The organism is Frankia sp. Mgl5 (assembly GCF_023242985.1).
Classification (GTDB): Bacteria; Actinomycetota; Actinomycetes; order Frankiales; family Frankiaceae; genus Parafrankia; species Parafrankia soli.
The window spans coordinates 57,672-103,121 of record NZ_JALKFY010000605.1 but is presented as its reverse complement, the minus strand read 5'-3'; the positions used below and the strand labels follow the sequence as shown (position 1 = coordinate 103,121).

General features: G+C 73.3%; 34 protein-coding genes (1 of these 34 cut by a window edge). 14 read left to right on the top strand and 20 right to left on the bottom strand.

Features of this window, described 5'->3' with window-relative positions:
• Window positions 1-99 precede the first annotated feature (99 nt).
• From MXD62_RS11665 to MXD62_RS11655, 3 genes are all read right to left on the bottom strand, one after another.
• On the bottom strand, window positions 100-384 hold the full coding sequence (locus tag MXD62_RS11665; protein ID WP_241831593.1) for a GlsB/YeaQ/YmgE family stress response membrane protein: 285 nt from the start codon (window positions 382-384) through the stop codon (window positions 100-102).
• A 308-nt stretch (window positions 385-692) separates the two neighbouring features.
• Window positions 693-1,187: a DUF309 domain-containing protein gene (locus MXD62_RS11660; RefSeq protein ID WP_248829302.1), complete on the bottom strand. Its 495-nt coding sequence runs from the start codon at window positions 1,185-1,187 to the stop codon at window positions 693-695.
• A 104-nt stretch (window positions 1,188-1,291) separates the two neighbouring features.
• A complete protein-coding gene (locus MXD62_RS11655) occupies window positions 1,292-3,022 on the bottom strand; it encodes a serine/threonine-protein kinase (protein WP_248829301.1) in 1,731 nt (576 codons plus the stop codon).
• A gap of 780 nt (window positions 3,023-3,802) precedes the next feature.
• On the opposite strand from MXD62_RS11655, the gene MXD62_RS11650 reads away from it, so the two are divergent.
• Together MXD62_RS11650 and MXD62_RS11645 are read left to right on the top strand one after the other, a co-directional pair.
• Complete coding sequence (locus MXD62_RS11650; protein ID WP_248829300.1) at window positions 3,803-5,458, top strand: ABC-F family ATP-binding cassette domain-containing protein; 1,656 nt, start codon at window positions 3,803-3,805, stop codon at window positions 5,456-5,458.
• 115 nt (window positions 5,459-5,573) lie between these two features.
• Entirely contained in the window at window positions 5,574-6,059 is a 486-nt protein-coding gene (locus MXD62_RS11645) for a DUF456 domain-containing protein (RefSeq protein ID WP_112106561.1), read from the top strand.
• A gap of 190 nt (window positions 6,060-6,249) precedes the next feature.
• Here the strand turns inward: MXD62_RS11645 and MXD62_RS11640 are convergent, their stop codons facing one another.
• Window positions 6,250-6,576, bottom strand: coding sequence for a hypothetical protein (locus tag MXD62_RS11640; protein ID WP_308301238.1), 327 nt, complete (start codon window positions 6,574-6,576; stop codon window positions 6,250-6,252).
• 417 nt (window positions 6,577-6,993) lie between these two features.
• On the opposite strand from MXD62_RS11640, the gene MXD62_RS11635 reads away from it, so the two are divergent.
• Window positions 6,994-7,953, top strand: coding sequence for a sulfite exporter TauE/SafE family protein (locus MXD62_RS11635; protein WP_248829299.1), 960 nt, complete (start codon window positions 6,994-6,996; stop codon window positions 7,951-7,953).
• A 13-nt stretch (window positions 7,954-7,966) separates the two neighbouring features.
• Here the strand turns inward: MXD62_RS11635 and MXD62_RS11630 are convergent, their stop codons facing one another.
• From MXD62_RS11630 to MXD62_RS11615, 4 genes are all read right to left on the bottom strand, one after another.
• Window positions 7,967-8,935 carry an LLM class flavin-dependent oxidoreductase gene (locus MXD62_RS11630; protein WP_248829298.1) on the bottom strand — a complete coding sequence of 323 codons (969 nt, stop codon included), beginning with the start codon at window positions 8,933-8,935 and terminating at the stop codon, window positions 7,967-7,969.
• A gap of 63 nt (window positions 8,936-8,998) precedes the next feature.
• A complete protein-coding gene (locus MXD62_RS11625; protein ID WP_071063592.1) occupies window positions 8,999-9,421 on the bottom strand; it encodes a DUF2752 domain-containing protein in 423 nt (140 codons plus the stop codon).
• 47 nt (window positions 9,422-9,468) lie between these two features.
• Complete coding sequence (locus tag MXD62_RS11620; RefSeq protein WP_020462386.1) at window positions 9,469-9,999, bottom strand: TM2 domain-containing protein; 531 nt, start codon at window positions 9,997-9,999, stop codon at window positions 9,469-9,471.
• Window positions 10,000-10,436: 437 nt separating this feature from the next.
• Entirely contained in the window at window positions 10,437-10,697 is a 261-nt protein-coding gene (locus MXD62_RS11615; protein ID WP_248829297.1) for a hypothetical protein, read from the bottom strand.
• Between the two features lie 119 nt (window positions 10,698-10,816).
• Between MXD62_RS11615 and MXD62_RS11610 the strand changes: the two genes are divergently transcribed.
• A complete protein-coding gene (locus tag MXD62_RS11610; protein WP_020462385.1) occupies window positions 10,817-12,205 on the top strand; it encodes a M20/M25/M40 family metallo-hydrolase in 1,389 nt (462 codons plus the stop codon).
• A gap of 208 nt (window positions 12,206-12,413) precedes the next feature.
• Here MXD62_RS11610 and MXD62_RS11605 read toward each other — a convergent pair whose 3' ends face one another.
• From MXD62_RS11605 to MXD62_RS11585, 5 genes are all read right to left on the bottom strand, one after another.
• Window positions 12,414-13,928, bottom strand: a complete 1,515-nt coding sequence (locus MXD62_RS11605) for an NAD(P)/FAD-dependent oxidoreductase (protein ID WP_020462384.1) — start codon at window positions 13,926-13,928, stop codon at window positions 12,414-12,416.
• A 227-nt stretch (window positions 13,929-14,155) separates the two neighbouring features.
• On the bottom strand, window positions 14,156-14,359 hold the full coding sequence (locus MXD62_RS11600) for a DUF5703 family protein (protein ID WP_018499906.1): 204 nt from the start codon (window positions 14,357-14,359) through the stop codon (window positions 14,156-14,158).
• A 275-nt stretch (window positions 14,360-14,634) separates the two neighbouring features.
• On the bottom strand, window positions 14,635-16,821 hold the full coding sequence (locus tag MXD62_RS39705) for a mannosyltransferase family protein (RefSeq protein WP_248829296.1): 2,187 nt from the start codon (window positions 16,819-16,821) through the stop codon (window positions 14,635-14,637).
• Complete coding sequence (locus MXD62_RS11590; RefSeq protein ID WP_248829295.1) at window positions 16,818-18,578, bottom strand: glycosyltransferase family 39 protein; 1,761 nt, start codon at window positions 18,576-18,578, stop codon at window positions 16,818-16,820. The genes MXD62_RS39705 and MXD62_RS11590 overlap by 4 nt, the downstream gene beginning before the upstream one ends.
• 396 nt (window positions 18,579-18,974) lie before the next feature.
• Entirely contained in the window at window positions 18,975-20,459 is a 1,485-nt protein-coding gene (locus MXD62_RS11585; protein WP_248829294.1) for an NAD(P)/FAD-dependent oxidoreductase, read from the bottom strand.
• Window positions 20,460-20,873: 414 nt separating this feature from the next.
• On the opposite strand from MXD62_RS11585, the gene MXD62_RS11580 reads away from it, so the two are divergent.
• Entirely contained in the window at window positions 20,874-22,265 is a 1,392-nt protein-coding gene (locus MXD62_RS11580; protein WP_248829293.1) for a glycosyltransferase, read from the top strand.
• Here the strand turns inward: MXD62_RS11580 and MXD62_RS11575 are convergent.
• Both MXD62_RS11575 and MXD62_RS11570 read right to left on the bottom strand, forming a co-directional pair.
• The gene (locus tag MXD62_RS11575; protein ID WP_248829305.1) at window positions 22,223-24,172 is read right to left on the bottom strand and encodes a glycosyltransferase family 39 protein; all 1,950 of its coding nucleotides are present in this window, start codon (window positions 24,170-24,172) and stop codon (window positions 22,223-22,225) included. The two genes, MXD62_RS11580 and MXD62_RS11575, sit on opposite strands and share 43 nt — an antisense overlap.
• A gap of 51 nt (window positions 24,173-24,223) precedes the next feature.
• Window positions 24,224-26,572, bottom strand: a complete 2,349-nt coding sequence (locus MXD62_RS11570; RefSeq protein ID WP_248829292.1) for an AAA family ATPase — start codon at window positions 26,570-26,572, stop codon at window positions 24,224-24,226.
• A gap of 270 nt (window positions 26,573-26,842) precedes the next feature.
• On the opposite strand from MXD62_RS11570, the gene MXD62_RS11565 reads away from it, so the two are divergent.
• The 4 genes from MXD62_RS11565 (at window position 26,843) to MXD62_RS11550 (ending at window position 31,258) form a co-directional block, all read left to right on the top strand.
• Window positions 26,843-27,667, top strand: a complete 825-nt coding sequence (locus MXD62_RS11565; protein WP_248829291.1) for a histidine phosphatase family protein — start codon at window positions 26,843-26,845, stop codon at window positions 27,665-27,667.
• On the top strand, window positions 27,664-28,443 hold the full coding sequence (locus tag MXD62_RS11560; RefSeq protein ID WP_248829290.1) for an SCO1664 family protein: 780 nt from the start codon (window positions 27,664-27,666) through the stop codon (window positions 28,441-28,443). Before MXD62_RS11565 ends, MXD62_RS11560 begins: the two co-directional genes overlap by 4 nt.
• A 124-nt stretch (window positions 28,444-28,567) precedes the next feature.
• The gene (gene mshC / locus MXD62_RS11555) at window positions 28,568-29,830 is read left to right on the top strand and encodes a cysteine--1-D-myo-inosityl 2-amino-2-deoxy-alpha-D-glucopyranoside ligase (protein WP_248829289.1); all 1,263 of its coding nucleotides are present in this window, start codon (window positions 28,568-28,570) and stop codon (window positions 29,828-29,830) included.
• Window positions 29,831-29,833: 3 nt separating this feature from the next.
• Window positions 29,834-31,258 carry a DivIVA domain-containing protein gene (locus tag MXD62_RS11550; RefSeq protein WP_248829288.1) on the top strand — a complete coding sequence of 475 codons (1,425 nt, stop codon included), beginning with the start codon at window positions 29,834-29,836 and terminating at the stop codon, window positions 31,256-31,258.
• A gap of 19 nt (window positions 31,259-31,277) precedes the next feature.
• Here MXD62_RS11550 and MXD62_RS11545 read toward each other — a convergent pair whose 3' ends face one another.
• Window positions 31,278-32,120, bottom strand: coding sequence for a PAC2 family protein (locus MXD62_RS11545; protein WP_020462373.1), 843 nt, complete (start codon window positions 32,118-32,120; stop codon window positions 31,278-31,280).
• 502 nt (window positions 32,121-32,622) lie between these two features.
• Between MXD62_RS11545 and MXD62_RS11540 the strand changes: the two genes are divergently transcribed.
• Window positions 32,623-33,324 carry an HAD family phosphatase gene (locus tag MXD62_RS11540; protein ID WP_248829287.1) on the top strand — a complete coding sequence of 234 codons (702 nt, stop codon included), beginning with the start codon at window positions 32,623-32,625 and terminating at the stop codon, window positions 33,322-33,324.
• A gap of 60 nt (window positions 33,325-33,384) precedes the next feature.
• Here the strand turns inward: MXD62_RS11540 and MXD62_RS11535 are convergent, their stop codons facing one another.
• From MXD62_RS11535 to MXD62_RS11525, 3 genes are all read right to left on the bottom strand, one after another.
• Window positions 33,385-35,913 (bottom strand): ABC transporter permease, encoded by a 2,529-nt coding sequence (locus MXD62_RS11535; protein WP_248829286.1) that lies wholly within the window; start codon window positions 35,911-35,913, stop codon window positions 33,385-33,387.
• 3 nt (window positions 35,914-35,916) lie between these two features.
• Window positions 35,917-37,284, bottom strand: coding sequence for an ABC transporter ATP-binding protein (locus tag MXD62_RS11530; protein ID WP_248829285.1), 1,368 nt, complete (start codon window positions 37,282-37,284; stop codon window positions 35,917-35,919).
• Between the two features lie 336 nt (window positions 37,285-37,620).
• Entirely contained in the window at window positions 37,621-38,634 is a 1,014-nt protein-coding gene (locus MXD62_RS11525; protein WP_248829284.1) for a PD-(D/E)XK nuclease family protein, read from the bottom strand.
• Window positions 38,635-38,851: 217 nt separating this feature from the next.
• On the opposite strand from MXD62_RS11525, the gene MXD62_RS11520 reads away from it, so the two are divergent.
• Both MXD62_RS11520 and MXD62_RS11515 read left to right on the top strand, forming a co-directional pair.
• Window positions 38,852-40,048 carry a site-2 protease family protein gene (locus MXD62_RS11520; protein ID WP_248829283.1) on the top strand — a complete coding sequence of 399 codons (1,197 nt, stop codon included), beginning with the start codon at window positions 38,852-38,854 and terminating at the stop codon, window positions 40,046-40,048.
• 278 nt (window positions 40,049-40,326) lie between these two features.
• On the top strand, window positions 40,327-41,412 hold the full coding sequence (locus MXD62_RS11515; RefSeq protein ID WP_248829304.1) for a tRNA (adenine-N1)-methyltransferase: 1,086 nt from the start codon (window positions 40,327-40,329) through the stop codon (window positions 41,410-41,412).
• Window positions 41,413-41,644: 232 nt separating this feature from the next.
• On the opposite strand, the gene MXD62_RS11510 is transcribed toward MXD62_RS11515, so the two are convergent.
• Window positions 41,645-41,968 carry a ferredoxin gene (locus MXD62_RS11510; protein ID WP_020462366.1) on the bottom strand — a complete coding sequence of 108 codons (324 nt, stop codon included), beginning with the start codon at window positions 41,966-41,968 and terminating at the stop codon, window positions 41,645-41,647.
• A 119-nt stretch (window positions 41,969-42,087) separates the two neighbouring features.
• On the opposite strand from MXD62_RS11510, the gene arc reads away from it, so the two are divergent.
• On the top strand, window positions 42,088-43,893 hold the full coding sequence (arc, locus tag MXD62_RS11505) for a proteasome ATPase (protein WP_248829282.1): 1,806 nt from the start codon (window positions 42,088-42,090) through the stop codon (window positions 43,891-43,893).
• A 503-nt stretch (window positions 43,894-44,396) separates the two neighbouring features.
• A protein-coding gene (gene dop / locus MXD62_RS11500) for a depupylase/deamidase Dop (RefSeq protein ID WP_368862394.1) crosses the window boundary here: on the top strand, window positions 44,397-45,450 show its 5' portion. 464 nt of this gene lie beyond the right edge of the window; only the first 1,054 of its 1,518 coding nucleotides appear in the window; its start codon is at window positions 44,397-44,399; the stop codon falls past the right edge of the window.

The window sequence follows — 45,450 nt, the reverse complement described above, 5'->3', positions numbered from 1 at the left end:
CGCCGCCCGCGGCGCCCGCCCCCGCCCGCGTGCCGGCGGGGCGAGCCCGGGGACGCGCCCGGCCGTCACCGTGGGGGCTGCTCGGTCGGCGGTGAAGGGTCAGTGCCGAACGGAGGTGCGGCCCCGGCTGTGCACCGCACGCCAGACCAGCAGGGCGACGATGGCGCCGATGATCGAACCGATGATCCCGGACGGCTGCAGCGCGCCCTCGCTCAGGTCATGCCCGAACAGCACGTAGCCGAGGAGACCACCGATGAAGGACCCGACAATGCCGAGCAGAACGGTTCCCGGGATTCCCATCGGGTCGCGCCCGGGGACGACCAGCCTCGCCACGGCGCCCGCGATGAGACCGAGAACGATCATGCTGATGATGAACCAGAGCACGTTGACCGCCTTCGTTGTGAGGTGAAACCCGTTACCGGGGTGCCGTCGCGCACATTTCTGGCATGAAGTGCATCCGTCGAGAAGTGCGTCCGGGTGATTTGCCGACCGGAGGTGCTTTTTCGCCCCGCGCCGTCAAAAGTCTGGTACCCGGCGCCCTGGGCGACAAACACGCGCTAACACGCGAATGTGGTCCTCGCCCGACATGGCCGCCCGGACGGGGGCGGGGAAGCCTGGCGGGACGCCGGCCGGGTCCGCCGGCGGACGTCGTCCGCTGGGCCGGGCCCGTCCGCCAGGCGCTCGGTGGGGGTTCAGTCGTGTCCCTGGGTGACGAGGCGCGGGGGCGGTGGAACTCCGCCGGCCTGCGCTCCCGGCTTCTCGAGCCGGCGGAGCAGGTCCTCGGCCCACCGCACGACACCTGGCAGGTTCACACCGTGGGCCCGCCAGCCGTCCGGCGTGGGCTGCCGGTCACCGGTGGGGGAGTCCAGGGCTTCCCGTCGCGCGTGGCCGGGGCATGGGCCGTCACCGGCCAGGCCCCCGTCCGCGGTGGGTTCGCACAGGCGGGGGACCAGCTCGGTCAGCCCGCGTCGCAGCAGGGCCGTCGCCCCGCGGGTGTTGCCGCGGGCCGCGTGGACCAGCCCGACCACGACCTGTGTCAGGCCTCGCCACAGGCCTCGCTCGGCCGCCGGAGCGGCCTTCCACGCCTGTTCGAGGACCTCGTGTGCCTGGAAGTACAGACCGGCGTCCAGCAGGTCCTGCGCGGCTCTCAGCGCCGCGCGCGGTGACGCGGGGAGGTCGTCCGGCAACGGTGGGACCCCGGCGGCTCCGTGGGGGAGAGGCCGGCCGAGCGCGTCGCGGGGCCGCGCCGTCGGCCGGAGGCGCCGCGCCGCGCCGGGGGGCGGGCCAGCTGTCACCCCGGCATCGCGATCAGGACGGCGATCAGCACCGCCAGTACCAGTACCAGCGCCAGCACGGCGAGGGCCCAGACCCGGGCCGGCGGAAGGCTGGTTCGCCGGCGCGGATCCGATCCGCTGGCACTGTCGGCGCGAACGTCGACGCCGGTGCCATCACCGGCGTCGCCTGCGGTGCGGACCGTGCCGACGGTGCCGACGGCACCGCCGGTACTGCCTGGGCCGGGAGTGCTGACCGGGTCTGTGGGGTCGGTGGGGCTGGCGGTGCTGATTGGGCTGGTGACGGGACTGAGGCCGGCGGCAGCGGCGGCGGTGTCCTGATCTTTGGTGAGGACGTCGGTGGACGCCTCGCCGGCGACCGGGCCGGCCATCGGGGGACCGGCCGCCGCCGGGTCGGTACCGCTGTCCCGACTGGCCTCCGGATCCGCCGCGGTGCCGCCGGTGCGGTTTGTGTTCGCCGCCGGCGCCCCCGTGGTGAGGTGGCCCGTCGTGGGCTGATCGGCTGTGGGCTCGGCCGCCGTGGGCTGGTCCGGGGTCTGCTGGTCGTCGGCGTGATCACCGGGCCCGTCACCGGCCACCGCCGGTGACGGGCTGTCCAGGATGACCTCGAGGCCGTGATCGTCGCCGGTTGGGTCGGGGCGCCGGTTCGTCCCGGAGGTCCGGGACGGCGTGCTCGGTCCGGTGGCCGCCGCCCGGACCTCGTCGTCGAGGAACGTCGGGATGCCGGCCCGGGTGAGCCAGCCGGGGCCGCGGGCGCGGGCCATCGCCCCGGCCAGGCTGAGCGCGAACGAGCGGGCGGTCTGCGGCCGGCGGTCCGGATCCTTGGCGAGTGCCTGCTCGACGACCCGGGCGACGGGCTCAGGGATCCCGGCCAGCGGGCGTGGCGTGACGGTGAGGTGGTGGCGGGCCCACGCGTCGCTGGTCGCGGGCCGGACGAGGAAGAGCGGTCGGCGGGCCAGCAGCTCGTACAGGACGACCCCGAGCCCGTAGACGTCGGTCGCGGGGCTCAGCGGGCTCAGGGTGAACTGTTCGGGAGCCATGTAGCGCGGGGTGCCGATCGCCGAGCCCGGCGGACCGCCCGGACCATTGACACCGCCCAGCCCGCCGACGCCGCCCAGCCCCCCCGTGCCACCCGGAGCGCCTGTACCGCCAGTACCGCCCAGAGCACCCACACCCCACAGGGCACCGGGACCAGGCGCCCTCGGTGTCACCCGCAGCGTGTGGGCGATGCCGAAGTCCGTCAGCTTCGGCACTCCCTCCGCGGTGAACAGGATGTTCTCGGGCTTGACGTCGCGATGGAGGATGTCCCGGGCGTGCACGTGCTCCAGGGCCGCCGCGGTGACGAGCGCCATGGCGCAGGCGGCCTCCAGCGAGAGGCCGGTGGTCGCCCGCACTCGCAGGCTGCCACCGTCGAGGAGTTCCATGACGATCAGGGCCAGGCCCGCGTGGGCGGTGTAACGGTACACGCGGACGAGGTGCGGATGGTCCAGGCCGGCCAGAAGGAGCGCCTCGGACTCGGCGTCGAGCGCGACGGCTGAGGCGGGCCGCAGGACGCCGGTCACGCCGAAGGTGGCGTCCTCGTCGGCAGCGAGCGGCATGACCTTCACCGCGACGCGGCGGTGCGCGTCGTCCTGGGCGGCCAGCACGACGCCGGAGGAGCCGCGGCCGAGCTCCGCCGCGAGAGCGTAGCCGGGCAGGGCCGCCGCGACGACGTCCCGGTCGACGATCATCTCTCCGCCCCGCTCCGCGCCGCCCCGCTCCGCGCCGCAGGGTTCCGCGTGGCCCCGCTTCGCGCCGTCCGGTCCCGTGCCGTCCCGTTCCGCGTGACCCGTGCGAACTGGTTCCGTGCGGTCCCTTCCCGCGTCGTCTCTTTCCGCGCGGCCCGGTCCGGCGTGCTGTCCCCGCACGGGCCGTTCCAGGCCGCTGCCCGCCTTCTGGTCACCGGTGTGGGCCTCCCCCGAGGAATGCGGGCCCGCGTGCCGCTCGGCTGGCGCCGCCTGCCCCGGCGTGTGCGCGGGCGCGCGGCGGGGCAGTGGCCGTCGCAGTGGCCAGGATCGGGCGATACTAGGCCTGATCAGCCTATTCTGCGTGTGTTCGGGCAGTGGCGGCACCCGCGGTGCGGTGGCTGTCCCAAATGCCCGACACCGTGCGTGGGTCGTGGTTCGACACTCCGAACGGGTGGAAGTCTCACCCTGAGGTGCGCCGTCCATAGCTGAACCGTCCGAACGCTCGCGCGGGGATCCGGAGGAACCCGGGGGTGGGCGAACCTCCGATCGCGCTGAACCGGCGTCCAGTCCTACCGGGGGTGATCCGGCGCCGGTCCGACCCATTGCGGGGCCATCGTATGTCCAGATAACCTAAAGGGCATGTTCAACTACTTTAGGTAAGTTATTTGTCGCGGAGTCCAGTGGACGTCACCTGTTGCCGATAGGTCGGCGACTCCTGGTCACGACGGTGTGGGGCGGTGAACGGTCGAGCGGGACACATTCCCGGCCAGGGACACTGGACACATGTCCGCCACTCTCGTCGCCACCGATCTGACCGTGCTGCGGGGCGGCACCGTCGTCCTCGAAGGGGTGTCCCTGACCGTCGCCCCCGGTGATCGCCTCGGTGTGGTCGGGCCGAACGGCGTCGGCAAGTCGACGCTGCTGCGGGCCCTGGCCGGCCTGGTACGGCTCGACGGTGGACGGGTCGAGCTCTCGCCGCCCACCGCCCTGGTCGGGCTGCTGCCCCAGGAGCCCGACCGGCGCCACGACGAGACGCTGCGCGAGTACCTCGCCCGGCGCACCGGCGTCGCGGCGGCCCAGCAGGCGCTGGACGCCGCGACCGAGGACCTGACGGTCGGCGTCGCCGGCGCGGACGACGGGTACAGCCTGGCGCTGGAGCGGTGGCTGGCGATCGGCGCCGCCGACCTGGACGTCCGCGCCGAGCAGGTCATCGCCGATCTCGGGCTGCCCGCCGCGGCACTGGACCGCCCGACGGCGACGCTGTCCGGCGGCCAGGCCGCGCGCGGCTCGCTCGCGAGCATCCTGCTGTCCCGCTTCGACATCACCCTGCTCGACGAGCCGACCAACGACCTGGACTTCGACGGTCTGGAGCGGCTCGAGCGGTACGTCGAGCAGATGTCGGGCGCGCTGGTGGTGGTCAGCCACGACCGGGAGTTCCTCGACCGGTCCATCGACGCCGTCGCCGAGATCGACCAGCATCAGCACGGCGTCACCCGGTACGCCGGCGGCTGGGACGCCTACCTGGAGGCCCGGGGCCTGGCCCGGCGCCAGGCCCGCGAGCGCTTCGAGCGTTACGCCGACCGGCGGGCCGGGCTGGTGGAGCAGGTCCAGCGCCAGCGTGAGCAGTCGGTGCGCGGGGCCGTCCGGGCGAAGCGCCGGTCGCCGGACTCGGACCGCTCGGCGCGCGGCGCACGGATCGAGGCCGCCACCAAGAGCGCCGGACGGGTCCGCACTCTGCAGACCCAGCTCGACCGGATGGAGCGCGGCGACGAGGCGGTGGTCGAGCCGCGCAAGGAATGGCAGCTGCGCATGTCGATCGCCGCCGCCCCCCGGTCGGGCGATGTGGTGGCCACGCTGGACGGTGCCGTCGTCGAGCGGTCCGGGTTCCAGCTCGGCCCGGTCGACCTCACGGTCGCCTGGGCGGACCGGATCGTGATCACCGGCCGCAACGGTGGCGGGAAGAGCACGCTGCTGGCAGCGCTGCTCGGCCGCCAGCCGCTGACCGCCGGCCGGCACTCGCTCGGCTCCGGCGTGCTCCTCGGCGAGGTCGACCAGGCGCGCACCCACTTCCGCGGCGAGTCGACGGCGGCCGACGTCGCCGAGGCGGCGACCGGTTCCTCCCCGGCCGACGTCCGGACGCTGTTCGCGAAGTTCGGGCTGGGCCCGGACCAGATGACCAGGCCCGCGTCGTCCCTGTCGCCCGGCGAGCGGACCAGGGCGGCGCTCGCGCTCCTGCAGGGCGCCGGAGTGAACTGCCTGGTCCTCGACGAACCGACGAACCACCTCGACCTGCCCGCGATCGAGCAGCTTGAGCAGGCCGTCGAGGGGTTCGAGGGGACGCTGCTGCTGGTCACCCACGATCGGCGGCTGCTGGAGGCCGTGCGGGTGACCCGGCGCCTGAGCGTGGATGCCGGGCAGGTCACCGAGGCCCCCGCGTGACACCGGCGGGGCGGGTATTTTCGGGCGGAGCATGCCAGCCGCGCAAGCCGGGCATCATGCCGCCGGGCATCAGGATGTCGGGCATCAGGATGTCGGGTACCGGGAGGTCGTCGCCATGAGCGGTGTCGAGCTGCTCGCTGTGGCGCTGGTGATGGCGGTCGGTGTCGTCGGTGTGGTCGTGCCGGTGATGCCCGGCCTGCTCCTCGTCTGGGGCGCCGGCGTGTGGTGGACGATCGCGGACGGCGGCGGCGCGGGCCGCTGGGCGGTGCTCGCGGTCATGAGCGCACTGTTCGTCGCCGGTGCGCTGGCCAAGTACGTGCTGCCGGGCCGGGCCGCGTCGGCCGCCGGCGCGCCGTTCTCGACGATGCTCATCGGCGCGGTCTGCGCCGTCATCGGCTTCTTCGTGGTGCCGGTTCTCGGCCTGCTCGTCGGCGGGCTCGCGGGCATCTACCTCGCGGAGCTCACCCGCCTGCGCGACGCCCGGCGAGCCACCGCCTCGACCTGGGCCGCTGTCGTCGCCTTCGGTGTCGGGCTGCTCGTCGAGCTCGGTGCGGCCGTCGCGATGGCCGCGACCTGGGGCGTCGGCGAGCTCGTCAGCTGAACCCGTAGTTGTCCCGGCCCGGGTGCGCGGCGTGGGGAAGCCCGGTGCCGGAGAAAAGGGAGGCGCGCCGGGGAACTGTGGTTCGCGATGGTGGAAAGTGGCGTGTCGCGAGTCATTCTATTCCCCGGCGCTGTCGTCCGATGGTCGTGTTGAACGACCGGATAAGTGGTTCAGTCGACGGTTCGTCTGATCACCACTCCCAGTCCCAGTCCCAGTCATCTTTCTTCCGGTGGTCCTTCCGCCACCCGTCCTTGTCCCACTTGTCGTCCTTCCGCCACTCGTCCTTGTCCCACTTGTCGTGCTTCCGCCACCCGTCCTTGTCCCACTTGTCGTGCTTCCAGCAGTCCTTGTCGTTCCAGTCCTTGCTCCCCCAGTCCTTGTCGTCCCAGCGCTGCTCGTGGTGGCATCCCTTGTCGTCCCAGTCGGTGAAGGCCTGCGCGGCGCCGGCACCCGGGCCGAGGCCCAGGGTCACGGCGGCGGCGCCGGTGGCGACCAGCGCGAGGATCCTACGTGGCACGGACTTTCCCATCATTCCCCCATTGCCGGTATCGGCGTGCGGCTGCCCCGCACCCAAAAAAGGGTCTCGCCACCCGGCGATCCTCCTAAACAAAGAATCTAGGTGCCGTGAAATTATGGAGATTTGACGACGGCTGATTCCGGGTCGTGTTGGTGGCGGTGGAATCAGTCGCCGTGTTGCCGCGAATGGGTTTTCGTGGCGGTGGTCTGTATTTCGACGGGCGTTGTCGGGCAGCCGGGTGTCGGGTCGGGCGCGACGCTGGAGCCGCGCTGTCGATCACCACCGGTGCCCGCCGTCGGGCATGGGCCGATCTCTCCCCCCGCGACGGTTACCGGGCTGTGGCCGCCCGGGTCGGGCCGGAGTCACTCGACCCACCAAGCCGACGATGCCTATCGTGCCTGTCGGGAAGGTGGTCTGATGGATGTCGATCCGCTGGTGACGCTGGCCGGGTTACTCGTGGGGTTCGTGGTGGGGCTGACCGGCATGGGCGGCGGCGCGCTGATGACGCCGATCCTGGTGCTGCTGTTCGGCGTGCAGCCGCTGGCCGCCGTCTCAAGTGATCTCGTAGCCTCGGCCGTGATGAAGCCCGTGGGTGCGACGGTCCACCTGCGCCGGGGCACCGTCCACCGCGGGCTGGTCGGATGGCTCGTGCTCGGCTCGGTGCCCGCCGGGTTCTGCGGTGTGCTGGTGCTGCGCGCGTTGGGCGACGGGGCCGCGGTGCAGGACAGGATCAAGGTCACGATGGGGGCCATCCTGATCGTCGCCGCGCTGGCGATGCTGGCGAAGGCGGAGATCGACCGCCGCCGGGGGCCCGGCGCCGCGGATGCCGCCGCGATCACCGTCCGGCCGCTGCCGACCCTGGCCATCGGCGTGGTCGGCGGCCTGGTCGTCGGCATGACCTCGGTCGGCTCGGGCTCGCTGATCATCGTGCTGCTGCTCTGGCTGTACCCGTCCATCCGGGGCTCCCAGCTCGTCGGCACCGATCTCGCCCAGGCGGTCCCGCTGGTCGCCGCGGCGTCACTCGGGCACCTGATCTTCGGTGACTTCCAGCTCGGGCTGACCGGCTCACTGCTCCTGGGCTCCCTGCCCGGGGTCTACCTCGGAGCCCGGGTCTCGGCAGGAACGTCCACCAGCCGGATCATCCGCCCGGCGGTCGTGGTGGTGGTGTCCCTCAGTGGCCTCAAGCTGGTTGGGCTGCCCACGGAGGCGCTGGGTGCCGTCCTGGCGTTGGTGGCGGTCGGCGTCACGGTGTGGGCCGTGCGCCGCCGTGCAGCGGTGCCCGACGCAGGTGAACCCGGCGCGGATGAGCCCGTCCCGGCCGGGCTCGCGGGCGGGGCCGACGGTCCGCATCCGGCCCTGTCCAGGTGTCAGCCCTGACGGGCGACGCCGGTCAGCCGCGGGCGGTCGTCGCGACCTGGCGCACGGCGGGCAGGACGTCGCGGGCGAACGCCTCGATCGTCTCGGGCGTCGCGAAGTCGGTGAACTGCAGGTAGAAACGCTCGACGCCAAGGGCCGCCAGCTCACCGAAGTGCTCGGCGAGTGTGTCCGGGGTCCCGACCACCAACCCGCCCCAGTTCCCGAAACGCTTCCGGGCCACCGCCGTGACGTCGTCCAGCTCCGCGCCGCTCGCCGCGAAACCGACCGGGTGCTGGGTCGACAGCCGCGCGCCGCCGGCGAGGGGACGCAGCTCGGCGAGGTCGCGCAGCCCGTAGGTCGGGCAGTTCCACCAGTCGGCGTGCCGGGCGACCATGGGCATTGTCAGCTTCCGGCCGGCACCGCCCAGCAGCAGCGGGATCCGCCCGTTGACCGGCACCGGGTGCTGCAACGCCCCGCGCAGGGTGAAGAAGCGGCCCTCGTGCGTCACCTCCTCGCCGCCGAACAGGGCGCCGAGCACCTCCAGGTACTCGGCGAGCCGGGCGGCGCGGGTCGGGTTGTCCTCGACCGGCAGGCCGAACCGCTCGAGCTCGGCCGGCGTGGAACCCCAGCCCAGGCCCAGCTCGAAGCGCCCGCCGGAGAGATGGTCGAGGCTGACGGCCTCCTTCGCGAGCACCGCCGGATGGCGGAACGACGCGCACAGCACCAGATGGCCGACCCGCAGCCGGCTGGTGACCGCCAGCGCGGCCGTCGCGGTCGTCATCGCGTCGAAGCTGTCGCCGGCGGGCAGTCCTGGCGGGGCCAGGTGATCCATGAACGCGACGCCGTCGAACCCGGTCGCCTCCGCCGCCCGTACCCGGTCCAGCAGCCGGGGGAAGTCCATCCGCAGCTGGGGGAGGAACAGCCAGGCCTCGGGCAGCCCCCGGGCCGGGGCCGGGACTGTCGACGTCGATGCTGCCGGGGCGGTCGGGTCACCGGAGACCATGGGTAACAACCTGGCAGAACGTGGCGCGACTCACCACCGGAGCCCCACACCGGGGATCCGGGCTCAGACCGAGGTCGGGCTGAGCGGCCATCCGGGCAGGTTGCGCACCGCCATCCAGGCCAGCGCCGCGCCGGCGAGCCCGTACGCCAGCGGACGCGGCAGCGGCGCGGGGTGACCACGGTCGAACGCGCGGGCCTGCCGGACGACGAGGGCGACCAGCAGCGGGGAGCACACCAGGAGGAACAGGTTGTCGCGGGCGGCCGCGGCCGGCATGCCGTGCAGCAGGTCGTAGGTGAGGCGCAGCCCACCGCAGGCCGGGCAGTCCAGCCCGGTGACCGCCCGGACCGGGCACCGCGGCATCACGGACGACGGGTCGTGCGGGTCGGTGCCGGCCAGGTAGCCGAGCCCGGCGAGCAGGCAGCAACCGGCACCCGCCAGCACCAGCCGCCGCCGGACGCGGGAGGCCCACGGTCCGGTCGTGGCCATGCCGTTCCCTCTCGCCTCCGGTCGGCGGGCGCCGGCCCGCGTGGCGGTCAGTCCCGCAGCGGACGGCCGTACTGGTCGCGGACGTTGCCCGTGAGTATCATCACGCCGTCCACCAGCGCCCAGACGCCCAGGCCGCCGCAGGTGAGGAGCTGGGCCACCGCGATGCCCGTGCTGCCGAGGTAGAAGCGTCCGACGCCGAAACAGCCGGCGAAGATCTGTAGCAGGCCGGCGACGATCTTCTGCTTGTCCGAGTAGGGCTCACCGGTGATCGGGTGCCGGCCGAAGGGCGCGGACTGGTCGAAACCACCCGGCCCGTAGCCGCCGGGGTACCCGGGCGGCGGCCCGTACCCGGGCGCGTAGCCCGGCGGGGGCGGGTATCCCGGCGGCGGGCCGTAACCGGGTTCCGGCTGGCCAGAGGGGAACCCGCCGGTCGGAGGCCCGTAGCCGGGGTCGGGCTGGCCGGGCGGGTATCCGCCGGGTGGCGGTCCGTAACCGGTGTTCTTCGAGAGGTCCGGACCGGGTTGGCCCTGGCCGGGATAGCCCTCGCCGTAGCTGGGCGGCTGTCCTGGCGTGGTCATCGGCGTTCTCCATCCGGATACCGGCGCTCGGGTTGGCACGCCCGGGCGATGTTGTGGCTTCCGGAAGATACAGCTCGGCGGAATCGCCGGACCGGCCAGCCTTGCGTCGGATGGCGGACATCCCGGGCGGGGCTCGACGGTGAAGGAAGGTGGGGCGCGACGGCTCGACCGATGGTGACCATGCGATTCCCCTGGGGAGTTCCCGGCTCCCCAGGGGACGCGGCGGCGGGCGGGCGCCGGTGGAGCGACCCGCGCCCGGGTGGCCGTGCGCAGCGCAGGTCCGGGCCACCGGACGCGGCGTGCGCGGTTCCACTGTGCCGCCCGGGACCGCCCGCCGCATCGGGCCGCTCGGCGCGCCGACACCGGTCCAACGCCTGTCCGGTACCGGCCGAACGCCGGTGCGATGCTGGCCGTCGCGCCCGTCCCACCGCCGCTGGCTAGCCGCTCGTGCGGGCGCCTCCACGCCGGCCGGCCGAGCCCGCCCGCGCCGACGGGCCGCCGTGGTCCGCCCGCCCACCGGGCACCCGGCGCTCCGCCTTCGGCCCGACGGGCAGCACCGTCACACGGCTCAGGCTCGACGTCAGCCGCCACACCCGCCCGTACCCGTGCCGCGCGCGGAGGTGGTGGTCGAGGTCGCCGGTGGTTGGGAAGACGGCGGTGCACCCCAGGTCGTCGCGTGGGCACTGGTACAGCGTCATGGCTGGTCCTCCTACCGGGTGATCGGTCGTTGTTGGACCTGAAACCGGCCGGCAACGCGCAGCTTCGACGCTACGTCCCCGCCCCGGCGACCGCATGCCGCGCGGGGCAGACTGGAGACATGGCAAACGCGCCCCATGATCCCACTGACGCCCTCGCCGCCGCGGCCGCGGGGGACCCACTCGCGGCGAGGACGGGGCGGCCGGCCGTCCCGTCCGCCGCCGAGTCCGAGGTCGTGGATCTGTGTCGGGACCTGCTGCGCTTCGAGTCGGTGAACCGCGGGAACGGCGACGGCCACGAGCGGCCCATCGCCGAGTACGTGGCCACCAGGCTGGCCGAGGTCGGGCTGGAGCCGGTGCTGCTCGAGTCCGCGCCCGGCCGCACGAGCGTCGTGACCAGGGTGGAGGGCACCGACCCGTCCCGCTCCCCGCTGCTCATCCACGGCCACCTGGACGTCGTGCCCGCCGACCCGTCCGAGTGGCGCGTGCATCCCTTCTCGGGCGAGGAGGCCGACGGCTGCCTGTGGGGGCGCGGCGCCATCGACATGAAGGACATGGACGCGATGACGCTCGCCGTCGTGCGCGACATGGTCCGGTCGGGCCGGCGTCCGCCCCGTGATCTCGTCGTCGCCTTCGTCGCGGACGAGGAGGCCGGCGGCACCCTCGGCGCGCGGTGGCTGGTGGACAACCATCCCGACCACTTCGCCGACTGCACCGAGGCGATCAGCGAGGTCGGCGGGTTCTCCTACACCGTCTCGGACGACCTGCGGCTGTACCTGATCGAGACGGCGCAGAAGGGCATCGCCTGGATGAAGCTGACCGTCGCCGGCCGGGCCGGCCACGGGTCGATGATCAGCGAGGACAACGCGGTGACCAAGTTGTGCGAGGCGGTCGCCCGGCTCGGTCGGCACCAGTTCCCGATCGTGGTGACCCCGACCGTGCGCGTCTTTCTCGACTCGATCGGCGAGGCGCTGGGCATCGAGCTCCCCGCGGACGACCTGGAGACCACGATCGCGAAGCTCGGCCCGATCGCGCGCATGATCGGGGCGACGATCCGCAACACGGCGAACCCCACGCAGCTCGCCGCCGGACACAAGGTCAACGTGATCCCCGGCGAGGCCGTGGCCTACGTCGACGGGCGCTACCTGCCCGGGCAGGAGGAGGAGTTCCTGCGCCAGGTCGACGAGCTGCTCGGGCCGGAGGTCCGGCGTGAGTGGGTGGTGAACGACCAGGCGCTGGAGACCGGGTTCGACGGCCCACTGGTGGACGCGATGGCCTCGGCGCTGCGCGCGGAGGACCCGGCCGCCCGGGCCGTCCCGTACATGCTCTCGGGCGGTACCGACGCGAAGTCGTTCTCCCGGCTCGGTATCCGCTGCTTCGGGTTCTCCCCGCTGCTGCTCCCGCCGGACCTCGACTTCGCCGGCATGTTCCACGGCGTGGACGAGCGGGTGCCCGTCGACGCCCTGCGGTTCGGGGTCCGCGTCCTGGACCGTTTCCTCGCCGCCTCCTGATGGAAGGCCTCCTGACGGGAGCTGACCCGCGCCGGCGTGCGAACCGCTCTGCCAGGCGAACCAGCCCGGCTGGCGAACCGGCCTGACGCGCGAACCGGCCCGGACCTGATGGTCCGGGCCGGTTCGTGAGCCGCGCGCACGGGCCGGGAGGTCAGGCGGTGCGGACGGGGGATGCGGACGGGCCGTGCGGTCGGGGTGGACCCCGGGATCAGGCGGTGCCGGTGGAGGCGCTGCCCGACGCGGCGCCGTCCGGACCGAGATGGGCCGACTCGGCGCCCGGCGCCGGGTTGCCGGCCGGCGCCTTGCGGGCCTTCGGAACGGCGCCAGGCTGCCCCGCCGGCCGGGTCGCCGCCGAGGGGCCTCGGGAGGCCCAGTCGTCGGGCAGCGTCGGCATGAAGCCCTCGCCCAGCCGTTGCAGTGCTGACCGGGCGAAGATCTGCTGTGTGGTCACCGTCCGCTCGGAGCGGCCCCGGCCGATGAAGCTGACCGTCCAGTGCAGCAGGGTCGTCACCCGGTGCTTGAACCCGATGATGTAGACGAGGTGCACGGCGAGCCACATCAGCCAGGCGACGAACCCGCTGAGCTGGACGCCCTTGATGCTGGCCACGGCGCTGAAGCGCGAGATCGTGGCCATGCTGCCCTTGTCCTTGTACTCGAAGTTCCGCATCGGCGGACCACCGCGCAGCCGGGTGCTGATCGTCTTCGCGGCGTACTTGCCGCCCTGGATCGCGACCTGGGCCACACCGGGCAGCCGGTCGAGGGTGGCCATGTCACCGACGACGAACACCTCGGGGTGCCCGGGCAGCGTCAGGTCGGGCTGCACCTGGATGCGGCCCGCCCGGTCGAGGACCGCGCCGGACTGCTCGGCGAGCTGCTTGCCGAGCGGGCTGGCCGCGACCCCGGCGGCCCAGATCTTGCAGACCGACTCGATCCGGCGGCGCGTGCCGTCGGAGTCCTCGACGTCGATGCCGCGGGAGTCGACGTTGACGACCCTGGCCCCGAGCTGGATCTCGACGCCGAGCTTCTCCAGCTTGGAAGTGGCCTTGGCGGCCAGTTTCTCGCCGAACGTGCCGAGCACCGACGGGGCGGCGTCGAGGAGGATGATCCGCGCCTTCGTCGTGTCGATGCGCCGGAAATCCTGCCGAAGCGTGCGGTGCGACAGCTCGGCGATCTGCCCGGCCATCTCCACACCGGTCGGCCCGGCGCCGACGACGACGAACGTCATGTAACGCGCGGCGTCGGCCGGATCGGGTGTCGTCTCGGCCACCTCGAACGCGCCGAAGATGCGCCCGCGCAGCTCCAGCGCGTCGTCGATGCTCTTCATACCGGGTGCGTGCTCGGCGAAGTGGTCGTTGCCGAAATAGGACTGACCGGCGCCGGCCGCGACGATGAGACTGTCATAGTGCTGTACGTCCGTGCGCCCGAGCAGGTTGGACGTCACGGACTTCGTCGCGAGGTCAATGGACACGACCTCGCCGAGTTCCACCTTCACGTTCTCCTGGCGGCGCAGTACCTCACGCGTGGTCGGGGCGATCTCCCCCTCGGACAGGATGCCCGTCGCGACCTGGTACAGCAGCGGTTGGAACAGGTGATGTGTGGTCTTCGCGACGACAGTCACCTCGACGGGCTCGCGCCGCAGGGCCTGCGCGGCGAACAACCCGCCGAAACCCGAGCCGATGATCACGACCCGGTGCTTTTGGTGTTCGTCGCTCGTAGCGGTCACAATCGCTCCCCACGTGCCGATGGGTGTCTGACGGAAGTGGTGCACGGTCCGTCCGCCTCTCCATCTTCCGCCGTGAAGCCGGGGGGAGATCGTGTTGATACTCACGTCACGACGCGCGGCCTTCCGGACGGCCGGCGGCACACTCGTCCTGAAGTGTTGTGTCTATCCGGGCCGGGCTGGTGGCCGACGGCGTCAGGCAGGCCTTTCCGGACAGCCAACGACGAGCGTCAGGTCGGGAGATATCCCGGCAGACCGCCCGGACGGCGCCGCCGGCGTAGCACCACTCGGCGGGTCCCATCGGGGTAGATGCGGGAGCGTTCGAGCTCCCAGTCCCCGAACTCGGCGTGCAGGGTGAGGATCGCGACCGCGGTCCGGCGGTCGGTGCCCGGCGGCATCGTCAGCCGCTGGTACTCGAGCTCCCTGTCGGCCAAGGCGCATGCACCTCCTGGTCGCCGGCCCGGTGTGCCGGCCGCCCTGCCGCCCCCGCGCGGCTTCGTCCGGCGGCCGTCATCCGGCCGCCAGCCGGCTCGCGCGGGCGCGGACCTGTCCCGCGAACCCGCGCCCACCTTGGCGAACGACGGGTGTCCCGTGGGGAAACCTTGGCGTAACGGCTCATCGAGCACAAGCCATCATCAGCCGCGGGCCCGGCTTGGACGAGGCGGAACCGGTCAGCGAACGCGGAACCGGTCAGGGAACGCGGGAACGGTCAGGGAACGTAGGACAGCGTGAACGCCAGTGTCGCGTACACGGTCATCGCCGCGGTCGAGACGGTGATCACCAGCATCCACACCTCGCGCCGTGCCGTCACCAGCGCGGCGACGAGCAGGAACGGGAAAGCCCCGTACAGGTATCGCTCCGACGAGTCGAGGTTGCTGCCCGTCAGCACCGCGGCGAGCACCAGGGCCGACCACACGGAGTAGGACACCGGCAGGGCACGGGCCATGACGACCAGCGCGACGAGCGCCAGCAGCAGCCAGGGAACGTGCAGCGCGGTGCCGAGCTCGCCGTGCAGGGCGCCCTTCGCCGCGTCGATGACGGTCAGCAGCGGATTGGCCGTGCTGCCGTGGCGGGCCGCGTCCCGCTGCATGGTCAACGGAGCGAGGCCGTCGCCGTGGACGGCCGCCGACCACAGCAGGTAGATCCCCGCCCCGGCCACGGGCGCGGCGACCGCGCACAGCCGCGCGAGCGCCTCCCGTGCGGCGGCGTGTGGTGCCGACGGGGCACCGAGGTCTTCCGGCTCAGCCGGACCGAGACGGTCCGGCTGCGGGGCACCAAGGCGGTTCGGTGGTGGGGCGCCGAGACGCCGGGCCAGGGGTAGCGGCAGCCCCCGCGCGGCCTCGATCGCGACGGGGACGGCGAGAAGCAGGCCCAGCGGCCGGCACAGGCCGCCGAGCAGGCCGGCGACCACCGCCAGCTCCCAGCGCCGCGTCCGCGCGCCCAGGAACGCCGTGACGGCCAGCAGCCCCGCCAGGGCCTCCGCGTAGCCCATCACCAGGACGAACGCCGGGGGGGCCAGCGCGGAGATCCAGATCACCCGTCGCACCGTGTCGTCGTCGAACCCCTCGACCCGCGCGATGCCGACCAGAGCGAGGGCGAACATGACAGCGATCAGGTTCACCAGGACGAGCAGCACCTGGCCGCCGTGGCCGCCCAGGCCGGGCAGGGCGGTGAAGAGCCGGACCAGCAGGGGGAGCAGCGGGAAGAAGCGGCGGCTCTCGGCGCCGGCCGCGTCGTAGCCGTTGTCGGCGATGTTGAGGTACCAGCCGGCGTCCCAGCCGAGCAGATCGGTGGTGTCCAGCGTGGCCCCGTTGTCACCGGCGACGGTGTCCGCGACGAACCTGGTCAGCGCCAGCGCCGCGCCCACCACGGCCCGCGCCGCGATCCAGGCGATGAGCACGTCCCGCAGGTACCAGCGCTGCGCCCAGGCCATGGCCGCCTGGGCCTGGGTCGACGTGCCCGCGGATGTCGCCGGCCGGCCGTCGGTGGCGCCGTCCGGGCCGCGCGCGGACCTGCGCCGGCTGCCGCGGGCGTAGAGGCGTTCCTGGAGCGGGCCGGTTCGCCCGACCGGATCGAGGGCCGGCCCCGTAGCAGTCTCGAGCGGTTCCGGGGCTGCCGGTGCCGGTGCCGGTGCCGGTGCCGCTGTCAGCGGTGTCGGAGCCGACGGCTCGGTGATCGGAGCCGACGGCTCGGACGGCTCCGACGGCCGCGGGGACCACCGGTCAGGCGTCCACCGGTCAGGGGCCCATGAGTCCGGTACCCATGCCGTCGCCTGTGGGCCCGGTCCCAGCGGGTCCAGTGCCTGCGGGTGTGGTGCCGGGGGGTGTGGTGCCGGCGGAGCTGCCGCCCACGGACTCGCTGTCCACGGACTCGCCGCTGGCTCGTCCGCGATCGGCGGTCCCGCGGACGCCGGCTCCGGCGACTGGCCCGGCTCCGGCGGGGCGGGGGTCGGCGTCGACGGGGTGGGCAGGTGCAGCGCCGGGTAGCTGGGACGTCCCGGCGCGAACCAGGAGCTCCCGGAGGTCGGCGCGTCCGCCCGGTGCGCCGCCGGCGGGACGGAGTGCGCGGGCGGCGGCGAGAACGGTGCGGAGTACGCGGGCGGTACGGGGTGTGTGGGTGGCGCGGTGGGCTCGGCGGGCCGTGTGGGTTCCGCCGCGCCGGACGAGGCCTCGTACGCCGGCCCGGCGAGGTAGACCGGGCCGATGCGGGGGCCGTCGCCGCTCCCGACCGGCCCCGGTGGGGGTGCCGCCGGCCCTGGCGGGAGCACGGCGGGCAACGCCGCCGGGCCCCCCTCCGGGTGCGGCGGGCCAGCGGCGTCCGCCTCGCCCGGAGCGGGCTCGCGCCGGCCCGGATCCGGTCGACGTCCGCCCGGGTGCCAGCCGCGCGGGGTGGTCACGACGCCCGGAACCGCAGCAGGGCGTAGTTCTCGTAGACCCGTGCCGGCAGACCCTGCTCCATCACCTCGTCGGCCACCGGCCGCTGCGTCTGCAGCGTCGCCCGGACCTGGGTGCACAGCTCCTCGTAGGTCCGGTAGGCGCCGGAGCCGGCCATGAACACGGTGTTCGTCCCGGCCTCCGCGATCGCCCGCTGGGCGATCGCCACGCCGTTGGCGGACTCGTTGCGCTCCTCGTAGTCGACCCAGTCGACCCGGTCCGGGGCGGCGTAGGTCGGCACCACGTACACCTTGAGCCAGGACGGCACGGTGCGCGCGAGGCCCGGCCCCAACTGGTCCGGGCACACCAGCAGGATGTCGCCCGGCCTGGACAGCCGGGTGAGGACGGCCGCGGCCTCGCCGGCCTGGGACCGTTCCCGCCGGACGTCGCTCGTCCCGGCGATGACACCGACGAGCGCCGCGACCGCGACCACGCCGTGGAACACCCGGCGGTCGGCCAGCATCGTCGCGCCCAGTCCCACCACGAGCAGGAACGGGACGAACGCCGTCGCGGTGTACCGGTCGGCCCACGCGTTGCCCACCAGCTTGCCGGCCGCCACGGCGACGATCAGCGTCCCGGTGGCCAGGAGGAACAGCGTGCGGCCCGGCTCGAGGCCCTTCAGGTCGAGCAGGACGAACCGCCCGCCCAGCGGACGGCCGGCGATCCCGGCGGCGACCAGGCCGGTGATCAGGAACAGCAACAGCCGGCCGAGTGTGGTCGGCCCACCGGCCCACTGCCCGTACGCGTGGCTGACGGCGGCGAAGCTCGCCGGCTCGCCCCAGGGCGTCCCGGTGTGGGCGAGCTGGGAGCGGAAGTTCGGCAGCCACGGAGCGAACACCAGGCCGCCGGCGATGATCCCGATGATTCCGGCGAGCGGGCCGCGGGGGTGCCAGGTGGGCACGGCCCGCCGCGCGCCGCCGGCGGCGTCGGCGAGCAGCTCGGGCGCGGCCGTGGGCTGCTCGGACGCGCCCGCCGGCGCCGGCCCGGCCGGACGGCGCCCGCCACGCGAGTGTGCCCCGGCCCGCCCGCCGCGGCCGCGGCGGGCGGCCCGCGCCGCCGCCACCCGGGGCCGGACGACGACGAGCCCGACCAGCCACGCACCCACGGTCACCAACAGGTAGAGACACCAGTAGTGGGTCAGGGCCAGGCATCCCGACGCCACGGCCAGCAGCACCATGTTCTTCACCGACGGCACCCGCAGCACCCGCTCCAGGGCCAGCCCGCCGAGCGCCGTGAGCAGCACGATCAGGCTGTACATCCGGGTCTCGGTGCCGAAGTACAGTGCGAACGGCGAGGTGAGGTACAGCACCACCGCGACCTTCGCGCCGCGGTCGCCGACGAGCCGGCGTCCGAGATAGAACACCGGCACCGCGGAGCCCAGGTTGATGACGGCGGACATCCCGCGCACCGACGCGGTGCCCTCGCCGAAGACGCTGATCCACAGGTGCAGCAGGATGTAGTAAAGGGGCGGCGAGCCGTCCTGGAGGAGCCCGTCCCACATGGTGGGCGCCGCGCCGGACAGTGGCAGGCGGGCGATCGCCACGCTCTGTGCCTCGTCGAGCCACAGCGGCTGGCGTGCGATGAAACGCACCACCACCGCCGCGGCGATGATCAGCACCAGCGCGCCCCGGAAGATCCGGTGCTCGCGGTCGGGCCGAGCTCCGACCCTGTCGACCGGCTCGGGGGTGTGTTCCGCCGGCCGCACCGCGACGTCGGTCACGGTCAGTCCCTTCGGTACCGGGGGCACGACTGCGACGGCGAGGTCCGCGGGTGCGGACGCCCGGCGCGTGTTCGCGCCCGTTGCTGCAGGTGAACGCGGACACGTCCACGGGTGAAGCCTGGTCTTGACCGGTCCCGCGGCGGCCGTGCCGGCCGGGCCGGGACCACACGCTCCGGGACGCTCAGGGGACGGAGCGCTGTCGAAACGGCATGTTCCTGGAACAGTGCACTGTCTGGGACGACCCGCTCCGGATCCGTGGAGTCGGGGACCGCGCGGCCACCGCCCCCGCCGCCCGCCCGTCCCGCGCCGGGTGGGCGTGGGACGGGGCGGAGGGTCGCGACGCGGAGCGGGAGAGGGCGGCGGACGGCGGGTGTCAGGGCCGGGAGGCCGGCCCCACTACGACCGGCCCGGGGAGGAGACCTCCTCGTGGTAGTCCTCCTCGACGTTGACCTCCCACACGTCGTGGCTCTTCCCGTCGATGATGTTCTCGACGGTGAGCATCGCGGTGAGCATCGAGTGGTCCTGGTTGTTGTAGCGGTGCATTCCGTTACGGCCGACGGGGTGGACGTTGGGAGCGTAGTCCTCGAGCCAGCCGCGGATGATGTCGACGTTCTTCTTGTAGTCCATGTCGTAGTACGGGTACGCCTTGGGCATCCGCACGACATAGCCGCGCTCGACCTGGTCCGCCTGGACGAGGCCCAGCTTGGCCAGCTCCTTGGTGCCGAGCGCGATCAGCTCCTCGTCCGAGGAGTTCCACATCTCGTCGCCCTCGAAGACGAAGTACTCCAGGCCGAGACAGGTCCGGCCGTCCTTCACCAGGAACGGCGACCAGGACGCGAAGTTCTGGATGCGGCCGACCTTGACGTCCGGAGCGTGGATGTAGATCCAGTTGTCCGGGAATCCGGCCGATTTGGGAACGACCAGCGCGACGGTGAGGAAGTCGCGGTACTTCAGGGCGTTCGCGGCGGCCAGGACGCGTGCCGGGACCGGCGGGTCCATCACGCGCACCAGCGACGAGAACGACATCGAGGAGATGAAGTGGTCGCCGGTGTACTGGTACTCGGTGCCGAGGTCATCCCGGGACGACTCCGGCGCGCCGGCGCCCGGCCCGTAGCCGCCGGTGACCACTGTCGTGACACCGGTCGCGCGGCCGTTCTCGTGGTGGATCTTGCGGACCTTCTCCTCGAAGACGATCCGACCGCCCTGCTTGACGATCTTGTCCGCAGCCGTCTCCCACATCATTCCCGGCCCGAACTTCGGGTACTGGAACTCCTCGATGAGAGAGGTGATGTCCGTCTGGTTGCGCTTGGGCAGCACCGCGTTGGTGATGGCGTTCATCAGCGAGAGGCTCTTGATGCGCTGGGCCGCCCAGTCGGACGGCATGTCGCTGACCTTCACACCCCAGAGCTTCTCGGTGTAGGTCTTGAAGAAGGTGCGGTAGAGCCGCCAGCCGAACCGGGCGACCAGCCAGTTCTCGTAGTTCGACTGGTCCTTCGGCGGGCGCAGCTTCGCCAGCGCGTACGAGCCGATGCAGCGTGCCGCCTCGGCGACCCCGAGCCCGCCGAGGGCGTTACCGGCCTTCAGTGGGTAGTCGAAGAACTTGCCGTTGTAGTAGATGCGGCTCGACCGCGGCCGGAGCAGGAAGTCCTCGTCCGGCAGGATCTCGTGCCACAGCTTCTCGACCTCGGGGACCTTGGTGAAGAAACGGTGGCCCCCGATGTCGAAACGCCATCCGTCCCGCTGGGCCGTACGGCTGATTCCGCCGACCACCGAGTCACCCTCGATAATCGTCACGGGGATCTCCCGCTTCATCAGCTCCCAGCCGGCGGAGAGACCGGCCGGCCCGGCTCCGATGACGACTACCTCTGGCTTTTCGGTCACTGTGCCGGACCTCTCCTCAACGACAACGTCCGTGGTCTGTAGGGGGGTGTGCGCGCGGCGAGATTTCGCGCCCGCGACTGGCAGGACCCCTCCCGGTGCCGGAACCTTCGCATCCGGCCTCGGGGGGCAGTCTCGCATGACAGTTACCGTCGCTTCACCGGACCCCCCGGCGCGGACGCCTCGCCGGGTTCGGCGTATGGCGTCCCGTCACCGTGCCCGCATGTGGCCCGTTGGCGCCGACCTGGCCGCCGGCGGGGTGCGCGCGGGCCGGCGTGACGGCCGCTCTGGCATCGTGCGGGCATGTCCTGCGCCCTACCCGACTCCCCGGAGTCGAAGTCGGCCGAGCCGGGCCGGTCGCGCGACCACCCTCCCGGGGGGACCACCGCGCCGGCCCGCGCATCAGGCGCCGGGGGCGTGGCGGGGGCCTCGCCCGGCACGGTGGCGCTCCTGCTGGGCTGGTGTGGGGTCGCCGTGGGGATCAGCCTCTCCGACGGCCGGTACAGCCCGCTCGCCCTGGTCATGGTGCTCCTGGGGTGTCTCGCGGTGGCCGTCGCCGTCGCCGTTGCCGTGCCGAGCGGCCGGGGTGGCTGGGGTGGCCCGCGGGCCCGGGCCGGCCGCGGCCGGCCGCGGGGCCTTCCGCCGCGGGCCGCGGGCGTTCGGCTGGCCTGCGCCTCGTGCGGGATCGTGGTCGCCGCCGGGCCGATCCTGCGGCACCCGCGCTACTACGCCCACGGCCCGGCCGCGACCGCCGCGGACGTGCTGGCCGCCGCCGCCGGTCTGCTCGCCGGCCTGACGCTCCTGCGCTGCGCCGTGCCACCCGGCGGACGGTGGGCGTACGGGCCCGCACACGGGCGGGCGGCGGGCGGCCGGGTGTTCTGGGCCGTGCTCGGCCTCGCGCTCGCGGCGGGTGTCGCGACTGTCGCGGCCGCCCCGCAGCCGCGGATCGACGTGTTCCATCTCCTCCAGGTCTCCACCTCCGGGCTGGCCCGGGGCACGAACATGTACCGCCAGCGGTGGGCGCCGGATCGGGCCAGCTACACCGCCGGCGGGCTGTTCGACGTCTACCCGTACCTGCCGGGGACGTCCCTGCTGCTCGCGCCGTTCCGGTGGGTGCTGGGGGACGTCCGCTACGGGCTGCTGGCCGCGCTCGCCCTGGCGGCGGTGGCCGCCGGTCTGCTCCCGCTGCTCGTCGTCGTGTTACCGGAGTCCATGTACGCGCTGCAGCAGTCCTGGACCGAGCCGCTGCTGGTCGCGCTGCTCGCGGTGATGGTCTGGGCGGTCGCCGCGGGCCGGACGGCGCCGGCTGTCGTCGCGTTCGCGCTGGCCCTCGCGAGCAAGCAGCACGTGGCGTTGCTGGTCCCGCTCGCGGCCTGCTGGCCGGCGTTCGGCCCGCGCCGCACCCTGGCTGCCGCCGGTCTGGGGGTGGCCGTCGTCGCGCCCTGGGTCATCGCGGCTCCGGGCGACTTCGTCGACGACGCCGTGCGCACCAACCTCGGCTACGAGGTGCTGGACCACTCGCTGTCCATACCCGGCTGGGCGCACCATTTCGGGATCACCCTCGGCTTCGGTGCGACCGCCGTCGTGCTGGGCGCGGCCTACCTGCTGGCCTGGCGAGCCCGCGGCGGGGCGGCAGGGTTCTGCGCGGGGTCTGCGCTGGTCCTCCTCGCTCTCGACGTCATGAACAAGCAGACCTTCTTCAACCACTACACGCTGCCGATGGGGCTGCTCGTGCTGGCGGTGGCCGCGGGCGCGGCGGCCCCGCCTCAGCGCAGGGTGGAGAACCGCTCGAGGGAGGCACCCTCGTAAAGATCGCGCTTCTCGACCTGCAACGCCCGGTCCCGCAGGGACGCCAGCTGGTCGGAGAGCACCGCGCACGCGCCCTCCAGAAAGCGGTACCCGTCCGCCCGGACGAGCAGGACGGCGTGGTCGGGCCCGGCCAGGTCGTTGACCTCGACCGCGAAGGCCGCACCGTTCGCGCGTTTCATCCGGTCGGCGTAGTCGACCCAGTCGACCAGCGCCGGCCCGGCCTCGTCCGCGTAGACGATCTCCCGGACGTCGATGCCGCCCCGGCGCTGGATCGCCCGGTGCACGGCCGGGCCGAGCTGGTCCGGGCAGTAGGCGACGACGTCCCCCGGCCGGGCGAGGTCGGCGATCCGGTTGGCGATCTCGCCCGCCTGGGTCCGCTCCGTCCGGGCGAGCTGGTACCCACCGAGCAGGCCGCTGATCGAGGCGACCACGACCACCGCCACGAACGCCCGGTGCACCGGCAGTTGCGCTATCCCGAGTGCCGCGAGCAGCAGGCAGGCGGGCAGCGCGATCCCGGTGTAGCGCTCCGCGTAGGCGCTGCCGCCGAACATGTTGACGAAGTACGCCAGCACCAGCGGCGCGAGCCAGATCGCGGCGAGGTACCTGCCCGGCGCCCGCCCGGAGATCTTGACGTGCAGCTCCCCGCCGAGCGGACGGGCCGTCAGCCCGATCAGCGCCCCGCCGAGCAGGATGATGCCCAGCAGCGCGCCGGTCGACTGCGGGCCGGCCCAGTCGAAGACCGTGTCGAGCAGCACCTGGGCCTGCACCCGGGGCGCCCAGGGTGTCCCCGTGTGCAGCATCTGGAAGAGGAACACCGGCATCCAGGGCGCGAACAGCACCGCCGAGGCGGCCATCGCGACGAACGCCCGCAGCGCCGGGCGGCGGTAGTGCTCCCGCCGCCGCGCCTGCAGGAGCAGGAACGCCGCCACGGTGAACACCACCAGGAACGTCCAGTAGTGCGTGTAGACCAGGGCGGCGGTCGCCAGCGTCAGCGCGGCGAGCCGTGGCAGGTCCGGCCGGTTCAGCGCCCGGACGGCGGCGAAGCCGAACACCAGCACGAGCAGGACGACCAGCGAGTACATCCGCGTCTCGCTGCCGTAGCGGATCGCGTACGGCGAGCAGGCGAACAGCAGGAGCGCGGCGAGCCCGACCCGCTGCTCGGCCGACGGCCCGCCGTTGCCGAGGGCGGTCGCCGCCCGGCCCACGTACCGCCCGGCGAGCCAGGCCAGCGGGAGTGTGGCGAGGGAGAGCACGCCCGACAGCGCCCGGACGGCGATGTCCCCGTCACCGAACACGCTGATCCAGACGTGCAGGAGCAGGTAGTACAGGGGGGGTGACCCGTCGTGACGCAGCGCCTGCAGCAGGTCCGGCACCGGCCGGGACGCGATGCCGACGGTGAGCGACTCGTCGAGCCACAGGTGGCTCGGGGTGGCGAACCGCAGCACGGCACCGACGGCGACGGCCAGGAGTGTCCCGGCCAGGAAGAACTGGTACGAGGCCGCGACGGTCCAGTCCCGGGCCCGGCGGAACCGGGCGATCAGCCGCGCCGGCTCGGCCCGAGATGGGTAATCGGTCCGCTGGGCGGGCACGGTCTGTTCACCCGGCTCCGCCTCCGCGGCGGGCTCCGCCTCCGCGGCGGGCTCCGCCTCCGCGCTCGGCTCGGTCTCCGCAGCGGTCATGGTCTCCGCGTCCGGCTGGGTCTCCGCGTCCGGCTGGGTCTCCCCGGGCAGCTCGGTGCGCGGGGGCCGGCTGGTCAGCACCGCATGGTCGTTCGGTGGGTCCTGCGCCGACCGCGGCCGAGGCGCCACAGCCGCGGCTCCCGGCCCCGCGGCTGCCGGCTCCGCGGTAGTGCCCGTGACCTGGCCGGTCGGCAGGTCGTCTGCGCTCACCCTCCGCACGCTACCCATTCGCACGACGCACGATCTTGCCGTGGTGTCGTGTGCGGGTTGTCAAGGGGGTCATGGTCTGACCGGCTCCTTCGTGGCCGGCGCGAGAACGGCCGCCCCGGCGGCGGCGCCGTCAGCGAGGCCGGCGCCGAAGCCGTCCTCGCCGGGCTGGTCGTCGGTGTCGTCCATGTCGTCCATCGGCCCGAATGGCTCCGCGGACTCGCCGGTCAGCAGCGCCGGGAGGAGGGTCGCCCGCCGCCGGCCACCCGCGTCGCGGACCGCGGCCCGCAGCGCCGGGCCGTTCACCGACACGACCGACAGGTGGCTGCGTGCCCGCGTCATCGCCGTGTAGATCAGCGGCCGGGTAAGCATCCGGCCGGCCTCCGGCGGGAAGACGCCGACCACGGCGGCCCACTCGCTGCCCTGGGCACGGTGCACCGTGACGGCCCACCCGTGGCGCAGGTCCACGACGCCGTGCGAGGGGACGTCGAGCTCGCCGCCGGGGAAGGCGACCCGCAGGCCGCCCCGTTCGCCGAGCGCGACGACCACACCGATCTCACCGTTGGCGAATCCCAGGTCAAGGTGGTTCGCGGTGGCCACCACCCGGTCGCCGACGTCGAAGCCGGAGACCTCGCCGCGGCCCGGGTTGAGCGCGTTCTTCAACGCCGCGTTGAGCGCGCCGGTGCCGGCCGGCCCGCCGTGCACGGGCGTCACCACCTGTACGTCCTCGGTGGGTATGCCCAGGGCCCGCGGAATCGAGTCGGTGACGAGCTGGACGACGCGGTGCGCGGCCTCGCCGGAGGAACGCGCCGCCACGACGACGACCTCACGGCCCGAACCGGGTGGCGGCAGCTCACCGCGGCGGACCGCCGCGGCCATCGTGGCGATCGCGCCGCCGTCGGCCTGCCGGTAGAGCCGGGTCAGCTCGGTGACCGGCGCGACCTCCGCCTCCAGCAGGTCGGCCAGGACCTGACCCGGTCCGATGCTGGGGAGCTGCGCAGGGTCGCCGACGAGGAGCAGGTGGGTGCCGTCGGCGCAGGCGTCCAGCAGGGCGGCGGCGAGTTCGGCGTCCAGCATGGACGTCTCGTCGACGACGACCAGGTCGGCCTCGATGGGATTGTGCTCGTCGCGGGCGAACCCGCCGCCGCGGCCCTGCGCGCCGAGCAGCCGGTGCAGGGTGCTGGCCGGCGCGCCACACAGCTCCTCGAGCCGTTTCGCCGCCCGGCCGGTCGGCGCGGCGAGCGCCACCTCGACGCCGGCGGCCTCGGCGAGCCGGACGACCGCGGCGACGGTGCGGCTCTTGCCCGTGCCGGGACCACCCGTCAGCACGCTCACGCCGACCTCGAGCGCGGTGCGGGCGGCTTGGAGCTGGACCTCGTCCAGCCCGGCCACGGCGCGGTCGGCCGCCGCGCCCGGTTCGGCGCCGCCGGGGACCGTGCCCGCGCCGTCGGCGCGGCCCGCGCCGACGGCAGCCGCATCGGACCCAGCCGCGCCGTAGGCGGAGCCGGCCGCGTCGTTGCCGGGCGGCTCGTCGTCCGGTGCGTGGTCGTCCGGTACGTCGTCGTCGAACATCGACGTCGGCGCCGGCGGTTCGGGCGGCGCGGCGACTGCCGGCCGCTCCTCGCCCGGTCCGCTGCCGGCGCGCCGCCGGGCCCGCCGCCCACCGGCCTCGGGCCGGAACGGTTCGGCGGTCGCGAGCAGGCGCTCCACCCCGTCCGAGATCGCCTGCTCGGCCATCGCGTACCGCTCGAGGGCGAGACGGTCGTCGACCTGGATCACCCGGCCGGAGTCGAGCGCGGCGGACAGCGCGTCGAGGGGTTCGGTGACCCCCTCGCGGACCGCGGCCCGGGCCACCTCGGCGACCGGGGCGGCGGTGTCGCCGGCGCGGCTCGCCGCGCGACCGAGCAGGTGGATGAGGACCGCCGGCCCGCGGCGGGGGTCCGCCCTGTCCAGCCCGAGGTGGCGGGCGAAGCGATCGGCGTCGCCGAGTTCGGCCTCGCCTCCCTCGAGCAGCGACCAGGGGTCCGCGCGCAGCGCCTTGGCCACCGTGGGGCCGAGCGCGTCGGCCAGGCCGCGGGCAAGCCGCGCCGGCAGGCGCGCCGCGACCAGCATCTCCACCGCGGCGTAGGTGGGTTCCGCCGCGCGGAACGTGTCGAGCAGGCGGCGAGCCCGCGGCCCGGAGACACCCGGCACCGAGGAAAGGCGGTGCAGGTCGACGTGTTCGCGGCGTTCGATGCCGGCCTCCTCCAGCCGGCCCGCCGTCGTCCGGCCCAGGCCCGGCCACAGGCCGGCGCCGCAGAAGGCCTTGAAGACCACGGCGTCGTCCGGGGTTGGTCCCGGGCCGGCCGACGGCGGGCCGGCGGCGCGGTCCTCGACCGCGGCGGCGGTCCGAAACGGGGAGTCGGCGGCGTCTGCGGGCATGGCGGAAGCGTAACGACGCCGGCCGCCGCCCCGAGCCCGCCCGCTCGGTAGCGTGGTGGGGCGGGTGGTCCGTGGGTAGTCCGATCGCGCATTTCGGTGCCAGCCGCCGAACGATCGAATCCAGGCGTTCGGCCAGGTCAACGGGCCTGGCCCGGCCGGGTCGACCGGGCCGCGCGCGCCCCGGCACCCCACTTGCGGGCTGGCTGGTGTCGCCTGGTGGTACGCATCGCAGGCCGGCCTGCCGCCACACCACGAAGGGAAGGTCCGAAGTTGACCACCGTCCTGCTGGTCCGGCACGGCCTCACCGCGGTCACCGGCAAGATCCTGCTCGGCTGGACCCCGGGCGTCGGGCTCGACGAGCGGGGCCGCCAGCAGGCCGAGGCGCTGGCCGGGCGGCTCGCCGGCATCCCGCTCGCCGCGATCGTGTCCAGCCCGCTCGACCGCTGCCAGCAGACGGCCGCGGAGATCGCCCGGCGCCGCCCGGAGGGCCCGTCCGCGCCCGCCGGGGTGCAGAAGATCGACACCGACGAGCGGATAGGGGAGTGCCACTACGGCGACTGGACGGGGCAGGAACTCGCGACCCTGGCGAAGGAACCGCTGTGGAAGGTGGTACAGGCCCAGCCGAGCGCGGTGACGTTCCCCGGCGGGGAGGCGCTGCGTGACACCCAGTCCCGCGGCGTCACGGCGGTGCGCGAGTGGAACGAGCGCCTCGGCCCGGACGCGACCTGGCTGCTGTGCTCGCACGGCGACGTGATCCGGACCGTCCTCGCCGACGCCCTCGGCATGCACCTGGACATGTACCACCGGATCACCGTCGACCCGTGCTCGCTCACGGTCGTCCGCTACGGCGACCACCGGCCGTTCGTGCGGCGCGTCAACGATGTCGGCGGAGCCGTCGCCGACCTGCTGCCCGCACCGCCGTCGCCAGCGGGCGACGGGAAGCGTCCCCGCGAGGACGAGGTCGTGGGAGGTGGCGCCGGCGCCGAGCCGCCCGTGGACGGTGTCCGGCCGGGTACGGTCTCCGAGGCGGCCGGGGCCGGATCGGGCGGGGCCACATCCCCGGTCGCGCCGCCGACGTCCAAACTGGAACCGTGAGCCTCTCCGCGGCCGGTGCCGACCCTGGGCGGCGTGCGCCGCTGGACCCGCTCGACAGCGGCGGGCTGGGCGTGAGCGAGGCGTTGGCGCTCCTGCGCACCGGCGAGCTGGAGATCACCGGGCGGCTGGTCGACGCCAGCAACGCCACGCTGCTGTGCGAGATCCGGGCCGACGAGCTCTGCGGGCGGTGCGTGTACAAGCCGGTACGCGGCGAACGCGCCCTGTGGGACTTCCCGGACGGGACGCTGGCGGCCCGTGAGCTGGCCGCCTACGAGGTCGCCGAGGCGATGGACCCGGGCATCGTCCCACCGACCGTCATGCGGGACGGCCCGTTCGGCGCGGGGATGGTCCAGCTCTGGATCGACGTCGACACGACCGTCGACCTCGTCGCGCTGACCCGGTCGGACGACCCGCAGCTGCGGCGCATCGCGCTGTTCGACGCCGTCATCAACAACGCCGACCGGAAGGGCGGCCACCTGCTCCCGGCGCCGTCCGGGCGGGTGCACGGCATTGACCACGGCGTGACGTTCCACACGGACGACAAGCTGCGCACGCTGCTGTGGACCTGGCGGGGCCAGCGGCTGGACGCGGCGGAGACCACGCTCCTGCAGGGCGTGCGCGACGCGCTGGGCGCGGATCTGGGGGAGCGGCTCGAGCCGCTGCTCACCACGACCGAGCTACGGGCACTGGGAGCCCGGGTCGACCGGCTCCTGGCCGAGGGCCGTTTCCCGTTGCCCTCCGGGGACTGGCCGGCCATTCCCTGGCCGCCGTTCTGAGCCGGCGGACGCGGCCCGACGGGGCCGCCGGCCGCGACACGCCCGGGCGGGGGTTGTGCCCTGCTCGTCGCCGGCCTGCCCGGCTTGTCCCGCGGCCGGCCCGGCCCCGGTTACCCTGACACGCATGCAGGCGTGGCCCTTTCCTCAGCTCCCCAAGCTTCCCGGACAGGGTCGCGACCTCCGCGTTCTCGACACGGCGCACGGCGGAGTGCGGACTCTGGATCTCGGGCCGACGGTCCGGCTCTACGCCTGCGGGATCACCCCGTACGACGCCACCCACCTCGGGCACGCCTTCACCTACCTCACCTACGACCTCGTCCAGCGCGTGCTGCGGGACGCCGGCCACGAGGTGCGGTACGTGCAGAACGTCACCGACGTCGATGATCCGCTGCTCGAGCGGGCCACCCGCGACGGCATCGACTGGCGCGACCTCGCCCGCCGCGAGATCGACCTGTTCCGGGCCGACATGACGGCGCTGCGCATCCTGCCCCCCGACCACTACGTCGGCGTCGTCGAGGCCGTCGGGCTCATCGTCGACATGGTCTCCCAGCTCGTCGAGCGCGGCGCCGCGTACTCCGTCGACGGCGATCTCTACTTCTCCGTCGCCGCGGCGCCGGACTTCGGCCAGGTGGCCCACCTCGACCCCGCGCAGATGCTGGTGTCCTGCGCCGAGCACGGCGGTGATCCCGGCCGGCCGGGCAAGAAGGACCCGCTCGACCCGCTGCTGTGGCGCGCGGAGCGGCCGGGGGAGCCGTCCTGGCCGTCGCCGTTCGGCCCGGGGCGGCCGGGCTGGCATGTGGAGTGCTCCGCGATCGCCCGGCACTACCTCGGCGCCACGATCGACATCCAGGGCGGCGGGAGCGATCTCGCCTTCCCGCACCACGAGTGCAGCGCCGCGCACGCCGAGGTCGCGAACGGCGCCCGGCCGTTCGCCCGCGCCTACGTCCACACCGCGCTGGTCAGCCTGGACGGCCACAAGATGTCGAAGTCGCGGGGGAACCTCGAGTTCGTCTCGAGGCTGCTCGCGCGCGGAGCGGACCCGGCCGCGATCAGGCTCGCCCTGTTGCAGCATCATCACACCGTGGAGTGGGAGTGGACCGCGGCCGTCATGCCGGCGGCAGCCGAGCGGCTCGACCGGTGGCGCGCCGCCGTCGCGCTGCCGTCCGGCCCCGACTTCCGGCCGGTGCTGGCCGAGGTCCGGGACCGGCTCGCCGACGACCTCGACGCGCCTGGAGCGCTCGCCGCGGTCGACGCGTGGGCGGCGGCCGCACTGGCCGCTGGCAGCGGCAGCGGCGAGGCGGACGATCAGGCGCCGGCCACCGTCCGCGACACCGTCGACGCACTGCTCGGTGTCGACCTTGGGCCTGTCCTACCGAGAGGAACCTAGCCGATGGGGGCGCACCACCGCCGGGAGTCCCCCGGCGCCGCCATGGACCGGCCGACCTTTGATGAGGCACCGCAGGGATACGACCCCCGGCAGGTCGACGAGTACCTCGGGGTCCTGTGGCGGTACGCGAGCGAGGTGACCTCCCGGGCGGCCGCGGCCGAGGCGGCGCTGCGCCACGAGCGCGACCGGCGGGAGGCCGAGGCCCGCCTCGCCGAGGGTCTGCCCGCCCAGGCCGGTGGGCGCATCGGGCTGATGCTCGAGATCGCGCAGCGCGAGGCCGAGGACATCATCGCGGGCGCCCGCCACCTCGCCGAGTCGGCGCTGGAGGAGGCGGTCGCGCAGGCGGGGGCGAACCATCCGATCGTCCGGGAGGCCCGGGAACAGGCCGAGAAGCTGATCCTCGACGCGGTTGAGGAGAGCCGGCGGCTCGCGCTGACCCGGCACGAGGACCTCGAGGCCGAGATCGTGCGCGGAACGCACTCGCTCGAGGCGCTGCGGCGCCAGCAGGGCGAGATCATCGGCGCCGTCCTGCGGTTGCGCCGGCTGCTCGGCGGGGACGAGATCGATCGGGCGGTGACCGACCTCGCCCGCGCGGGCGTGTCACCCGATGGCGTCGCCGCCGACAGCGGCCGGGCTGACGCCGGCGCTCCGGTGGGCCCGAACCTGGCCGGAGCGCCGTCGGTGGATCCGTCGGCGGCCCCGTTCACGCCGGGCCACCCGGCGGCGGGTCCGGGCCACCCGGCCGCGCCGGAACAGCCGGGGCCACCAGGGCAGCCCGGCTCGCAGTCACAGTCGCAGCCGGGCGGGGCGGCGTCGAGCCCGCACTTCCCGGCTTCAGACCACGCCGGTCACACCGGGGGCGTCGACAGTGCGGGTGACCCCTTGCGTGGTCCGGGCGGCACGGGCCACGCCGGCACCGGTCAGGCCGGTGGTGTGGGGCCGGGCGGCAGCGCCTACGCCGCGGCCGGGTATGCGGCGGGGCACACCGGTACCGGGCACACGGGCACGAGCCACCTCGGCGCCGGGTCCGTGGGCCTCGGGCACGTGGGGGCCGGGCATGTGGGAGCGAGCCGCGCTGGGGCGTCCGCGCCGGCCGGGGCGACGAGCTCCGGGGGGAGCACCCATGGAGCATGGGCCGCCTCGTCCCGGCTCACCGCCGAGACGAGCCCGGCGGCGCCCTCAGCCGCCGCGGGCGCCGCGACCGTGGGCTCCGCGACCGCGGGTGCGCGGCGCGGCCCGGGGCGCCATCGCCAGCAGCAGCGGGACGTCCCCGAAGCCGAGCCCTACCCGACCGACCTGGCCGGCGGCTTCGTCCCCGGCGGGCCGGCCGCCGGGGGAGCCGGAACCGGCCCGGTACGCATGCCCGCCGCGGGCTACCGCCCCGCCGCCGAGGAGGACATCCTCGACGCGGAGATCGTCGAGGAGTAGACCTCGCGCGCGGGCGCGGTCACTCCCCCCGGCGGCGCAGGTAGCGCTCGAACTCCCGGGCGATGGCGTCGCCGCTGGCCTCGGGCAGCGCCGTCTCCGGTTCGCGCGACTCCAGCGAGCGGACGTACTCGGCGACCTCGGTGTCCCCGGCGGCGAGCTCGTCGACCTGCCGCTCCCACGCCTTGGCCTTGTCCGGCAGCTCGCCGAGCGGGATCTCCATGTCGAGAAGATCCTCGACCCGGCGGAGCAGCGCGAGGGTGGCCTTCGGGCACGGCGGGTTGGCGACGTAGTGCGGCACGGCGGCCCAGAACGACACCGAGGCCAGCTCCGCCCGCGAGCAGGCGTCCGCGAACACGCCCACGATGCCCGTCGGCCCCTCGTAGCGGGAGGCCTCGAGGCCCAGCCGCGCGGCGGTGGCCGGATCCCCGGCGGTACCGCTGATCGGGACGGGGCGGGTGTGCGGCGAATCCGCCAGCAGCGCCCCGAGCGTGATGACCATGTCGCTGCCGAGTGCGTGGACGGCCTCGATGAGCTCGTCGGTGAATCCCCGCCAGCGCATGTTCGGTTCCAGGCCCCGCACGAGCACCAGGTCGGATTCGGACTTCGCCGGCCGCGCCACCGAGAGCCGCGTGGTCGGCCAGGCGATCTTGCGTGACGCGCCGTCCGCACCGCTGACCGTCGGCCGGTTGACCTGGAAGTCGTAATAGTCGTCCGGGTCTATCGCGCCGATGACGCGGGCACCGAAGACGTTCTCCAGGTGCTCGACGGCCGCCGACGACGCGTCGGCGGCGTCGTTCCACCCCTCGAAGGCGGCCACGACCACCGGCGACCGCAGCTGGCCGACGCCGGAGAACTCGATCACCTACCACCTCCTGCCGCCCCGCGGCGGCCCCCTGCCCCCGTGACAGTGCAACCGTACGTCCTCCCGATCCGGGAGAACGCCCGCTGTCCAGTCTGCCGCGTGATCGCAACCTCCGCCTCAAGGGCATCGACGCCCCCCGTCCGTGACCGGTAGGCGGGCGGGGATCGATCCATCGTGTCCATCCCGTCGCAGAGGTTATGTCGGGCGGGACCTGTCAGGTCGATATCGGGTATGTGCCGCGTTCCACCGACGGCGGAACCGGGGTGCCCGCGCCCGTTGCGGCCACCACCGCCGGAGGTCGCCGCGTCCGGCCCGGACCCCGGCCGCCGGCCCGCCCCGGCGCCCGCGGAGGGCCTTCCGTCCCACCCCGGTACCCTTTCAGGGTGCGTCCCCAGCTGCTCCCTGCCCCGGCCGAGCGGGCCCCCGCGGCCGTTGGCGCCGTGGGTGCGGTGTGGCCGTCCGCGGGCCGCTCCCCGATTGGTTCCCCGGAGGACGACACACTGTGAGCGACCTGCCGGCGGCGGTCCTGTTCGACATGGACGGGCTGCTCGTCGACACCGAACCGCTGTGGACGATCGCGGAGAACGAGGCCGCGGCGCGCCTGGGCGGGCGGTTCACGCCCGAGATGAAGCTTGCCATGATCGGCCACGGTATCGACACCGCCGTCCCGATCATGGTTTCGATGCTGGGGCGCCCCGTCTCGGACGAGCCCGCGACCACCGAGTTCCTGCTGCGCCGCTCCGCGGAGCTGTTCCGGGAACCGGGTGCGGTCGTCGCGCAGCCCGGGGCACTGGAACTGTTGGGCGCCGTCACGGCGGCCGGGGTGTCGACCGCCCTGGTCTCCTCGTCCTACCGTGCGCTGGTCGACGCGGTGGTCGCCGTGCTGGGCGCGCACCACTTCACCGTGACGGTGGCCGGCGACGAGGTCGCCCGGCGCAAGCCGTTCCCGGATCCCTACCTCGCCGCGATCCGCCTGCTCGGCGCCGATCCCGCCGCCTGCGTGGTCCTGGAGGACAGCCTCACCGGGGCCGCGGCGGGCATCTCGGCCGGCTGCGCGACGGTCCTCGTCCCGTCGATGCCGATCGCGGCGGCCGATTTGCCCGGCCAGGTCGCGGCCCGGGTCGACAGCCTGCACGCGGTCGACCTGGCCACGCTCGCCGGGCTCGCCCGCCGTCCGGACCCGGCCCGCGCCGACTCCGGCTGATACCGGGCCGGCGCCGACCCCGGCTGAGGCCCGGCCCGCGTCCGGCGGCGGGCTCGCGGGTCAGGTCGTGGCGATCGCCCGCAGGATGTCCATCCTGGCGGCTCGACGCGCCGGGAAGACCGCGGCGAGCACGCCCATGATGGCGCCGGCGATCATCACGGCGATGATCGTTACGACGGGATAGGCGAAGGTCGTCACCCCCTGGCTCTTCAGTGCCCCGGTCAGCGCCCAGCCGAAGAAGCTGCCGACCAGCACACCGAGCACCGCACCGAAGACCGAGATGATCATCGACTCGACGATGACCATCATCCGCATCTGTTGCCGGGTCATGCCGATCGCCCGGAGCAGCCCGATCTCCCGGGTGCGTTCGATCACCGAGAGTGCGAGGGTGTTCACGATGCCGAACAGGGCGATCACCACCGCCAGGGCCAGCAGGACGTACACGAACCCGAGCAGCTGGTCGACCTGTTGCTCCTGTTGGGCCACGAACTCCGACTGGTCGCGGACCTCGACGCTGCCGAACGGCTTGATCACCTTGTCGATCTCGGCCCGGACCGCGGCCGGGTCGGCGCCGTCGGCCAGCTTGAGCATCACGAACAGGTCGAGGTTGTTGTTCGAGTGCTTCTCGAACTCGCTGGTCGCGATCATCGCGGGGCCGGCGATCGCGCTCTTCTCGTAGGTGCCCACCAGGGTCAGCTCGGTCGGGCCGTCCGCGAACGTGACCGGGACGGGCGCGCCGACCCGCAGCCCCCGCTCGGCCGCCGTCGCCTCGTCGACCAGGAGGGAACCCGCGCCGAGCGCGTTGACGTCGCCGTCCACCTGCTTGATGGAGAGGACCTGCAGCAGGCCGGCCGGATCGCCCGCGAGCACCGTCGAGTCGGTGTCGCCGATCTTGACCGCCCCGCCCCGGATGCCGGTGGCGACCGCCACGCCTGGCTTGCCCTGGAGCCCCGCGGCCACCTGCGGGCTGAAGGGGGCCAGGTTGGATGTGGCGATGTAGAAGTCGGCACCCAGGCTCTCCGACACCGTCTCGCGTACCGACTCCTTGATGGACTGGCCGAGCACGGCGAACGCGCTCACCAGGGCCAGGCCGATCATCAGCGCCGACGCGGTGGAGGCGGTGCGCCGCGGGTTGCGGATGGCGTTCTCCTGGCCGAGCCGGCCGGTCGTCCCGAACATCGCGCGCAGCGGAATCCCCACGACCTGGGTGATCGGCGGGGCCAGCAGCGGCGAGAGGGTGGCGATGCCGAGGAAGACGAACGCCGCGCCGGCGCCGACCATGCTCGCGTTCGGATTCTCCCCGCGGGCCAGGCCCGCCACCAGGCAGATCACTCCCAGCACGGTCAGCGCGCCGCCGCCGAACGCCCGGGTGCGCAGCGACCTGGCGGGCAGCACGTACGTCTCGCGCATCGCCGCCACCGGCGGCACCGACGCCGCCTTGCGGGCCGGCACGAACGCCGCGAAACTGGTGATGACCAGGCCGATGCCGTAGGCGAGCAGGAAGGTCCGAGGCTGGAAGACCAGCGGGCCGGACGGCAGCGAGATCCCGAACGCGCCGACGGCCGCCCGCAGCCCCATCGCCAGTAGGGCGCCCAGGGCGAGACCGACCGTGGCGCCGATGAAGCCGACGATCAGGGCCTCGACCTGGACCGAGAGCTGCACCTGGGCCCGGCTCGCGCCGATCGCGCGCAGCAGCGCCAGCTCACGGACGCGTTGCGCGACCAACATCGTGAACGTGTTGAAGATGATGAAGGCACCGACGAACACCGCGATGCCGGCGAAGACCAGCAGGAAGGTCGAGAACCCGCTGACGGCGTCCTGGATCGCGCTCGCGCTCTCCTCGGCGAGCTGGGTGCCGGTGATCGCCTCGACCCCGGTGGGGAGCACCGCGGCGACCCTGTCCCGCAGCTGCTCCTGCGAGACGCCGTGGGCGGCGGCGAGGCTGATCGAGGTGAACTGGTCGGGCGCGAGCAGCAGCCGCTGCGCCGTCGCCGTGTCGAACGTGGTGACGGCGGCGCCGCCGAGGCTGTCCTGCCCGCCGATGCGGAAGGTGCCGACGAGGGTGAACTCCTCGGGCTGGAGGCGGGTCTGCACCGAGATCCGCTGGCCGAGCGTGAGGTGGTGTTTGTCCGCGGTCGACTTGTCGACCGCGATCTCCTGGCCGTTCGGTGGCCGGCCGTCGGCGATCTCCTCCGACCCCGTCGCGGTGCCGCCGGTCCAGTTCGTTCCGATGCCCGGTGCGCCGCCGCTGTTGAGCGGGTCGCCCGACGCGGGGTCGATCAGGACCGCCTGGCCCCGGACCGTCCCGGTCGCCGCGGTGACTCCGTCCACCTTGGCGACGATGGGGACCAGCGTGGCGGGCACCGGCAGCCGGTCGGCCTGGTCGCCCGTGCCGACCGCGTTGACAGTCCGCACGGAGACGCTGACGTTCTTGTTGATGTCGGTGAACAGGGTGTCGAACGTCCGGTTCAGCGTGTCGGTGAGGACCAGGGTGCCGGTGACGAAGCTGACACCCACGACGACCGCGAGCGCGGACAGGACAAGCCGTACCTTGCGGGCCAGCAGGCTCCGCAGTGTGGCGCGCAGCATCCGTCAGGCCCACCCGGTCGGATTCGCCCGGCCCGCGCCCCGCTCGTAGCCCCGCTCGTAGCTCCGGGTGCCACCGTGCCTGGACGCGTCGTAGGGCGAGCGGTCGTGGTCGTCCGGAGCCCGGTACCCGCCTCCGTGGCCGCGAGTGCCCGTGTGCTGCCCGGCGGAGCCGTACCGGTCATGGCCGAACGGGCCGGTGTCCGCCGGATCCGTGTACCGGCCGCGGGCGTCGATCTGGCTGGCGTCAAACCGGCCGGTATCGGACTGGCCGGCCTCGAAGTGGCTGGCGTAGCCACCGGTGCGGGGGTCGCCCCGGTACGGCCCGGGGCTCGGGTACTCCCCGGTGTGCGGCCCGCCGCCCGGGTAGCCCCCCGCGCCGTAGCCCGTGGACTGGTGATCGTCTGTCGGCCCGGCGTAGTCCTCGTTGTGGTATTCGGCCGGTGGGTAGTGGTCGGCCGGGTAGCCGCCCGTCGGGTAGCCGCCGGTGGCGTAGCCGCGGTCGTCGTACTCGGGGCCGCGCGGCTCGGGCGGCTCCGGCGGCAGGTCGTCGTAGTCCGCTTCGGGCTCCGGTACGGCCTTGCCGCGCACGAGCGCGTCCAGGTTCTTCATCCGGTCCAGGACGGCGTCCGGTGTGGGCTCGGCCATCGCGTCGACCAACCGGCCGTCGGCGAGGAAGATCACCTCGTCGGAGTACGAGGCGGCCGTCGGATCGTGGGTGACCATCACGATGGTCTGGCCCAGCTCGCGGACCGAGTCGCGCAGGAACGACAGCACCTCCGCGCCCGACCGCGAGTCGAGGTTCCCGGTCGGCTCGTCGGCGAAGACGATCTCCGGGCGGGTGACCAGGGCCCGGGCACAGGCGACCCGCTGCTGCTGGCCGCCGGACAACTCGGGCGGGCGGTGGTTCAGCCGGGGCGCGAGGCCCACGGCGTCGACGACCATCCGCATCCACTTCTGGTCGGGCTTGCGGCCGGCGATGTTCAGCGGCAGCGTGATGTTCTCGGCCGCGGTGAGCGTCGGCAGCAGGTTGAACTGCTGGAAGATGAAGCCGATCCGGTCCCGGCGGAGCTGGGTGAGCTGCCGGTCGTTGAGCCGGGACAGGTCGACGTCGCCGATGAATACCCGCCCCGTGGTCGCGGGGTCCAGCCCGGCGAGGCAGTGCATCAGGGTCGACTTGCCTGAGCCGGAGGGGCCCATGATCGCGGTGAACCGGCCGTAGGGGAAGGTCAGGTCGATGCCCCGCAGCGCGGTGACGGCGGTGTCACCCGAGCCGTAGACCTTGGTGAGTCTGGAGGCCCGCGCGGCGGACCCCCGGCCGTGCCGTGGACCGCCGCGGGCACCGTCGCGGTCCGATGCGGTGCGTCGGGCCATGCGTTCCTCCAACTGTCGCGAACTACCTCACCGATCGGCGGCCGGCTCCCGCGGAGCGCCGGGATCCAGGCCCCGAAGGGACAACGCCGGAGAGGTGATCCGCATCCTCCCGCCGCCCACGTCCGCCGCCGACGGTAACCGCCCCCGACACCACCCGGGACGCCGGATCTTCCCTACCGGTGACCGCCCGGGCACGCCGATGCCGGGCCCACCCGCGGGGCCGCCGTCCGAAGGTGCCCTCGGGTACCCGAACGGGTACCCCCACGTCTGGTGCGCCACGTTGCCGGTGGCCAGGTCGGGAACCATGCGCCGCGATTCGATGGACGGTCGGGCGGCTCAGCCGTCCGCCTCGCAGACGGTGGGGGCGGCGTCGTCGACGGGCAGCTCCGTGCGGTTCTCCGGCAGCGGGGGAGGGGTTCCGCCGAATGCCGGGCACCTCGACTTGTGATCGCACCAGTCACACAGCCGGCCCGGCGTGGCCCGCCAGTCGCCCGTCCGGTGCGCCCGGGCGATGGCCGCCCACAGCGCCTCGATCCGGCGCTCGGTGGCGCGCAGCTCCGACTCCTCCGGCGTGGCACGCAGCCAGGTTCGGTCACTCAGGTAATACAGCCGGAGCTCGCGCGGGATGACGCCACGCGAACGCCACAGCACGAGCGCGTAGAACCGCATCTGGAACATGGCCGCGCCCTCGAACGCCGGGCCGGGGGAGCGGCCCGTCTTGTAGTCGATGACGCGCAGCGCGGTGCCCTGGGGGGTCTCGGCCGAGTCGAGGCGGTCCACGTAGCCGCGCAGCCGCAGCCCGGAGGCCAGGACATGCTCGACGTAGAGCTCCCGGGCGGCCGGGGCCAGCCTGGTCGGGTCCTCGAGGGTGAAGTAGCCGGCGAGAAGGTCACGCGCGCTGTCCAGCCAGGAGCGCAGGGCGCCGTCGTCGTCGAACAGGCCACCGAGCGCCGGGTCGCGGGCGAGCAGGTCGGCCCAGACCGGCTCGACGAGCTCGGCCGCGGCTGGCTGGGTCCGGCCCGGGGCGGGCAGGTCGAACAGCCGCTCGAGCACGCCGTGCACCACCGTGCCCCGCGTCGCCGCCTCGCTCGGCGCCTCCGGCAGCCGGTCGACCACGCGGAAGCGGTAGCGCAGCGGGCAGTTGACGAAGTCGGCGGCCCGGGAGGGGGATAACGACGCCGTTATCGGTGGCGCCTGTGGCGGCGCGGCCTGTGGCAGCGCGGCCTGTGGCGGCGCGGCCGGAGCCGCCGCGGGGTCGCGGCCCTCATGCCAGCCGGGCCCGACCTGGACCGGCCCGGTCGGGCAACCTTCGGCGGCCGAGCCCGGGGCCTGGGCAGGCGTTGTGGTCATGGCGTCGACCCTAGAACCCGCCACCGACACGATCGGCGCCCGCCTCGGGGCACCCACGGTGTCCCGATGTGCCTCCCGCGCCGCGGGGCGGCGGTTCGGCGGGAGACCGGGCAGGGGGCGGTAGCCGGAGGCGGGGCTGGCCCAGGACAGCGCAATCCGTAGCGGGAGCGCTATCCGCGGCGGACACCACGGAGGATGGTCCGTAGCATCTACACCTATGGAGGACCAGCCCGGCGCGGCGCGGCACGGCGTCTCCGGTGGAACGGAGCCGCCGGAGCGGCGGCCGGCGCCGCGTCCGCCGGGTATGCGGGTCGGGCACGTCCGCGGTGCCCCGATCTTCGTCTCACCGCTGGCCGTGGTCTTCGCGGCGCTGATCGCGTCCCTGCTCATCGACCCGATCCGGGGCCATCTGACGATCGCCGCGACCGACGGGCATGTGCTCGTACTGTCCCTGCTCGTCTCGGCGGGGTTCCTCCTGTCGCTGCTCGCGCACGAGATCGGGCACGCGCTGACCGCGCAGCGGTTCGGGCTGCACGTCCGGTCGGTGACCCTGCACGGCTTCGCCGGTTTCACCGAGTTCGAACCCGAGCCGGCCACCGCCGGCCGCGAGTTCCTGATCGCCTTCGTCGGGCCCGCCGTCAACGGCGTGATCGGGGGGCTGTGCTTCCTCGGCCTGCTGGCCGTGCCGGATCACGGCAGCGTCGGGACAGTGCTCTTCTTCATCGGCTTGACCAACGTCGCGCTGTTCGTGCTCAACCTGGCGCCGGGCCTGCCCCTCGACGGCGGGCGGGTCGTCGTCGCGGCGGTGTGGGCCATCGGGCACGACAAGCTGCGCGGGCTGCGGGCCGGCGCCTACGGCGGCTTCGTCGTGGCCGGCGGGATGGCGGTCGCGGGTGCGAAGGCGGGCTCCGGCGGCGGCTTCGCTGCGCTCTACTGGTACGTCCTGGCCGGTTTCGTGGCGTTCGGGGCGTACCAGTCGCTGCGGTCGGCCAAGGTCCGCGAGCGGCTGCCCGGGCTGTCGGCGGGCCGACTCGCCCGCCGTACGCTGCCGGTGGAGGCTGCGGTCCCGCTTGGTGAGGCGCTGCGCCGGGCCCAGGAGGTGGGCGCCACGGCCGTCGCGGTGATCGACCGGGACGGCACCCCTGTCAAGATCATGAACGGCGCCTCCGTCGACGCCCTGCCGGAGCACCGCCGGCCGTGGATGGCGGTGGACGAGGTCAGCCGGAGCATCGGCCCGGGGATGACCCTGCAGGCCGAGCTCGAGGGCGAGGACCTGCTCGCGGCCGTCCAGCGGGCCCCCGCCGCGGAGTACCTCGTGGTCCAGCGCGGCCGGCCGGTCGGCGTGCTGGCCATGGTCGATCTCGTGGCCAGGATCGACCCGGCGGCCGCGGCCCGTATGGTCTCCCATCGGTGACGTTCGTCCGCCGCTGACGGCCGCCGGGCCCGGCCCGGCCCTGACGCACCCGGCACGCGTCACCCGCACGCCCCCGTGCGACCAGCTTCCAGCGGACAGGGCGCGCGCCGGCCGTGGACCGGCCTCGGGGCGCGCGCCGAGAGGACGACGAGATCAGTACTGACCCGACCACGCCGGACGCGGTCGCGTCCCGCCCGCCCCTGCCGGACCCCGCGGAGCTTCCGCCCCTGCCGGACCCTGCGGACCCCGAGGCACCGGAGATGCCCGAGGCACCGGAGATGCCCGAGGCACCGGAGATGCCCGAGGTGCCGCGGCCGACCGGCGCGGCGCGGCGCCGCGGGACGTTCACCAAGGGCGACCGCGTCCAGCTGACCGACCCCAAGGGCCGGCGGCACACGGTCGTCCTCGAGCCGGGCCGGCAGTTCCACACCCACCGGGGGGCGATTCCGCACGACGACCTGCTCGGCCGGCCCGAAGGCGTCGTCGTGAGCAGCACCGGTGGCACCGACTACCTGGCACTGCGGCCGCTGCTGGCCGACTTCGTGCTGTCGATGCCACGCGGCGCGACCGTCGTCTACCCGAAGGACGCGGCGCAGATCGTCATGTACGCCGACGTCTTCCCCGGCGCGCAGGTGCTGGAAGCCGGTGCCGGTTCCGGCGCGCTGTCCTGCGCCCTGCTGCGGGCCGTGGGCGACGGCGGCCGGCTGGTCTCCTACGAGCGGCGTCCCGACTTCGCGGAGGTCGCCCGGCGCAACATCGAGACCTTTTTCGGCGGACCACATCCGGCTCACACACTGCACGTCGGTGATCTGGCCGAGTCGGCCGAGCGGGGCATGGACCGGGTGATCCTCGACATGCTCGCCCCGTGGGACGTGCTGCCCGCGGCCGCAGCGGCGCTCGTCCCCGGCGGCGTGCTGTGCGCGTACGTCGCGACGACCACCCAGCTCTCCCGGACGGTCGAGGCGCTGCGCGAGTTCGGCTGCTTCGCGGAGCCCGCGGCGTGGGAGACGATGATGCGCGACTGGCACGTCGAGGGCCTCGCCGTGCGCCCCGGTCACCGCATGGTCGGGCACACCGGTTTCCTGGTGACAGCGCGCCGGCTGGCGGACGGCGTCACTGCTCCACCGAGGCGGCGGCGCCCGGCCAAGGGCTCCTATCCGGAGCCGGCGACCGCTCCGGAGCCGGCATCCGCCGACCGCCCGGCCGAGCAGGGTCAGCCGGCGGGAGCGGGCAGCTTGCCGGGCCTGTACGGCCAGCCCGATCGCCAGGTCATCGCGGAGCCTCAGGCCGAGCCGGAGCTTCAGGTCGAGCCGGAGCTTCAGGCCGAGCCGGAGCCTCGAGTCGACGCCGGCTCCGACGGCTGACGCGATGCCGGTCGCGGCCGGGCGATCCGCGGGGGCGCCCGCTCAGGCGAGCCCGCCAGCGGCTCCCCGGCCGTGCCGGGTGGCCTCCACCGCTGTGGGGCGGGCCCGCCCCACCCGGGGCAGGACGGCGCCCGCGCGGCGGGCCCGGGCGCCGGACCCCACGGGCGCCGGACCCCACGGGCGCCGGACCCCACGGGTGGGGGCACGGCGGGGGCACCGGGGTGGGTGGTTCTCACTCCTGTGGGCCGCCGACCTCCAGCGTCCCGTCCGGGTGCTCGACGTAGATGCAGGTGCCGGGGCACTGCTCGGCGGCGTCGCGGATCTCGGTGAGCAGCGGCAGTGGAACCGGCACGTGGGTCCCCGGTGTGGTCTGAAGCTCACCGTCGGAGTTCTTCACGTAGGCGAGCCCGTCGATGTCGAACTCGAACACCGAGGGTGCATACTGGACGCACAGACCGTCGCCGGTGCAGGAGTCCTGGTCGATGCGGACCCGGAGTCCGGGCGAATCGCCCGGCTTCGTTGGTGTTGCCACAGGGCTCCGATCTTCTGTCACCATGGCACCGTAACCCGCTGTTTACGGCAAACCTGGGTCGTCCTCGCGCGACCGGCCTGCCAGCGGCGGTCACAACGGTAGTGTGGGTGCGTCCCGGTCAGCACGGGGGAGGTGGAGGCGCGGTGTCCGGTCCCCGTTCGGGCTCTGGCTCCGGTGGGAGCACGGGTCGTCCTGGTGACGCCGATTCTCAACGGTCGGCGTACGAGAAGGAAGTACACGAACTCACGACTCAGGTCACCTTCCTGGAGGAAGAAGTGGCCATGCTGCGACGGAGGCTGTCCGAATCGCCCCGACAGGTACGTGTCCTGGAGGAGCGACTAGCCCAGGCACAGGTGGAGCTACAGACCGCCACTGGGCAGAACGACAAGCTCGTCGCCACCCTTCGGGAGGCACGTGACCAGATCATCTCGTTGAAGGAGGAGGTCGACCGGCTCGCGCAACCGCCGAGCGGGTACGGCGTCTTCATCCGTGGCTACGACGACGGCACGGTCGACGTGTTCACGCAGGGCAGAAAGCTCCGCGTGACGGTGTCGCCGAACGTCGAAGCCGACGTCCTGCAGCCCGGTCAGGAGGTCATGCTCAACGAGGCGCTCAACGTCGTGGAGGTTCGCGCGTTCGAGCGGCAGGGCGAGATCGTCCTGCTCAAGGAGGTCCTCGAGAGCGGTGACCGGGCACTGGTGATCGGTCACACCGACGAGGAACGGGTCGTCATGCTGGCCCAGCCACTCCTCGACGGCCCGATCCGAGCCGGCGACTCGCTCCTCATCGAGCCACGGTCGGGGTACGCCTTCGAGCGGATCCCCAAGTCCGAGGTCGAGGAGTTGGTCCTCGAAGAGGTCCCAGACATCGGCTACGAGCAGATCGGCGGCCTGAAGGGCCAGATCGAGTCGATCCGCGACGCGGTCGAGCTGCCGTTCCTCTACAAGGAACTGTTCCTGGAGCACAAGCTCAAGCCACCGAAGGGCGTGCTGCTCTACGGCCCGCCCGGCTGCGGCAAGACGCTGATCGCCAAGGCCGTGGCGAACTCCCTGGCCAAGAAGGTCGAGGCACAGACAGGCCAGGGCTCCGGCCGGGCCTTCTTCCTCAACATCAAGGGCCCGGAGCTGCTCAACAAGTACGTAGGCGAGACCGAGCGGCAGATCCGGCTGGTGTTCCAGCGGGCGCGCGAGAAGGCGTCCGAGGGCATGCCGGTGATCGTGTTCTTCGACGAGATGGACTCGATCTTCCGGACCCGTGGCTCGGGTGTCTCCTCGGACGTGGAGAACACGATCGTCCCGCAGCTGCTCAGCGAGATCGACGGCGTCGAGCAGCTCGAGAACGTCATCGTGATCGGCGCGTCCAACCGAGAGGACATGATCGACCCGGCGATCCTGCGGCCGGGCCGGCTCGACGTGAAGATCAAGGTCGAGCGTCCGGACGCCGAAGCGGCCAAGGACATCTTCGCCAAGTACGTCATTCCCGAGCTCCCGCTGCACGCCGACGACCTCGCCGAGCACGGAGGCAACCGGGAGGCGACCTGCCAGGGCATGATCCAGCGGGTCGTCGAGCGGATGTACGCCGAGAGCGAGGAGAACCGCTTCCTCGAGGTCACCTACGCCAACGGTGACAAGGAGGTCCTGTACTTCAAGGACTTCAACTCGGGCGCGATGATCGAGAACATCGTGGCCCGGGCGAAGAAGATGGCGGTGAAGGACCTCATCGAGAGCAAAGTCCGCGGTCTGCGCATGCAGCACCTGCTGTCGGCGTGCCTGGACGAGTTCAAGGAGAACGAGGACCTGCCGAACACCACGAACCCGGACGACTGGGCCCGGATCTCCGGCAAGAAGGGTGAGCGGATCGTCTACATCCGCACGCTCGTCACCGGAACCAAGGGCACCGAGGCCGGGCGGTCGATCGACACCATCGCGAACACCGGCCAGTACCTCTAGGTCGTTCGCGGGGCGGGGGCCAGCCGCCCGCCGTGGTCGCCACGCGGCGGCCGTCTCGTTGACGAGGCGGCCGCCGCGTCGTGGTTTCGCGGGCCCGGTGAACCCCGGCCGTGCCCACCGGCTGCCCGCCAGCCGGTCCGCGAGCCGTGCCCGCCGGCTGGAGCCGCCGGTCGAGTGGCCGGTTGAGTGGCCGTGCCGTCGGGCGTCGCACTGCCCAAGATAGTCAACGATGTTGACGCCCATCCTTGACCATTTTGATCTTCAAAACGGGCTTGTGGTGGTCTCCTGCCGTCGCTGTGAGAAGACGGACACGCAGCCCAGTGGCCGTCGAACAGGCTGACGGGCTGCCACGTCGCCGATCACCCGAATGCCGGCACCCGCGGGGCTGTCGGCGTGGCGGGGGAGGTCTCCGGGCGTTCCCGAAGCTTCCTGGCAAGAGGTTCGGAACGACCAAGGGCGGCGTCCGGCCAACCCGGCGGCCCGCCAGCACCTACGCTTGCAGAGTGAGCGTGCGCCGGATCATGGGGACCGAGACCGAATACGGCGTGTCCGTGCCCGGTCAACCCAACACAAACCAGATGCTGGCTTCGTCGTTGGTCGTGAACTCTTACGCCAACAGGGCCGCCACCGGGGGCAGTCGAGCTCGGTGGGACTTCGAGGAGGAGTCCCCCCTGCGAGACGCCCGCGGCTTCGAGCTGCCCAGAGAGCCGGTGGTCGATCCTGGCGCGCCCGCGAACGAGGACGACCTCGGGCTGGCCAACGTCATCCTGACCAACGGCGCGCGCTTCTACGTCGATCATGCGCACCCCGAGTTCTCGACCCCCGAGGTGACGAACCCGCGCGACATCGTCCTCTGGGACAAGGCGGGGGAGCGGGTGATGGCAGAGGCAGCCCGCCGTGCGCTGACTGTCCCCGGCACGATGCCCGTGCACCTGTACAAGAACAACACCGACAACAAGGGTGTCTCCTACGGCTGCCATGAGAACTACCTCATGGCGCGGGCGACCCCGTTCGGGGAGATCGTGCGGCACCTGACGCCGTTCTTCGTCTCCCGCCAGGTGATATGCGGCGCCGGCCGGGTCGGCATCGGCGTGGACGGGCGTGAGTCCGGGTTCCAGATCAGCCAGCGCTCGGACTTCTTCGAGGTCGAGGTCGGACTGGAGACCACCCTCAAGCGCCCCATCATCAACACCCGGGACGAGCCCCACGCCGACCCGGAGAAGTACCGGCGTCTGCACGTGATCATCGGTGACGCCAACATGAGCGAGATCGCCACCTACCTCAAGGTGGGGATGACCTCGCTCGTCCTGGCCATGATCGAGGAGGGCTGGCTCCAGGTCGACCTGTCGGTGGACGCGCCGGTCGCGACGCTGCGGGCGATCTCCCACGACCCCTCGCTGCGGTATCTGCTCACCCTGCGCGACGGTCGGAAGATGACCGCCGTGCAGCTCCAGATGGAGTACTTCGAGCAGGCCCGCAAGTTCGTCGAGGACAGGCTCGGCACGGACGTCGACCCGCAGACGGCCGACGTGCTCTCCCGGTGGGAGTCGGTGCTCG

What these genes read in the sequence shown, in the direction of transcription:
- MXD62_RS11655 (WP_248829301.1), bottom strand. Translation starts at nt 3,022, where the DNA reads ATGATCGTCGACCGGGACGTCGTCGCGGCGGCCCTGCCCGGCTACGCT.
- MXD62_RS11650 (WP_248829300.1), top strand. Translation starts at nt 3,803, where the DNA reads ATGTCCGCCACTCTCGTCGCCACCGATCTGACCGTGCTGCGGGGCGGC.
- MXD62_RS11645 (WP_112106561.1), top strand. Translation starts at nt 5,574, where the DNA reads ATGAGCGGTGTCGAGCTGCTCGCTGTGGCGCTGGTGATGGCGGTCGGT.
- MXD62_RS11635 (WP_248829299.1), top strand. Translation starts at nt 6,994, where the DNA reads ATGGATGTCGATCCGCTGGTGACGCTGGCCGGGTTACTCGTGGGGTTC.
- MXD62_RS11630 (WP_248829298.1), bottom strand. Translation starts at nt 8,935, where the DNA reads ATGGTCTCCGGTGACCCGACCGCCCCGGCAGCATCGACGTCGACAGTC.
- MXD62_RS11625 (WP_071063592.1), bottom strand. Translation starts at nt 9,421, where the DNA reads ATGGCCACGACCGGACCGTGGGCCTCCCGCGTCCGGCGGCGGCTGGTG.
- MXD62_RS11620 (WP_020462386.1), bottom strand. Translation starts at nt 9,999, where the DNA reads ATGACCACGCCAGGACAGCCGCCCAGCTACGGCGAGGGCTATCCCGGC.
- MXD62_RS11615 (WP_248829297.1), bottom strand. Translation starts at nt 10,697, where the DNA reads ATGACGCTGTACCAGTGCCCACGCGACGACCTGGGGTGCACCGCCGTC.
- MXD62_RS11610 (WP_020462385.1), top strand. Translation starts at nt 10,817, where the DNA reads ATGGCAAACGCGCCCCATGATCCCACTGACGCCCTCGCCGCCGCGGCC.
- MXD62_RS11575 (WP_248829305.1), bottom strand. Translation starts at nt 24,172, where the DNA reads ATGGGTAGCGTGCGGAGGGTGAGCGCAGACGACCTGCCGACCGGCCAG.
- MXD62_RS11570 (WP_248829292.1), bottom strand. Translation starts at nt 26,572, where the DNA reads ATGCCCGCAGACGCCGCCGACTCCCCGTTTCGGACCGCCGCCGCGGTC.
- mshC (WP_248829289.1), top strand. Translation starts at nt 28,568, where the DNA reads ATGCAGGCGTGGCCCTTTCCTCAGCTCCCCAAGCTTCCCGGACAGGGT.
- MXD62_RS11550 (WP_248829288.1), top strand. Translation starts at nt 29,834, where the DNA reads ATGGGGGCGCACCACCGCCGGGAGTCCCCCGGCGCCGCCATGGACCGG.
- MXD62_RS11535 (WP_248829286.1), bottom strand. Translation starts at nt 35,913, where the DNA reads ATGCTGCGCGCCACACTGCGGAGCCTGCTGGCCCGCAAGGTACGGCTT.
- MXD62_RS11530 (WP_248829285.1), bottom strand. Translation starts at nt 37,284, where the DNA reads ATGGCCCGACGCACCGCATCGGACCGCGACGGTGCCCGCGGCGGTCCA.
- MXD62_RS11525 (WP_248829284.1), bottom strand. Translation starts at nt 38,634, where the DNA reads ATGACCACAACGCCTGCCCAGGCCCCGGGCTCGGCCGCCGAAGGTTGC.
- MXD62_RS11520 (WP_248829283.1), top strand. Translation starts at nt 38,852, where the DNA reads ATGGAGGACCAGCCCGGCGCGGCGCGGCACGGCGTCTCCGGTGGAACG.
- MXD62_RS11515 (WP_248829304.1), top strand. Translation starts at nt 40,327, where the DNA reads ATGCCCGAGGCACCGGAGATGCCCGAGGTGCCGCGGCCGACCGGCGCG.
- MXD62_RS11510 (WP_020462366.1), bottom strand. Translation starts at nt 41,968, where the DNA reads ATGGTGACAGAAGATCGGAGCCCTGTGGCAACACCAACGAAGCCGGGC.